General features: G+C 67.5%; 33 protein-coding genes. 19 read left to right on the top strand and 14 right to left on the bottom strand.

The window, feature by feature from the left end; genetic code table 11:
• A partial coding sequence (locus X946_RS36365) for a hypothetical protein (RefSeq protein ID WP_235364048.1) occupies positions 1 to 277 on the top strand: 277 nt, incomplete at its 5' end.
• Here the strand turns inward: X946_RS36365 and X946_RS21105 are convergent.
• The 3 genes from X946_RS21105 to X946_RS21095 form a co-directional block, all read right to left on the bottom strand.
• Entirely contained in the window at positions 241 to 1,341 is a 1,101-nt protein-coding gene (locus tag X946_RS21105) for a lytic polysaccharide monooxygenase (protein WP_038751527.1), read from the bottom strand. The two genes, X946_RS36365 and X946_RS21105, sit on opposite strands and share 37 nt — an antisense overlap.
• Positions 1,342 to 1,883: 542 nt before the next feature.
• On the bottom strand, positions 1,884 to 2,375 hold the full coding sequence (locus tag X946_RS21100; RefSeq protein ID WP_038751514.1) for a hypothetical protein: 492 nt from the start codon (positions 2,373 to 2,375) through the stop codon (positions 1,884 to 1,886).
• Between the two features lie 69 nt (positions 2,376 to 2,444).
• Entirely contained in the window at positions 2,445 to 3,077 is a 633-nt protein-coding gene (locus X946_RS21095; protein WP_038751512.1) for a nitroreductase family protein, read from the bottom strand.
• Between the two features lie 719 nt (positions 3,078 to 3,796).
• Between X946_RS21095 and X946_RS21090 the strand changes: the two genes are divergently transcribed.
• The 6 genes from X946_RS21090 (at position 3,797) to X946_RS21065 (ending at position 14,597) form a co-directional block, all read left to right on the top strand.
• Complete coding sequence (locus X946_RS21090) at positions 3,797 to 5,212, top strand: circularly permuted type 2 ATP-grasp protein (RefSeq protein WP_038751525.1); 1,416 nt, start codon at positions 3,797 to 3,799, stop codon at positions 5,210 to 5,212.
• 83 nt (positions 5,213 to 5,295) lie between these two features.
• A complete protein-coding gene (locus X946_RS21085) occupies positions 5,296 to 6,237 on the top strand; it encodes an alpha-E domain-containing protein (RefSeq protein ID WP_038751509.1) in 942 nt (313 codons plus the stop codon).
• An 8-nt stretch (positions 6,238 to 6,245) separates the two neighbouring features.
• Complete coding sequence (locus X946_RS21080; RefSeq protein ID WP_038751506.1) at positions 6,246 to 7,193, top strand: transglutaminase family protein; 948 nt, start codon at positions 6,246 to 6,248, stop codon at positions 7,191 to 7,193.
• A gap of 112 nt (positions 7,194 to 7,305) precedes the next feature.
• Positions 7,306 to 10,731 carry a transglutaminase family protein gene (locus X946_RS21075; protein ID WP_038751504.1) on the top strand — a complete coding sequence of 1,142 codons (3,426 nt, stop codon included), beginning with the start codon at positions 7,306 to 7,308 and terminating at the stop codon, positions 10,729 to 10,731.
• Positions 10,732 to 10,971: 240 nt separating this feature from the next.
• Entirely contained in the window at positions 10,972 to 13,578 is a 2,607-nt protein-coding gene (locus tag X946_RS21070; protein WP_226377324.1) for a circularly permuted type 2 ATP-grasp protein, read from the top strand.
• A complete protein-coding gene (locus X946_RS21065) occupies positions 13,569 to 14,597 on the top strand; it encodes a transglutaminase family protein (protein WP_038751501.1) in 1,029 nt (342 codons plus the stop codon). The genes X946_RS21070 and X946_RS21065 overlap by 10 nt, the downstream gene beginning before the upstream one ends.
• Positions 14,598 to 14,831: 234 nt before the next feature.
• Here the strand turns inward: X946_RS21065 and X946_RS21060 are convergent, their stop codons facing one another.
• Positions 14,832 to 16,142 (bottom strand): MFS transporter, encoded by a 1,311-nt coding sequence (locus X946_RS21060; protein ID WP_038751498.1) that lies wholly within the window; start codon positions 16,140 to 16,142, stop codon positions 14,832 to 14,834.
• 11 nt (positions 16,143 to 16,153) lie between these two features.
• Between X946_RS21060 and X946_RS34245 the strand changes: the two genes are divergently transcribed.
• A complete protein-coding gene (locus tag X946_RS34245) occupies positions 16,154 to 16,504 on the top strand; it encodes a hypothetical protein (RefSeq protein ID WP_152611763.1) in 351 nt (116 codons plus the stop codon).
• A gap of 216 nt (positions 16,505 to 16,720) precedes the next feature.
• On the opposite strand, the gene X946_RS21055 is transcribed toward X946_RS34245, so the two are convergent.
• Positions 16,721 to 17,803: a tartrate dehydrogenase gene (locus X946_RS21055; RefSeq protein WP_038751496.1), complete on the bottom strand. Its 1,083-nt coding sequence runs from the start codon at positions 17,801 to 17,803 to the stop codon at positions 16,721 to 16,723.
• 108 nt (positions 17,804 to 17,911) lie between these two features.
• Here X946_RS21055 and X946_RS21050 point away from each other — a divergent pair, with 108 nt between their 5' ends.
• A complete protein-coding gene (locus X946_RS21050; protein ID WP_038751493.1) occupies positions 17,912 to 18,832 on the top strand; it encodes a LysR substrate-binding domain-containing protein in 921 nt (306 codons plus the stop codon).
• 351 nt (positions 18,833 to 19,183) lie between these two features.
• Here X946_RS21050 and X946_RS21045 read toward each other — a convergent pair whose 3' ends face one another.
• Both X946_RS21045 and X946_RS21040 read right to left on the bottom strand, forming a co-directional pair.
• The gene (locus tag X946_RS21045) at positions 19,184 to 20,257 is read right to left on the bottom strand and encodes an FUSC family protein (protein ID WP_038751490.1); all 1,074 of its coding nucleotides are present in this window, start codon (positions 20,255 to 20,257) and stop codon (positions 19,184 to 19,186) included.
• 362 nt (positions 20,258 to 20,619) lie between these two features.
• Complete coding sequence (locus X946_RS21040) at positions 20,620 to 21,579, bottom strand: GlxA family transcriptional regulator (protein ID WP_038751487.1); 960 nt, start codon at positions 21,577 to 21,579, stop codon at positions 20,620 to 20,622.
• A 147-nt stretch (positions 21,580 to 21,726) separates the two neighbouring features.
• Between X946_RS21040 and X946_RS21035 the strand changes: the two genes are divergently transcribed.
• Positions 21,727 to 22,425, top strand: coding sequence for a DJ-1/PfpI family protein (locus X946_RS21035; RefSeq protein WP_081989918.1), 699 nt, complete (start codon positions 21,727 to 21,729; stop codon positions 22,423 to 22,425).
• An 81-nt stretch (positions 22,426 to 22,506) separates the two neighbouring features.
• On the opposite strand, the gene X946_RS21030 is transcribed toward X946_RS21035, so the two are convergent.
• From X946_RS21030 to X946_RS21000, 7 genes are read right to left on the bottom strand one after another with little or no spacing between them, the layout of a single operon-like run.
• The gene (locus X946_RS21030; RefSeq protein ID WP_038751520.1) at positions 22,507 to 23,574 is read right to left on the bottom strand and encodes a 2-aminoethylphosphonate aminotransferase; all 1,068 of its coding nucleotides are present in this window, start codon (positions 23,572 to 23,574) and stop codon (positions 22,507 to 22,509) included.
• A gap of 2 nt (positions 23,575 to 23,576) precedes the next feature.
• Positions 23,577 to 24,785, bottom strand: coding sequence for a phosphonopyruvate decarboxylase (gene aepY / locus X946_RS21025; RefSeq protein WP_038751483.1), 1,209 nt, complete (start codon positions 24,783 to 24,785; stop codon positions 23,577 to 23,579).
• Positions 24,782 to 26,470, bottom strand: coding sequence for a phosphoenolpyruvate mutase (aepX, locus tag X946_RS21020; protein ID WP_038751481.1), 1,689 nt, complete (start codon positions 26,468 to 26,470; stop codon positions 24,782 to 24,784). The genes aepY and aepX overlap by 4 nt, the downstream gene beginning before the upstream one ends.
• Positions 26,467 to 27,234, bottom strand: coding sequence for a phosphocholine cytidylyltransferase family protein (locus tag X946_RS21015; RefSeq protein ID WP_038751478.1), 768 nt, complete (start codon positions 27,232 to 27,234; stop codon positions 26,467 to 26,469). The genes aepX and X946_RS21015 overlap by 4 nt, the downstream gene beginning before the upstream one ends.
• Before the next feature lie 41 nt (positions 27,235 to 27,275).
• Positions 27,276 to 28,277, bottom strand: a complete 1,002-nt coding sequence (locus X946_RS21010) for an HpnL family protein (RefSeq protein WP_038751476.1) — start codon at positions 28,275 to 28,277, stop codon at positions 27,276 to 27,278.
• Positions 28,274 to 29,047 carry a HalD/BesD family halogenase gene (locus X946_RS21005; protein WP_038751474.1) on the bottom strand — a complete coding sequence of 258 codons (774 nt, stop codon included), beginning with the start codon at positions 29,045 to 29,047 and terminating at the stop codon, positions 28,274 to 28,276. The genes X946_RS21010 and X946_RS21005 overlap by 4 nt, the downstream gene beginning before the upstream one ends.
• Positions 29,044 to 29,733, bottom strand: coding sequence for a CDP-alcohol phosphatidyltransferase family protein (locus X946_RS21000; RefSeq protein WP_038751471.1), 690 nt, complete (start codon positions 29,731 to 29,733; stop codon positions 29,044 to 29,046). The genes X946_RS21005 and X946_RS21000 overlap by 4 nt, the downstream gene beginning before the upstream one ends.
• 362 nt (positions 29,734 to 30,095) lie before the next feature.
• Here X946_RS21000 and X946_RS20995 point away from each other — a divergent pair, with 362 nt between their 5' ends.
• From X946_RS20995 to tssH, 9 genes are all read left to right on the top strand, one after another.
• A complete protein-coding gene (locus X946_RS20995) occupies positions 30,096 to 31,610 on the top strand; it encodes an acetyl-CoA hydrolase/transferase family protein (protein ID WP_038751469.1) in 1,515 nt (504 codons plus the stop codon).
• A gap of 1,606 nt (positions 31,611 to 33,216) precedes the next feature.
• Positions 33,217 to 34,167, top strand: a complete 951-nt coding sequence (locus X946_RS20990) for a type VI secretion system protein TssA (RefSeq protein WP_038751467.1) — start codon at positions 33,217 to 33,219, stop codon at positions 34,165 to 34,167.
• A 33-nt stretch (positions 34,168 to 34,200) separates the two neighbouring features.
• Positions 34,201 to 34,749, top strand: a complete 549-nt coding sequence (gene tssB, locus X946_RS20985; RefSeq protein WP_038751464.1) for a type VI secretion system contractile sheath small subunit — start codon at positions 34,201 to 34,203, stop codon at positions 34,747 to 34,749.
• A gap of 2 nt (positions 34,750 to 34,751) precedes the next feature.
• The gene (tssC, locus tag X946_RS20980) at positions 34,752 to 36,257 is read left to right on the top strand and encodes a type VI secretion system contractile sheath large subunit (RefSeq protein ID WP_161788681.1); all 1,506 of its coding nucleotides are present in this window, start codon (positions 34,752 to 34,754) and stop codon (positions 36,255 to 36,257) included.
• Positions 36,258 to 36,400: 143 nt separating this feature from the next.
• A complete protein-coding gene (locus X946_RS20975; protein ID WP_004530039.1) occupies positions 36,401 to 36,928 on the top strand; it encodes an Hcp family type VI secretion system effector in 528 nt (175 codons plus the stop codon).
• Positions 36,929 to 37,006: 78 nt separating this feature from the next.
• Positions 37,007 to 37,438, top strand: a complete 432-nt coding sequence (locus X946_RS20970; RefSeq protein WP_038751517.1) for a GPW/gp25 family protein — start codon at positions 37,007 to 37,009, stop codon at positions 37,436 to 37,438.
• A gap of 13 nt (positions 37,439 to 37,451) precedes the next feature.
• Positions 37,452 to 39,314, top strand: coding sequence for a type VI secretion system baseplate subunit TssF (tssF, locus tag X946_RS20965; protein WP_038751460.1), 1,863 nt, complete (start codon positions 37,452 to 37,454; stop codon positions 39,312 to 39,314).
• Positions 39,311 to 40,300 (top strand): type VI secretion system baseplate subunit TssG, encoded by a 990-nt coding sequence (gene tssG / locus X946_RS20960; RefSeq protein ID WP_038751457.1) that lies wholly within the window; start codon positions 39,311 to 39,313, stop codon positions 40,298 to 40,300. The genes tssF and tssG overlap by 4 nt, the downstream gene beginning before the upstream one ends.
• Before the next feature lie 2 nt (positions 40,301 to 40,302).
• A complete protein-coding gene (gene tssH, locus X946_RS20955; protein ID WP_038751454.1) occupies positions 40,303 to 43,176 on the top strand; it encodes a type VI secretion system ATPase TssH in 2,874 nt (957 codons plus the stop codon).
• The last annotated feature ends 89 nt before the right edge of the window (positions 43,177 to 43,265 follow it).

Raw genomic sequence — 43,265 nt, 5'->3', positions numbered from 1 at the left:
TTTCGATCGAGCAATTGCTTCCTCCGACATCCTTAAAATCAGGTGTCAGATTATGCAATCGCTCGAAAACCCTCCACGGTTTCCTGCGATGAACCAAAAAAAAGGCGGCGCATCGAGGATCGAGATGCGTCGCCCAATGCGGATATCGAGGGAATATCCGCAAGCACGCTATGTAAGGCGGCTGCGCGGCGCCGGCTTGCGGCGATGCGCGGCCGCCCGTCCGGAACGGACGGCGGCCCGCTATTTCGCGCCGACGACGCCGAGCGCGCTGCTGTAGTTCGGCTGCAGCCAGACCTTGTTCGCGTTCAAGTTCGTCGTGTCGAAGTAGATCGTGTTGCCCGAGCGCACGCCGATTCGCGCGATGTTGCCGTAGCGGCCGTTGACCTGATCGGCGATCTGCTTCGCCCACACGCTGCGATTGGTGTTGTACGGCGTGATCGGTTGCCGCACGTCAACGACTTCCGCGCCGCGCGCGTCGGTGCCCATCACGCGGAAGCGAACCTGTTGGCCGGCTTGCGGCGCGACGCCCGGCTCGACGAACGCATGCGTCGCGACCCATGGGAAGCCCGATGCGCTCTCGTCCGCGGCGATCGTCACGTCGCTGCAGTTGAAGAAACCTTCGTTGCCCGCGTCGATGCGCTGCCAGTAGCTGTACAGCACGGCGTCGCCGCTGCGGCCCGGGGGCAGCGTCACGTCGAGCTTGTAGAACGACTGGATCGAACCGGGCAGATGGCCCGCGCCGTTCGCGGGGACGGGCGCGGGAGCCGGCGCTTCGTAGATCTGCTGCAGGTCGTCCCAGCGCAGCGGTCGCGACGGATCGTACGACGGCTTCGAGATGAACACGCGCATGCGCGCCGGATTGTGCGAGGTCGTGTTCTCCCAGAGGAGTTCGATGTGACCGTTGCGTGGTGTCAGTTGCGTCTTGCGCCAGAGTGCAGTCGGCGCCTTGTCGAGACCGGCCTTCGACGTGTCGCCGCCCGCGCACAGCAGGCCGTCAGGCACCGCGGCCTTCAGTTGCGCGAGATCGTTGCCCTGGCCGACCGGGTTCGCGGACACCTCGTTCCATTGCGTGAAAGGGTAAGCCGAATTGTTGCCTGCGCGATAGGCGGCGCGGCAATCGTTGTTCGGGATACCCGAGCCGTTGGGCGGGTCCCAATAGCCGCCCTCGAGGCGGCATTGGTATTGACGCGCGATCGGGAAGCCGACCGCGCCGTGCGCGGCTGCATCGTCGATGGGCGCGAGCAATGCGGCAAGCGAAGCGGCAAGCGTGGCGGTGGCACCGAGTGTGACGGCGCCGCGCGCCCGCCGGCGAGATGACGGCGCATCGAAGTGCGACTTCATGTAGCGTTCCTCCAAGTGAGTCCAGGTGAGAAATGACACAGCTCGCGGTCCGCAGTGTGGTAAAGATGCGTCGATTGTTTTGGATATCGAAATATGAGGCTTGCGCTTTCTTCTGAGGATTCCGTCAGGATGGTAGATGACGCCGCGCGTTCGCAGGCCTACCAGAAATGGCAGGCGCGGCGAAATCCGTGCGAGTCCGGCGCGCGAGACGTGCGCCGCCGCCCCGGCCGTTCGAGTCGCTCCGGGAAGAAAGCCGCAAGCAAAGAGACCGCAGCCTATCGTGTGCCCGGCAGCGAGCGTTACCGCGAAACTTAGGAGGTTGACCGGGTGGAATCGTGCCGTGCCCGTGTTGCGAACGGCGATTTGGCGGCTCGTCGCGGGGCGTAGAAAAACGCGGCTCGTGTTGCGGGTGACGGGCTGAGCATCGGGCGTCGCAACCCGTGTGCCCGCCGCGCGCCCGACGAAGCCGTGCTTGATTCGCGCGAGCCGCCACCGGGCGTTTGTGCGGCGACATGTTCGCCGCGCGTGCGTGACTGATCGCGTTAGTGCACGTAGGCGGCGGGCTGCGCGGGAACGCGGATCGCGAGCCCCGCGTCGAGCAATGCGATCGAGAACCAGCGGGCGATCTTCAGCACGCCGCTGTCCGCGCAGCGCGGCAGCCAGTCGGCGAGCGCGCGCAGCGCCGCTTCGCTGCGCGTCGATTGCAGATGGGCGAGCGCCTGCAAGAGCCGAGCCTCGTCGCTGGCGAGCCCGCTCGCGCAGCGGCAGTGCGTGTCGAGCGGATGACACGCGTCGCACGTCAGGAAGCGCATCAGCATGTCGAAGTGCACGAGGCCGTCGGCGCGCAGGCCGGCGGCGGCCAGTACGTCGCGCCACGACCGCCGGCCGCGACGCGCGTCTTCGCCGGCGGCGGCGCACGGATGCAGCCAGGTGCGCACCGCGGTCAGCACGACCCGCTCGGCGTCGGTGTCGCGCGATGCGGCGTCGGCGTCGGCGAGTGGTGCGCCGCTCGTGTCGGCATGAGGGAAATGCATGGCGGAACCTCCGGGTTCAGAGCGGCCCGCGATCGGCGGGCCGCGCATCGATGTCGATCGGCGCGGCGGTCAGCGTGCGGGGCCGAGCCATTCGCGCACGTGCGCGCTGCGATCCGGGCGCCGTGCGCCGCTCGCGGGCTCTGCCGGCGTGCCGACGAACAGGAACCCGACGAGACTTTCGTTCGGGCCGAAGCCGAGCGCGTCGCGCAGCGCCGGCTCGTACGAGTCGACGCCCGTTGCCCAGAATCCGCCGTAGCCAAGCTGATGGATCGCATTGAGCATGTTCATCGCGGCCGCGCCGACGGCGAGCAACTGCTCGATCTCCGGCACCTTCGACGTGCGGTTCAGCGCGGTGCCGAGCGCGACGATGAGGGGCGCGGCCAGCGCCTTGCCGCGACGATGCTCGTGCGAACCGGGCGGATCGTCGGGCGCTCTCGCATCGGCGAGTTCGACGAGCAGGTCGCCGAACGCGTGGCGCGCCGCGCCCCGGATGACGGCGAAGCGCCACGGGCGCAGATTGCCGTGGTCGGGGGCGCAGAGAGCGGCGTCGAAGATCGCGTCGAGCTCGCGCGGGCCGGGCGCGGGCTCGGTCAGCGGCCAGCGGGAACGGCGCGAAAGCAGTCCCCGCAGCAGGCCGTGCGGGTTGTCGGCGACGGCGGCGACGGCGGCGCGCGCGGGCGCCGCAGCGGCGATGGCATCCATGGTCGAGGCTTCGGTATCGGTCGATGAACGGAGCACATCATCGGATAGTTTCGCCTTAAATGCAAACGATTCTCATTTGCGAGTAGGGTTAATTCGACGGCCGGCGCGGCGATTTGGAGCGGTGAGACGCCTCGCCTCGTCTTGCCGTCCGTCGGGAAGCCGAATGGATTCCAGGCCGGGGGGGCCGAGGCACACTTGCTGTCTCACGCGATAGATACGGAGGCGACGGCTGCGTCCGCTCGCTATTCGTGCAAATCAGGAAGCTTCCGGGCTATTCGCAGTCCATTCGATTTCTGTTGGTGCATGATCAAAATGCTTGAGCGCTTCTTGAGCGCCGGGGGCCGCGTCGCCAATTCAGCCTCACGTTCCGGTCCATTACGTGAATCGCAGTCGTCTCCGTGCGGGTCGCGTCTCCGGCTCTTAACTATCTGGTTAATCCAGAAAATCCGGAGGGCGGTTCGATCCGTCCCCCGGGGTGATCGCCCGCATAGACAGACACGCCGGAAATCTGCCACGCTAGCCACGCGGGCGACGCCGGCTGCGCCGAGTCGGCGCATGCCGCCAACTGGCGGCCGCACCTTCGTGGTGCGGCGTGCCGCGCAAAAGTGCCAAATCAAACCGCGAAACGGATTCCAACAAGGCACGCTCTTTGCTCGCTACGCATTGCGCCGGTTCGGCATGGAGAGATGCCGAGTGAATGATGGATGGAGAACTTTTCGATGAAGCCGTTCGACGAAATGCTGCAACCCGGCGATACCGTACGCGCGCCGTATGAGCGCTTGAAGCAATGGCTCGACACGCAGGACCCCGCGAGCCTGGCCCAGAAGGCGCATGACGCCGAGGGCGTGTTCCGCAAGACCGGCATCACGTTCGCCGTTTATGGCGACGCCGAGGCCGCCGAGCGGCTGATTCCTTTCGACATCGTGCCCCGGATCATTTCCGGACACGAATGGAATCGGCTGTCGCAGGGGATCGAGCAGCGCGTGATGGCGCTCAATGCGTTCCTCGACGACATCTATCACCGTCAGGAGATCGTCCGCGCGGGGATCGTGCCGAAGCACCTGATCGCGCACAACGATGCGTTCCTGCCCGAGATGATCGATTTCCGGCCGCCCGGAAACGTTTACACGCACATCATCGGCGTCGACATCGTCCGGACTGCGGAAAATCAGTTCTACGTACTCGAAGACAATGCGCGCACGCCGTCCGGCGTGTCGTACATGCTCGAGAACCGCGAAACGATGATGCAGCTCTTCCCCGAGCTGTTCCAGCAGGTGAAGGTGCGGCCCGTCGAAACCTATCCGCAACTGCTGCGTCAGTCGCTCGCGGCCGTCTGCCCGCCCGGCGGCAACGCGGACAACCCCACCGTCGCGGTGCTCACGCCCGGCATTCACAACTCCGCGTACTACGAGCACGCGTTCCTCGCCGACCAGATGGGCGTGCATCTCGTCGAAGGAAGCGATCTGCAGGTGATAGGCGATCGCGTAGCGATGCGCACGACCGAAGGTTTCAAGCCGATCGACGTGCTGTATCGCCGCCTCGACGACGCGTTCCTCGATCCGCTCACCTTCCGACCGGATTCGGTGCTGGGCGTCGCGGGGATCATGGACGTCTATCGCGCGGGCAACGTGACGATCGCGAACGCGCCCGGCACGGGCATCGCCGACGACAAGGCGATCTACTCGTACATGCCGGAGATCGTCGAGTTCTACACCGGCCGCCGGGCGATGCTCGAGAACGTGCCGACCTGGCGCTGCGCGGAAGCGGACAGCCTCAAGTACGTGCTCGAGCATCTGGAGGAACTCGTCGTGAAGGAGGTGCACGGCTCGGGCGGCTACGGGATGCTGGTCGGCCCGGCCGCGTCGAAGGCCGAGCGCGAAGCGTTCGCGGCGAAGCTGCGCGCGAAACCGTCGAACTACATCGCGCAGCCGACGCTCGCGCTGTCGACGACGCCGATCCTGACGGAGAAGGGCCTCGCGCCGCGCCACGTCGATCTGCGGCCATTCGTGCTCGTGTCCGACCGGATTCGCATCACGCCGGGCGGCTTGACGCGGGTCGCGTTGAAGGAGGGTTCGCTCGTCGTCAACTCTAGCCAGGGCGGCGGCACCAAGGATACCTGGGTGCTCGCCGACTGACGCACGCGCGAGGCGGCGCATGCGCGCGCGGCGCGCGCGTAGGGGCGCGCCGCACCGAACAACGATCGGAGTGGACGGCAAACATGCTTCTCGGACGCACAGCAAGCGGTCTTTACTGGATGTATCGCTATATCGAGCGAGCGGAGAACACCGCGCGGATCGTCGACGCGGGATTGCGGATGGCGCTCACCCGCACGTCGGACGCGCCGGCGGAGTGGTCGTCGGTGCTCGTCAGCTCCGGCGCGGACGACGGCTATCGTCAGAAGTACGAAACTTATGCGGCCGACACGGTCGCCGACTATCTGCTGCGCGATCGCGACAATTCGTCGAGCGTGCTGTCGTGCATCGAATGCGCACGCTCGAACGCGCGGATGGTGCGCACGGCGCTCACGCGCGAGGCGTGGGAGAGCGTGAACGGCGCGTGGCTCGCGATCAAGCGCGCGCTCGCGCAGCCGATCCGCGCGAGCGCGCTGCCCGCGATCCTCGACGAGATCAAGCGCGAGACCGCGCTGATCCTCGGCAGCTTCTACAGCACGATGCTGCGCAACGAGATCTTCGATTTCGCGCAGATCGGCGCGTTCATCGAGCGCGCGGACAACACCGCGCGGATTCTCGACGTCAAGTATCACCTGCTGCTGCCGTCGGTGTCGCACGTCGGCACGATCCTCGACAACTATCAGTGGGAATCGATCCTGCGCTGCGTCGCCGCGCACCGGTCGTATCGCTGGGTCTACGACGTGCAATACAAGCCGACGAACATCGCCGACTACCTGATCCTGAACGGACGGATGCCGCGTTCGCTGCGCTATTGCTACGGACGCGTCGTGTCGAGCCTCGAGCATCTCGCGAAAGATTACGGCGTCACGCACGGTTGTCACGAAACGGCCGCCAAAATCAAGCAGTCGCTCGAAGACAACACGGTCGAACGCATCTTCAAGAGCGGGCTGCACGAGTTTCTGACGGATTTCATCGCCAAGAACAACAGTCTCGGCATCGAAATCGCCCAAGCCTACAACTTCGATTGAGATCAGCCATGCGCCTCGCCATCCGCCACATCTCGCGCTTCCAATTCGACGAACACGCTGCGTACGTGCTGCAGCGCCTGCGGCTGCGCCCGCAAAGCGGCCCGAGCCAGACCGTGAGGGCCTGGCAGGTGACGATCGACGGCGTCGAGCCGACGCTCACGTACGCGGATGGTCTCGGCAATCGCGTCGACCTCGTGCGGCACGATCGCGACAAGCCGGAGATCGCGATCATCGCGGCGGGCGTCGTCGAGACGCAGGATCGCGCCGGCATCCTCGGCAACGCCGATTCGTATGCGCCGCCGTGGGTGTTCGAGCGCGCGACCGACCTCACGCGCGCGGGCGACGCGATTCGCGCGCTCGCCGACGCGCTGCCGATCGAGCACAAGAGCCTCGATGCGCTGCATTGGCTGATGACCGAGGTGCACAGCCGGATCGCCTACGAGCCGAACGCGCAGGCGGCGCCGCGCGACGCGGAGACCGCGCTGCAAAGCGGCGTCGGCACGAGCCGCGACCACGCGCACGTGTTCGTCGCGACGGCGCGCGCGCTGAAGATTCCGGCGCGTTACGTGTCGGGCTATTTGCTGACGGACGGCTCGATGCAGCGGATCGCCGAAGCGCTGCATCAGGCGAGCGGCGTCGCGCAGCAGGCGATGCAGATGCGGCATGACGCGGACGGCGCGCACGAAGCGCCAGGCGACGCGGTGCGCCAGACGAGCGTCGCGATACAGGAAGCGGCGGTCGCGATGCAGCCGCAATCGGGCCACGCGTGGGCCGAGGCGTACATCGAAGGGCTCGGCTGGGTCGGCTTCGATCCGTTCATGAACCGTTGCCCGGACGAGCGTTACGTGCGGATCGCGGCGGGCCTCGATTATCGCGACACGATGCCGGTCTACGGTCCCGGCGCGAAGCCGGTCGGCGTCGAGATCAGCGTGATCCAATCCCCGGAACTCGTCTGACGCGCCCGCGAGCCGCCACGCGGCGCAACGGACGGCGGCGCGTTCGCGCCGCCCCGCGCCGCCACGCCGTCTCATCCCGACGCCCCTGCAACCGCAACGAACGGCCCACGCCATGTCCATTCACGTCGCGCTTCACCACGTCACCCGCTACCGCTACGACCGGCTCGTCCACCTCGGGCCGCAAGTCGTGCGCCTGCGGCCCGCGCCGCATTGCCGCACGCCGATCCTGTCGTATTCGATGAAGATCGAGCCCGCGCAGCACTTCGTCAACTGGCAGCAGGACCCGTTCGCGAACTACATGGCGCGGCTCGTGTTTCCCGAGCAGACGCGCACGTTCGAGATCGCGATCGATCTCGTCGCCGAGATGTCGGTCTACAACCCGTTCGACTTCTTCCTCGAGGAGCGCGCGGAAACCTTTCCGTTCGATTACGACGATGCGCTGCGCCGCGAGCTTGCGCCGTATCTCGCGTGCGATCCCGATACGAGCGCGTCCGACGCATTTCGTTCGTATCTCGAATCGATCGACCGCACGCCGCCGGGCACCGTGAACTTCCTCGTCGCGCTGAACCAACAGTTGCAGCGTGACATCCGCTATGTCGTGCGGCTCGAGCCGGGCGTGCAGACGCCCGAGGAGACGCTTACGCTCGCATCGGGATCGTGTCGCGACAGCGGCTGGCTGCTCGTGCAGCTGTGTCGTCATCTCGGTCTCGCCGCGCGCTTCGTGTCCGGCTATCTGATCCAGCTGACGCCCGACGTGAAGTCGCTCGACGGCCCGAGCGGCGCCGAGGTCGACTTCACCGATCTGCACGCGTGGTGCGAGGTGTACCTGCCGGGCGCGGGCTGGATCGGCTTCGATCCGACGTCCGGACTGCTCGCGGGCGAGGGCCATATTCCGCTCGCCGCGACGCCGCAGCCGACGAGCGCCGCGCCCGTCGAGGGGCTCGTCGACGAATGCGAGGTCGAGTTCGAGCACGAGATGCGCGTCACGCGCATCTACGAATCGCCGCGCGTGACGAAGCCGTACACCGACGAAGCGTGGCGGCACGTGTTGCGGCTCGGCGCGCAGGTCGACGCCGAGCTCGAGGCGGGCGACGTGCGCCTCACGCAGGGCGGCGAGCCGACGTTCGTGTCGATCGACGACCGCGACGGCGCCGAATGGAACACCGACGCGCTCGGGCCGACGAAGCGCGGCCATGCGACGTCGCTCGTGCAGAAGCTGCGCGCCGAGTACGGCGCGGGCGGCTTCCTGCACTTCGGCCAGGGCAAGTGGTATCCGGGCGAGCAGTTGCCGCGCTGGGCGCTGTCCGTGTTTTGGCGCGCGGACGGCGAGCCCGTCTGGCGCGATCCGGCGCGCTTCGCCGACGAGCGCGAGCCGTCGGCCCATACGACCGCGGACGCCGAGCGCTTCGTCCGCGCGCTCGCGGCGCGCCTCGGTATCACGAGCGATTACGTGACGCCCGGCTACGAGGACGTCTGGTATTACCTGTGGCGCGAGCGGCAACTGCCGGTGAACGTCGATCCGTTCGATGCGCGGCTCGACGACGAGCTCGAGCGCGCGCGGCTGCGCAAGGTGTTCTCGCAGCAGCTCGACAGCGTGATCGGTTACGTGCTGCCGCTCAAGCCGCTCGCGCCGAATCCGGCGCTCGCGGGGCCGCGCTGGGAGACGGGCCCGTGGTTCTTCCGCGACGAGCGGATGTATCTCGTGCCGGGCGATTCTCCGATGGGCTACCGTCTGCCGCTCGATTCGCTGCCGTGGGTGAGCCGCGGCGATTATCCGTATCTCGTCGAGCGCGATCCGTTCGCGCCGCAGGGCGCGCTGCCGGACGCGAACGCGCTGCGCGCGCGCTATGCGGGCGGCGGTTACGACGTGCCGCGCGATCCGGCCGCGGCCGCGCGCGATTTCGCCGCGCACGCGCGGACCATGATGCAGGCGCGCGTCGGCGAAGGGGCGCGCGCGGCGTCGGCGGGCGCGGCAGACGATTCCGCGCGCTATCCGCAGCGCTTCGAGTCCGCCGCATGGATCACGCGCACGGCGCTGTGCGTCGAGGTGCGCAATGGCGTGCTCTACGTGTTCATGCCGCCGGTCGCGGCGCTCGAGGACTATCTCGATCTGCTGACGACGGTCGAGCTGACGGCTGAGTCGCTCGACGTGAAGCTCGTGCTCGAAGGCTATCCGCCGCCGCGCGACGCGCGCCTGAAGATGCTCCAGGTGACGCCCGATCCCGGCGTGATCGAAGTGAACATCCATCCGGCGCACGACTTCGACGAGCTCGTTCAGCACACCGAATTCCTGTACGACGCCGCGTATCGATCCAGGCTGTCGAGCGAGAAGTTCATGGTCGACGGCCGGCATGTCGGCACGGGCGGCGGCAATCACTTCGTGCTCGGCGGCGCGACGCCCGCGGACAGCCCGTTCCTGCGCCGTCCCGACCTGCTCGCGAGCCTGATCGCGTATTGGCACAATCATCCGTCGCTGTCCTATCTGTTCTCGGGGCTCTTCATCGGCCCGACGAGCCAGGCGCCGCGCGTCGATGAGGCGCGCGACGATCAGGTCTACGAGCTGGACATCGCGTTCGCCGAGATCCGCCGCAACAAGCTGCGCTACGGCGACGACATGCCGCCGTGGCTCGTCGACCGCGTGCTGCGCAATCTGCTGATCGACGTGACGGGCAACACGCACCGCAGCGAATTCTGCATCGACAAGCTTTATTCGCCGGATTCGGCGACGGGGCGCCTCGGCCTGCTCGAGCTGCGCGCGTTCGAGATGCCGCCGCACGCGCGGATGAGCGTCGTCCAGCAACTGCTGCTGCGCGCGCTGATCGCGCGCTTCTGGCGCGCGCCGTATGAGACTCCGCTCGCGCGCTGGGGCACCGCGCTGCACGATCGCTTCCTGCTGCCGACGTTCGTCAGGATGGATTTCGACGACGTGCTGACCGAAATGCGCGAAGCGGGCTTCGCGTTCGATCCGGCATGGTTCGCGCCGCACTTCGAATTCCGTTTTCCGCTGTTCGGGCAGATCGCGGTGCGCGGCGTCGCGCTCGCGCTGCGCGGCGCGCTCGAGCCGTGGCACGTGATGGGCGAGGAAGGGGCGATCGGCGGCACCGTGCGCTACGTCGATTCGTCGCTCGAGCGGCTCGAGGTCCACGTGAGCGGGCTGAACGACAGCCGCTACGTCGTGACCGTCAACGGCCGCGCGCTGCCGCTGCAGCCGACCGGCACCGCCGGCGAATACGTCGCCGGCGTGCGCTACAAGGCGTGGGCGCCGCCTTCGGCGCTGCATCCGACGATCGGCGTGCACGCGCCGCTCACGTTCGACATCGTCGACACGTGGATGCGGCGCTCGCTCGGCGGCTGCCGATATCACGTCGCGCACCCCGGCGGCCGCAACTACGACACGTTCCCCGTGAACGCTTACGAAGCGGAAAGCCGGCGGCTCGCGCGCTTCGTGTCGATGGGGCACACGCCGGGCGCGATGACGGCCGAGCCCGCCGCGCCGAGCCGCGAGTTTCCGTTCACGCTGGATTTGCGGCGTGGCTGAACGGATTCGGGCGGCGCAGCGGTTGCGCGATGCGGCGAGGGTGTCGGCAACGCCGCGCGCGGCGGGCGTGCGCGGCGCAGCGGGCGTGCCGCGCCGGGCAAGAATGTTAGGATTCGACATCGATGAGCGGCGCGCGCCGCGCGCGGGCGGCGTTCGCCTCGCGGCGGCGCGGGCCGCCCGCCTTTGAAGAATCGAATCGTGCTTTCACTTTCCTCCGACGACGATCTCGCCGCCGACGCGATGCAGACGCTATTCGACACGGGTTCGCAGCAGGACGCGGCCGAGCTCGGCGCGGCGCTCGCCGCGCCCGCGGTCACGGGCCGCTACGACGAGCTGCGCGGCGGTGCGGCCGCGCTGTCGAGCGCATCGCTCGCGCCCGCGTGGCGCGCATTCTTCATGCAACTCGGCAGCGTCGGCTTCGCCGATCTCGACCGCCGCGCCGACGCGCTGCAGCGCCGGATGCGCGAGAACGGGCTCGCCTACCACCCGCACGAGCGGGCGGCGGGCGGCGGCGCGGTGCGGCCGTGGTCGCTCGACCTGCTGCCGCTGATTGTCGCGCCCGACGACTGGGCGACGATCGAGCGCGGCGTGCTCCAGCGCGTGCGGCTGCTCAACGCGATCCTCGCCGATCTCTACGGAGAGCAGACGATCCTGCACCGCGGGCTCCTGCCGCCCGCGCTCGTCACCGGACATCCCGGCTACCTGCGGCCGATGTGCGGCGCGCGCGCGCCGGGCGGCACGTGGCTGCACGTCGTCGCGTTCGATCTCGCGCGCGGGCCGGACGGCGCGTGGCGGATGATGGCGCAGCACACGCAGGGGCCGTCGGGGCTCGGCTATCTTCTGGAGAATCGGCTGATCGTGTCGCGGCTCTTCCCGCGCGCGTTCCGCGGCCTGCATGTGCAGCGGCTCGCCGCGAGCTATCGCGCGCTGTTGCAGAGCATGCAGGCGCTGAGCCCCGCGCGGAAGAATTCGCGCATCGTGCTGCTCACGCCGGGCCCGCATGCGGCGACCTATTTCGAGCATGCGTATCTCGCGCGCTATCTGGGCCTCACGCTCGTCGAAGGCGGCGACCTGACGGCGCGCGACCAGCGCGTCTACCTGAAGACGCTGCGCGGGCTCGAGCCCGTGCACGGCATCCTGCGGCGCGTCGACGACGAATGGCTCGATCCGCTCGAACTGCGCCCCGATTCGCTGCTCGGCGTGCCGGGGCTGATGCAGGCGGTACGCGCGGGCAACGTGCTGCTCGCGAACCTGCCGGGCTCGGGCTTTCTCGAATCGCCCGGCATCCTCGGCTTCCTGCCGCGCCTCGCGCAGAGCCTGCTCGGCGAAACGCTGTCGCTGCCCGCGGTGCCGTCGTGGTGGTGCGGCGAGCAAGCCGCGTGCGACGAAGCGCTGCCGCTCCTCGCGCGTAGCATCGTGAGGCCGACGTTTCCCGCGAGCGTGCAGGCGGGCGGCGCGTTCGAGCCGGTGATCGGCGCGCGGCTCGCGCCGCCGCAACTCGCCGAATGGCGCGCGCGGATCGCCGCGCGGCCCGCGCACTACACGATTCAGGCGGACTTGCCGCTGTCGCAGGCGCCGACCTGGGCGGGCGGTGCGGGCGCCGGAGACGGCGGCGCGCGGATCGTGCCGCGGCCGCTGCTGTTGCGCGTGTTCGCGCTCGCGGACGGCGCGGGCTCGTGGCGTGTGCTGCCGGGCGGCCTCGCGCGCGTCGGCACGCGCGACGAGCTGTTCAACGCGCCGATGCCGCGCGGCGGCAGCAGCGTCGACACATGGGTGATGACCGAAGGCGCGGTCGATCCGACCACGCTGCTGCAGACGCATCTCGGCCCCGACGACTTGCAGGAGCGTTCGCGCGCGATCGCGAGCCGCGCGGCGGAGAACCTGTTCTGGCTCGGCCGCTACACCGAGCGCGCGACGAACCTCACGAGGCTCGCGCGCGCGGCGCTCGAGCGGCTGCGCGGCGAGGATGACGTCGAGACGCCCGTGCATCTTCATTTGCTCGACGCATTGTGTCGCGACAACGGGCTGCTGCCCGCCGACGCCCCATCGGCCGTCGAAGCGCCGCGCGGGTTCCAGCAGGCGCTGACGCTCGCGCTCACGCATCGAGCGGACCGCTCGACGGGGATCGCGTCGTGCCTGTTCGGCATGCGCGGCGCGGCGGCGGCGATTCGGGAGCGGCTCTCGCGCGAGCAATGGCGCCTGATCGACGACGCGACGCAATTGTTCGACGAAGGCGGCGACGACACGGAACCCGAGGAGCAGCTCGGCAACGACGCGCTGCAGCGTCTCGAGCGGCTGAATCTGCTGCTGTCGGCGATCACGGGCGCGCAGACCGACAACATGACGCGCGACGACGGCTGGCGCCTGCTGTCGATCGGCCGCCAGATCGATCGCCTCGAATTCCTGGGCGGCGTGCTAGGCCACGCGTTCGACGACGACGCGATTCACAAGCAGGAGGGCTTCGAGCTCGTGCTCGAGCTGTTCGACAGCGGCATCACGTTTCGCTCGCGGTTCCAGCGCTGCTTCGACGTGGCGCCGCTGCTGTCGCTCGTCGTGCTCGACACCGACAATCCGCGTTCGCTCGCGTGGGTCGCGCAGGCGCTGCGCGGCCGGCTGTCGAAGGTCGAGCGCAGCGAAGGCTATGCGCTGTCGGAGCTCGCCGACGGCATTCCGGACATCGCCGGCTGGCCGCTGCACGTGTTGTGCGAGACGGACGGCGACGGCCGCCACGCGGCGCTGCTCGCGCGCCTGCACGCATGCAGCAAGGCGGTGTGGGACTTGTCGAACCGGATCGGCGAGCGCTACTTCAGCCATGTGCGCGAGGCGGGCAGGTCGCTATGGGGATGACGACGCATTCGCCGGCGAACGCGAAGAAGGGCACACGCACGCGCAAGACGGCTGCGCGCGCGCAGCCGGCAGGCAGCGCGCTCTTGCGCGTCACGCACGATACACGCTATCGCTACGCGGCGCGCGTGGAGTCCGCGCAGCATCAGGCGCGCTTGCGCCCGCTCGAGACGCCGCGCCAGCGCGTGCTCGAGTTCTCGCTCGAGATCGAGCCGCGCGCCGAAGGGCTCGTCGTCGACACCGATTCGTTCGGCAACGAGCGCACGTCGTTTGCGATCAACCAGCCGCACGAGGAATTGTTCGTGCGCAGCCGCAGCGTCGTGCGGGTCGCGCCGCCCGCGCTGTCGGCGGGCAAGCGCGGCGAGCCGCCGCCCGCGATCGCCGCGCCGCGCGCCGGATGCGCGAGCGCGTGGGAAGCGGTGCGCGAGCGCCTGACGTTTCGCGCGGGGCGGCCGTTCGATCCGGCGAGCGAATTCGTGTTCGCTTCGCCGCACGTCGAATGCCATCCGGATCTCGTCGCGTACGCGGCGTCGAGCTTCTCGCCGGGCCGGCCGCTCGTGCAGGCCGCGTGGGAGCTGATGCGCCGCATCCACGCCGATTTCGCGTACACGCCGAGCAGCACCGACGTCGGCACGACCGCGCTCGATGCGCTCGCACTGCGCAAGGGCGTGTGCCAGGACTTCGCGCACGTGATGATCGGTGCGCTGCGCTCGCTCGGGCTCGCCGCGCGCTACGTGAGCGGCTACCTGCTGACGCAGCCGCCGCCGGGACAGCCGCGGCTGATCGGCGCGGATGCGTCGCACGCGTGGGTCGAGGTCTACGATCCGGCGTGGCCCGAGGATGGCGGCTGGCTGCAGCTCGATCCGACCAACGATCGCGCGCCCGGCGACGATTACGTGATGCTGTCGATCGGCCGCGACTACGCGGACGTGACGCCGCTGCGCGGCGTCATCCGCGGCGGCGGCGCGGATCAGGTGCTGACGGTCGGCGTGACGGTGGAGCCGCTCGATTCGGCGTCTTGAATCTCGATGCGCGCGTGAGCGAGTCGCGGCGACGCGCGCGGGCATCGGTCGCTCGCGTGCGAACCGGAACGCGCGCATTGCGCGGCGCGAACGTTCGGCATACGTTGTTTCGGAATCCGATGCGGCGCTTGCGGTGCCGGAACGGTTCGTCGATGGCAGTCGGAGAAAGCGCGGCCGACGAGTTGCGGTGCGGCGCGAATCGAGACGCACGCTTTCGATCCGTGGCCGCATCGTTCAATGGTTGTGCCGCACGCGCGAGATGAGCGCTTGCTGCGGGGCCTTGCGGCTCAGCAGCAGCGTGACGATCGCGGACAGCGCGAGCGTCGCCGCGACGACGTACAGCCCCGCCGCATAGCCGCCCGTCAGATTCTTCAGCCAGCCGATCGCGAACGGGCCGACGAAGCCGCCGAGGTTGCCGATCGAATTGATCATCGCGATGCCCGCGGCCGCGCCCGCGCCGGACAGAAACATGCTCGGCATCGCCCACAGCGGCGCCTTCGCGGCGCTGATCCCGACGTTGACGACGACGAGCGCGAGCACGGTGAGCAGCGCGGTGCTTGCCTGGCCCGCGAAGACGAAGCCGACGCATGCGAGCACGCACGGAATCACGACATGCCAGGTTCGTTCTCCGGTGCGATCGGAGCGCCGCGCCCACAGGATCATCGCGACGACTGCGGCGAGGCTTGGAATCGCGTTCAGCAGGCCGGTTTCGAGCGCGCTGAAGCCGAATTGCCGGATCATTAGCGGCGCCCACAGGCCGAGCGTGTAGAGGCCCGCCGACGTGCCGAAGTAGATGAGCGAGAGCGCCAGCACGCGCGGATCGCGCAGCGCGTTCCACGCTCCCGCGGTGTGGCCCGCGTGCGCGTGGCGCAGATCGGCTTCCGCATCGAGCTTCGCGATCAGCCATTCGCGCTCGTCGGCTCGCAGCCAGTGCGCGTTCGACGGCGCATCGGTGAGGAAATTCAGGACGACGAAGCCTAGCGCGATCGCCGGCAGCGCCTCGATGACGTAGAGCGTTTGCCAGTTCGCGAGGCCGAACATCGGCGGCAACTGCATGATCGCGCCCGACAGCGGCGAGCCGAGCGCCGTCGAGATCGGCGCGGCCGCCATGAACCACGCGGCGGCGAGCGCACGTTGCTTCGCGGGAAACCACAGGCTCAGGTACAGGATGATGCCGGGAAAGAAGCCCGCCTCGGCGACGCCGAGCAGAAAGCGCAGCGCGTAGAAGCTCGCCGGGCCGGCCGCGAACGCGGAAGCCGCCGATACGATACCCCACGTGATCATCACGCGCGCGATCCAGATGCGCGCGCCGACGCGATGCAGGATCAGGTTCGACGGCACCTCGAACAGGAAGTAGCCGATGAAGAAGAGGCCGCCGCCGAGCCCGAACGCGGTCGGCGACAGCCCGATCGCCTTGTTCATCGTCATCGCGGCGAAGCCCACGTTGACGCGATCGAGAAAGCTGACGAAGTAGAGCAGCATCACGAACGGGATGATGCGCCACGTGAGTTTCCGGGAAACCCGGGACTCGAGATCGGATTGCATGTGTCTCCTCCTTGGAGGTCGAGCCGTGCTCTATTGGAAAGATCCGGACGACGCGCGACGGCTTCGAGGCGGGCGGCGCGCGATCGTTGTCGCGCGCGCCGGCCGGGAGACCGGTGCGTGCGCATCGCGCGGCCGCGCTGCGTTTCTCCGCGCGGTTTCTCGATCGAAATCCGCGCCGCCGTTCGTCGTTCGATCGAAGCGGCGTGACGCGCCGGCTTCGATGGGTGTTTCTCGGCGCATCGGCCATCGCTGCCACGCCGGTTTCTGCGAACCGGTCAGGCGCGATTGCGGTAGCAGTCGAACTGCATGACGTCATGGCTCATTCGCCGGCGCGCGCGTCACGATCGCGTGGCGATGCCTAATGCCTAATGCCTAATGCCTAATGCCTAATGCCTAATGCGTGATGCGTGATGCGTGATGCGTGATGCGTAGCGTCGTGCCTAATGCAAAGCCAACCGAGAAGCGACGCGAAGCCATACTGCGGCCGGCCGCACCCCGCGTTCGACGCGAAGCCGGCCCACGCGCCGCGCGATGCCGAAGCGATGCGGCTCGCGCGCATCGCATGCCCGCACCGGGCGTCACGCGGTGACTTCGGCGCTCTCGACGAGCGCGCAGACGGCGGCGGTCACCTGCGCCGTCGTTGCGCGGCCGCCGAGGTCGCCCGTGTGAAGCGACGGGTTCGCGGTGACGGCCTCGATCGCGCGCATCACGCGCGCGGCGCTTTCCGTTTCACCCAGATGCTCGAGCAGCATCACGACCGACCAGAACGTGCCGATCGGATTCGCGAGCCCCTTGCCCATGATGTCGAACGCGGAGCCGTGGATCGGCTCGAACATCGACGGATAGCGGCGCTCCGGATCGATGTTGCCGGTCGGCGCGATGCCGAGGCTGCCCGCAAGCGCCGCGGCGAGATCGCTCAGGATGTCCGCGTGGAGGTTCGTCGCGACGACCGTGTCGAGCGACGCCGGCCGGTTGACCATGCGTGCGGTGGCCGCGTCGACGAGCTCCTTGTCCCATGTCACGTCGGGAAACTCGGCCGACACCTGCTTCGCGATCTCGTCCCACATCACCATCGCGTGGCGCTGCGCGTTGCTCTTCGTGATGACCGTCAGCCGCTTGCGCGGACGCGATTGCGCGAGCCGGAACGCGAAGCGCATGATCCGCTCGACGCCTGCGCGCGTGAGAATCGACACGTCCGTCGCCGCTTCGATCGGATGTCCCTGGTGCACGCGCCCGCCGACGCCCGCGTATTCGCCCTCGGAGTTCTCGCGGACGATGACCCAGTTCAGATCGTCGGGCGTGCAGCGCTTGAGCGGCGCATCGATGCCGGGCAGGATGCGCGTCGGGCGCACGTTCGCGTACTGGTCGAAGCCCTGGCAAATCTTCAGACGCAAGCCCCACAGCGTGATGTGGTCGGGCACGTCGGGGTCGCCCGCCGAGCCGAACAGGATCGCGTCCTTGTCGCGCAGCGCGTCGAGGCCGCCGTCGGGCATCATCACGCCGTGTCGGCGATAGTAGTCGGCGCCCCAGTCGAAGTTCTCGAATTCGAACGCGAAGCGTCGAGTGGTTCCGGCGAGCGCCTCCAGCACCTGCTTGCCCGCGGGAACGACTTCCTTGCCGATGCCGTCGCCCGGAATGGTCGCGATTCGATAGGTCTTCATGCCTCCATCCTCTGAAATTCGTGAATGTGAGCGCACTTTATCGAACTGCGAGTCAAGAAACCGGTGCTAGACTCAAAGCATCCTTAACTTGAATTCACAAGCGAAACCGTGACGGATGCCGTTCAGCCCGCCGACCTGGGTTTTTTCTCGACGCTCGCCGCATCGGGCAGTCTGAGCGCCGCCGCCCGCGAACTCGGACTGACGGCGGCGGCCGTCAGCAAGCGGCTCACGCAGATGGAGCAGCGCGCCGGCGTGCCGCTCGTCAACCGCACGACGCGGCGGATGATGCTGACGCCTGAAGGGGAGGCCTATCTCGAGTACGCGCGCCGGATACTCGACCAGATCGACGAACTGGGCGAGCTGCTCGGCAGTGCGAAGAAGAATCCGAAAGGGCTGTTGCGCGTGAACGCGACGCTCGGCTTCGGGCGCAGCCACGTCGGGCCCGCGATTTCGCGCTTCGTGGCCCGCTACCCGCAGGTGGCCGTGCAGTTGCAGCTGTCGGTGATGCCGCCGCCGCTCACCGACGATGCGTTCGACGTGTGCGTGCGCTTCGGCGAGCAGCCGGACACGCGGGTCGTCGCGCGGCGTCTCGCGCCGAACCGGCGGCTGCTGTGCGCGGCGCCGTCGTACGTCGCGAGGCACGGGATGCCGGCGACGCCGCACGATCTGACGAAGCACAACTGCATCGGCATCCGGCAGGGCGACGAAGGCTACGGCGTCTGGCGGCTGACGAGCGGGCGCGGCGCATCGCGCAAGACGGAGGCGATCCGGATCAACGGCAATCTGACGACGAACGACGGCGAAATCGCCGTCAAATGGGCGCTCGACGGACACGGCATCCTGATGCGCGCCGAGTGGGACATCGACGAATATCTCGCCGACGGCCGCCTCGTCGTCGTGTTGCCCGAGTACGAAACGCCGAGCGCGGACATTTACGCCGTCTATGCGCAGCGCCATCAGATGTCGACGCGGATTCGCGCATTCGTCGATTACCTGGCCGACGAGCTCGGCAGGCTGCGCAAGGGGTAGGCGCTTCGCCTATCGCGAGCGCGGACGACGCGGCGGGTTTCGTTCGGATTCTTGATCGATGGCGAACGGCCGGGTGAGGCGGGTGCTTTGTCTGTCGAGCGCCGGCCATTCACGAAGACGATGTGACGAAATCGATTCGCGCTCCCGATTTTCGGTAATGCATCGACGGCGGATTTTGTTCGCCGCATACGGCGCAGCGAGCGTCGAGCATCGTGCTCCAGGCGCCGCGCAGGCAATCGGTCAGGCCATATCCTCGCGGCTCATGCCGACGATCGCTCGCCTATCGGCGGCGTCGCGCGCGGGCGCACGCGCTGCGATGGGCGAGCGCGCGTCGGTACGGCCGCCGCCCGCTCAAATGTTCCATTGCGGCGCGATATCGTGCAGCCGCTGCCTGAGCTGCTCGATCTCGTGCGCCAGTTTCGCCGTCAGCGACACGTAGCCGGATAATTGCGCGGGCGGCGCGTACTCGCCGGCCTGCGCGGCCGGCCCGTGCGGCGGCCCGAGCCGGCTCAGCGTGCCGAACTTGAGCGCGCGCGCCGCGCCGACGAGCATCTCCTGAATCCGCCGGTTGTCCGCCTTCATCTGGGCCTGGACGAAGCGCCTGCCGGCTTCGTCGTCGGCACCGGGCTGCAGGTTCGACAGGATTTCGAGCGAGCTCATGCACAGCCGCAGGCTCCGCTGGATCGCGTCGAGCTGCGCCATCGACACGGAGATCTCTTTCGATACCGACGGCATCAGCGAGCGGAGCTGGACGAGCAGCGTATTGAGCTTCGCCATGTCCTTCAGATGCTCGTTGTCGCTCACGTGGCGCTCGCCCGCGATTCGCGCGTGGACGGCCGCGCAGCCGCGCAACGCGTCGGCGAGCCTGTAGCGCCACGAGTAGGTCGCGTAAAGCGGCAGCGCGAACGAGAATGCGAGCGCGATCGCGATGCCGATCAGCACGTTCACCGCGCGCCAGAGGCCGTCGGCGATCTCGTTGTCGCCGTGGCCGGCGACGATCACCATCGTGATCGCGGACAGCAGCGCGATATAGCCGGCCTTGCCGATCGCGTGATATGCGCAGAAGCCGCACGCGACGCTCATCACGAGAAACGTCAACGGCGACAGGTGCGCGGTGGTTTGCAGCAGGATCAGCGACAGGCCGGCGATCGCGCCGATCAGCGTGCCGAGCGCGCGCTCGGCGGCTTTCTTGCGGATGTTGCCGTGATGCTGAAGCCCGCCGATCACGATCAGCACCGTGATCGTCGCCCATTCGCCGTGCGGAATGTGCAGGCCGGTCGTCAGCGCGATCGAGGCGAGCACGCTCAGCGCGACGCGCGCCGCGTGGATCAGTTTCGCGTGGCGATAGCGGCGGTAGGGATCGAGCACCGGGCGCAGCGCGTTGCGGGCGAATCCGGGCAGGCGGGTCTGTAAGGTCGAGGTCATGGTACTGCGCAGTGACAATGAGGGCGGCGCGCCGTGCGCGGCGCGCATCGTGGCGGAGTCGATCGTTACGCTAACCTAAGCATGCTGCGCTGTCCATCGCGGCGAGCGCGCGGCATGGCGATTCCCGCGCGGCGCGTAATGTCGACGCGCGTGGCGGTGCGATTCGCGGAGAAGCGGGTGCGGATGAATGCATGAGAAGAAACGGCGGCCGGGCGTCGCTTCGATGTCCGATCGATGTGCGTCCGATTGCGGTTGCGGCCAACGTTTGCAGTGACACGGCGAGGCGCGCCCATATCGCGTTGCGCGTTGCGCGCTGCGTGTCGTGTGCCGCGCAATGCGCATCGCGCGCTACGTGTCGCGCGCTACGCGCCGCGGAACCGGTCTCGATATTCGTGCAGCGACGTATCGAACGCGCGCGCGAAGCTGCGCCGCAGCGTCGCGACGCTGCCGAACCCGCAGCGCTGCGCGATCTGCTTGGCGGGCAGCGCGGTTTCGCCGAGCAGGTTACGCGCGGTCTCGACGCGGATGCGCTCGACCGCCTTCGTGGGCGTCGTGCCGAATGCGTTGCGGTAATGGCGCACGAAGCTGCGCTCGCTCATGTTCACGCGGGCGGCGAGCGTCGGCACCGAGAGGTCGCCGGCCAGATGACGCCGAATCCACGCATGCAGATCGGCGAACTGCCCGGACGCGCTCTGCAGTTCGATCGGCGTGCTGAACTGCGCCTGGCTGCCCGGCCGCACGAGGAACACGACGAGATGGCGCGCGACCGCGAGCGCGAGCGTGTGGCCGCAGTCGTTCGTCACGAGGCGCAGGCACAGATCGATGCCGGCCGTGACGCCCGCGGACGTCCAGATCGGCCCGTCCTGCACGAAGATCGGCGCATGCTCGACGTGCACCCGCGGGTGGCGCCGCGCGAGCTCGTCGCAGCATTGCCAGTGCGTGACCGCGCGGCGGCCGTCCAGCAGCCCGCACGCGGCGAGCAGGAACGCGCCGTTGCAGATCGACACGACGCGCCGCGCCTGCCGCGCGTGCGCGCGCAGCCAGGCGAGCGTGTCGGCGTCGCGCGCGGCCGCGTCGACGCCGACGCCGCCCGCGACGATCACCGTATCCGCCAGCGCGTCGATGGGCGGAAGCGGCTGCGTCGACAGCGAGATGCCCGTCGACGTCCGCACGCTGCGCCCGCCGCGCGAGACGACGCGGACGTGGTACGGCGCTTCGCCGCCGGTGTCGCGCGCGAGCTCGTTCGCGCTCGACAGCACTTGCAGCGGGCCCGACAAATCGAGGAGATTCAGATCCGGAAAGACGAGGATATAGACGATCATGCGCGCATCGGGAAAGCGTTGGCGGAAATTGCAACCAGTTTGGCATAACCGCCAATCGGCCGCGCGCTAAGCTGGTCGTCGTGCGGGGCGCTGCGTATCGTCCCGCGAGCCTTGCATCTCATCATCACTTTTCGAAAAGGACGAACCGTGCCCCCGACTGCACAACGACCGCTGAAAATCGGCTTTCTCCTCGCGCCCGGCGTTGCCGTGATGGATCTCTTCGGCGCGCATGCCGTGTTCGGCTTCGCGCCGCAGACCGAACTGCACCTGCTGTGGAAGACGCGCGATCCGATCTGCGCGTTGCCGCCGTTCCCGATCGCGGCGACGACGGCCTTCGCCGATTGTCCGGACGATCTCGACGCGTTCGTCGTCGGCGCGGTGCCGGCCGACGTGATCGCCGACGACGAAGTGATCGCGTTCGTGCGCCGGCACGCGAGCCGCGCGCGCTACGTGATCGGGATCTGCGGCGGCGTGTTGCTGCTCGGCGCGGCGGGCTTGCTGAACGGCCGTCGCGCGACCACCAATTTCCACGTGCTCGACGCGCTCGCCGATCTCGGCGCGCAGCCCGTCGGCGGCGGCGAGGTCGTGATCGACGGCAATCTGTATACGGCCGGCCCGGCCACGGGCGGCTTCGAGGCGGCGCTGCTCGTGCTTGCCGAGTTGCGCGGTGTCGACGAGGCGAAGCACGTCGAGCTGACGATCGAATATCATCCGCGCCCGCCGTTCGGCGTCGGCACGCCGGCGCTGGCCGGCCCGGCGCTGACGAACGAGGTGCTCGCCGCGCACGCATGGTTCTTCGAGCCGTGCAAGGACGCCGCGACGGCGATGTATCGGCGCGGCGGCTGAATGCGACACACGCGATGCCCTCAAAAAAGCGGCGCCGCGCAATCGAGCGCGGCGCCGTTTCTTGCTTGCGGTGCTAGTGTGTCAGCGCGTGAGCGCCGTGAAGCCGTCGAGCAGGCGCTCGACGTCCGCCGGTTCGATCGCGCCCATCGTCGACACGCGGAACAACGCGCTCGACAGCCCGCCTTGGCCCGCGTAGATCACGAAGCCGCGCGCCTTGAGCCCGTCGTGCAACTGCTCGTACGTGACACCGGCCGGGAGCCGGTACGCGCGCAGCACGACCGACGATTCGCCGTCCGGCAGCACGAGCGGCATCCCGCGCGCGGCGAGACCCGCGCGCACCTGCTCGGCGAGCGCCGCGTAGCGCGTGTGGCGCGCGCGCCAGCCGCCCGCCTCGTCGAATTCGCGCAGCGCCTCGACGAGCGCGTAGTACGCGTGAACCGACGGCGTGAACGGCGTGTTGCGCGCGTCCTGCAATGTCGCGAGCCGGCCGAGATCGAGGTAGTACGTGCGGCTCGCGGCCGACGCGAGCGCGCGGCGGCGCACGATCACGAACGCCGCGCCCGGCACGCCGTGCAGGCACTTGTTCGCGGTCGCGGCGATTGCGTCGATGTCGCCGCCAGCGAAATCGATCGCTTCCGCGCCGAAGCTGCTCACGCCGTCGACGAGCATCCGCACGCCGCGCGCGCGGCACACGGCGGCGAGCGCGTCGAGATCGTTCAGGCGGCCCGTCGTCGTTTCATGGTGGATCACCGCGACGTGCGTGATCGCGCGATCGGCGTCGAGCCTCGCGGCGACGCGCGCGAGATCCGGCGCCTGCATCCAGTCGTGCTTCAGCACCTCGTGCGCGATCCGGTACTGCGCGGCGATCTGCGTGATCCGCTCGCCGTACACGCCGTTTTCGATCACGAGCAGCTTGCCGTTCTCGGGGACGAGCGCGGCGATCATGCTCTCGACCGCGGCCGTGCCGGAGCCCGTCATCAGCACCGCGCTCCATTCGGCCGGATCGAGCGCATACGTGGCGACGAGCCGCGCGCGCGCCTCGTCTTGCAGATCGAAGAACTCGCTTTCGCGATGGCACAGGTCCGGCTGGAGGAGGCTCCTGCGCACGCGTTCCGTCAGCGTCACGGGGCCGGGATTCAGCAACAGCATCTTCATTCTCCTCGTCGGGCAGGCGTCGCGCCGATGTGGCGCATCAGGCGCGCCTTCACGTCGACGGGCGTCACGCTCGGGCGAGGCAGGCCGTCGGGCACGCCGGTGCGGATCGACAGGCGCGCGAAGTGCGCGCCGCCATGCTTTTGCTTTTGCGCCTGCTCGCCCGCGCGTGCGGCGTCGAGCGCCGCGTCGAGCACGCCGAGGTCGTCGCCTTCGATCGCCGACGCGTAGCCGCATGCGGCCGCGACGCCCGCGAACGACACGTATTGCGACACCGTCGCCTGGCCGCCCGTCGATTCGTGCGCGCCGTTGTCGAGCAGCAGGTGCACGAGGTTCGACGGCCCGTACGCGCCGAGCGTCGCGAATGCGCCCATGCGCATCAGCGCGGCGCCGTCGCCGTCGACCGCGACGACGGCGAGATCCGGCCGCGCGAGCGCGAGGCCCAATGCGAGCGGCGTCACGCAGCCCATCGAGCCGACCATGTACAACTGGTTCGGGCGATCGTCGATCGCGTACAGCTCGCGGCCGCAGAAGCCCGTCGACGCGAGCACGACCGTCGAGCCGACGGGCGTGCGCTCGACGATCCGCGCGAGCGCGTCACGACGCGTCGGCGACGCCGCGGGCTCGGCGGGCTCGGCGGCGCGCTGCGTCGAATGCGCGGCGACGTGCGCGCGGCGCTCGGGCATCGCCGCGCGCTCGAGCGCGTAGGGCGCGACGCTGCCTTTTTGCATCACGAGCGCGTACGGGCGGCCCGTCGCGTCCATGTGCGCGATCGCGCGATCGAGCGCCGGGCCGATCGCGTCGGCTTCCGTCGGGAATGTCTCCCACGGGATTTCCATCGTGTCGAGCATCGCCGGCGTGATCGGGCCCATCAACGCATGCTGCGGCTCGTCGTGCACGCCCGGCTCGCCGCGCCACGTGACGATCAGCAGTTGCGGCAGCCGGAACGTCCACGTGAGCGACGTGAGCGGGCTCACCGCGTTGCCGAGCCCCGAGTTCTGCATCATCGCGATCCCGCGCCGGCCGCCGAGCGTCGCGCCCGCGACGAGCGCGACCGCATCGCCTTCGTTCGCCGCCGACACGTAATGGAGCGCCGGGTCCTGCAACACGTAATTGATGAACGGCGTCAGATACGAGCACGGCACGCCCGCGTACCAGTCGAAGCCGCGCTCGCGCGCCGCCTCGACGAACTGTGCGGCTTCGATCATCTCGCGCCTCCGTTGGCCGCGCTCTGCTCCGCATACGGCGTCTGGCCGTGCGCGAAATCGCCCGCGCGGCGGAAGTCGTCGAGATCGTTGACGCCGCGCCAGTGGCCGTGCACGTATTGCACTTCGATCTTCTCGCCCGCGTCGACGAGCGCGTTCAGCAGCGCCGGCAAATCGAGCGAATCGAAATCGCCGCGCGCCTTCAGCGTGTCGAGCATCGCCTTCAGCCGCGCGACGCCCGCGCCGCGAACGTTGAGGAGCCCGATCCAGCGGCCGTGCGGCTCGCCCTCGCTCGCATCGCTCGACACGCGGCGCAGATGGGCCTTCTGGCCGAACAGTCCGCGGTCGTCGGCGGCCGAGCAGAAAGCGAAGTCGCGCACGCTCTGGTTCGACGGCTGCGTCTGCGACGAATCGACGACGACGCTGAACTCGGCCTCGCTCTCGGCGAGATCGCGCAGGATGTAGCTGCGGAACAGCAGATCGCCGTACGAGACGATGGTGTCGCCCGAGAGGCGCTCGGCCGCGCACGCGAGCGACGCTAGCTCGCCCGTTTGCGCGTGCCGCTCGTTGACGACGAGCTTCACGCCCGACGTGTCGATCGCATCGGCGCGATAGCCGCCGACGACCGTGATGTCGTTCACGCCCTGCTTCTTGAAGCCGTCGACGAGCCAGCGCAGGAGCGGCTTGCCGGCGATCGGCAGCATCACCTTCGGCTTGTCCTCTGTGACGGCCTCCAGCCCCTTGCCGCGGCTCGCCGCGAGCACGAGCGCCGCGCTCGACGCGCGCGAGCTCGACGACAGGTAGATCCGCTCGGCGGCCGAGTATTCGTCGGCGTCCTGCAGACGGAAGATCTCGTTGACGCTCGCCACGCGCTCCTCGACGTTGACGAGCGTTTCGCCGTCCTGGATTTCGCGCGCGACTGCCTGCATCGCGGACGCCGACGCGCGGATCAGATGATTCGCCCAGATCACGGTGCTGATGCCGGCCTGGCGGAACACGTCGGTCGGCGTGCTGTAATACTTGGTCGGCACGATCACGAGCGGCGCGCGGCCGCTCCATTCGCGCGCGAACTGCAGGATCTCGTCGGGCCGCGACAGCTTGCTGTGGATCAGGATGGCGTCCGCGCCGGCCTGCGCGTACGCGTTCGCGCGGCGCAGCGCCTCGTCCATCCCCCAGCCGGCGATCAGCGCCTCGACACGCGCGACGATCGAGAAATCCGGGTCGCTCTGCGAATCCTTGCCGGCCTTGATCTTGCCGCAGAATTCGTCGATCTCGGCGAGCGGCTGGCGCTCGCCGTCGATGAAGCTGTTGGTCTTCGGAAACTGCTTGTCCTCGATGCACACGCCGGCGATGCCGCGCTGCTCGAGCTTCTTCACGAGCCGGCGCACGTTGTTGAAGTTGCCGTAGCCGGTGTCGCCGTCGAGCAGGATCGGCAGGTCGCTCGCGTCGGCCATGAATTCGAGCACGTCGACGACCTGAGTCCAGCTCGCCTCGTTGTTGTCGCGCACGCCGAACTGCGCGGAGATCGCGAGCCCCGACGCCCAGATCCCCTTGAAGCCCGCCTCGCGGACGATCCGCGCGGACAGGCCGTTGTGCGCTTCCATCAGGAATTCGAGCTCGCGGCTCGTCAGCATCCGCCGCAGCCGCGCGCTGCGCGATTCGGTGAAGTTCGGTTCGCGTGCATTCATCGGATGGCCCCTATCGTTCGTTGTTGGATGTGCGGCAGGACTTCGTCGCGAGCCCGCGCGACGTCGCCCGGAAAATCGATTTCGATCCACGGCGCGCCCGTCACGTCCGCGATGTCGAATGCGCGGCCGCCTTCGAGCAGCAGGTCGCGCACGGCCTCTTCGTGCGGCATGTTCGCGCGGCCGCCGTCGACGTAGCCCGCGACGATCTCGGCGAGCCGGCGCGCGGCGCCTTCGCTGAAACGGAAGAAGCCGACGGATTCGCCGATCGTGTCGTAGTCGAGATTGGCGGCGACCTGCTTGCGCAGCTCGACCGGCACGCCGTCCTTCACGCACAGCTTGACGGGCTCGTCGCCCGTTTCGAAATCGCGGTCGATCAGAAGGCGATCGATCGCGCGCGACGGCTCCGCGACGAGCGCGTGCAGGATGCTCTCGTCGTACAGCACGTCGGCGTCCATCAGCAGCACGTCGCCGCCGCGCGTGAGCGCGTCGGCGGCCGTGTGCACGGTCAGCACGCTGCCGAGGTCGTAGCGCGGGTTGAGCACGATCTCGGCCTTGCGGTTCAGGCGCGCGAGCTCGGCTTCAACCTTCTCGGACTGGAAGCCGAGCGCGAGCACGATCTCGTCGACGCCCGCCGCGTCGAGCACGCGCAGGTGCCGCTCGAGGAGCGACTTGTCGTCGAAGCGCAGCAGGCACTTCGGGAATTGAGCCTCGGGAGGCAGTTGCAGGCGCAGGCCCAGGCCCGCCGCAAGAATGATGGCTCGCATGAGTTCTCCACGCAAAGGGCGCCGACCGTCTCGTCGTCGGATCAGTCGGCGATCGGCTGCGGCGCGCGCCGCCGCTGCCAGTTTCTTTCACTGAAATGCAGATACAGGATGCCGGGCAGGCCGAGCGCGAGCTCGCGCGCGCGCTTCGCGAGCGACAGCGCGAGCGCTGCGTCGGGCGGCAGCCCGACGAGCGGCGCAAGCAGCAGATAGCCGCCTTCCTGCGCGCCGAGCGAGCCGGGGATCGCGAACGCCGCGCCGCGGATCGCTTGCCCGACGCTCTCGAGGAGCAGCGCGTCGAGCCAGCTCACCGGATGGCCGAGAAAGCGCAGCGCGAGCCACACTTCCGCGGTGCCGACGACCCAGCCGATGAGGCTCAGCACGAATGTCGTGCGCACCTTCGCTCGCTTGCGGTACAGCTTGCCGAGCGCGTCGTCGATGGCGTCCGCGCGCGTCGCGAGCGACGACCAGTCGCGCGGGCCGAGCAGCTTCGACGCGGCGCGCAGCCCGCGCCCGAACAGGCCGCGACGCTGCGCGAAGTAGAAGAGCGCGGCGCAGCCGCCCAGCACCGCGGTCGCGATCAGCGCAGGCGTGCGCAGATGCGACGCGGCGTCGTGCGTCGCGTACGCGCTGAACGCCGCGATGCCGACGAGCGCGAACACCATCTGCGCGAGCGCCTGCATCGTCGTGCTGACCGTGATCGCGGCCGCCGCGTCGGCCAGGCGCGCGCCGCGCTGCGCGAGATGGCGGACCATCAGCACCGGCCCGCCGATCTGCCCGGCGGGCAGCAGGCTGTTGACCGATTCGCCGACCCAGCGCGCGCGCAGCGCGTCATGAAGCCCGCTGCCCGGCTCGCCGGGACGGAACATCACTGCGATCGCGGCCGCGTCGATGACGAGCGGCACCAGGTGGAACGCCGCGACGAGCGCGAGCCCCCAGCCGGCCGCGAACAGCGTCGCCGCGACCGCGCCGAAGCCCTGCCACGCGAGGAGGGCGACGAACGCCGCCGTCCCGAGCGACAGCAGGATCATGCCGGTGCGCGTCATGAGCGCGACGGGCGGCGCGTCGCCGTTTGCTTGAATACCTGACGGAAGCCGAAGTACGCGATCGCGTCCTTCATGTTCGACACGAAACGTTTCCACGGCCGCATCCCGGGGTCGGTCACGTACTCGAACGTCAGCGACACGCGGATCTCGTTCTCGCCGAGCGGTGTCACGCGGTGGCGCAGCTTGTCGCCGTCGAAGAACACGATGCCGCCGTGTGCGATCTGCACCGAACCCGGCTCGTCCGCGACGCCCGGGTTGCGCGTGTGCAATTCGTAGTCGAGGCGGCTCGTCGAATCGTCGATCACGCCGAAGAGCAGCGTGTAGCGGCGGCCGTCGTAGTACGACGTGTCGTAGTGCCAGCCGATGTGGTCGCCCGGCTTCGTGTAGTAATACAGCGCGTACGCGTGCGGATCGTCGTCCGGCGACGGCAGCAGCCTGTCGCCCGTCAGCGTCTCGAGGAAGCCGACGAGCGCCTTCGAGCGGTACAGCTCGGCGATGAGCGGCGCCTTCTCGTCGATCGTGTGGCGGCTTACGCTGCCGCCTTGCTTGTGCCCAGGCAGGAAGTTGCGGTTGATGTCGGGCACGAGCGCGCGGGCGCAGTCGGCGAGGCGGCCGGCGAGATCCTTCGGCAGGAATTCGTCCAGGTAGACAAACGCGTCCTGCCGCGCGAAATCGCCGCGCAGCCGCGCGGCGTCGAGCGCGCCGATGCGCGCGGCGACGGCTTCGTCTAGCGTGCCGTGGGCCGCGCAGGCTTCGGTTTCCGTGATCATTTGGTGGGTTGGATTTCGGTTGAATTGGGCGCGCGGGACGCGCTGCCGCGGCGCACGATGCGCCAGTAATCGATCACGACCCACGCCGCGAAGAGCGGCGCGCCGATCGCCGCCGCGAGGAGGAACGGCTCGACGCTGTCGAGCAGCGTGACGACGGGAAGCAGATACAGCACGTCCTCGGTCTCGAAGCCGCCGACGAATGCCTGCTTCGTGCCCGCCTTGCCCGCGAACGACTCGATCCGCATCCGCAGAAAGAAGATGAGCGCGACGGCCGCGCCCGCGAGCGCGCCGAGCAGCACGGGCGACGCGGCCATCTGGCCGCCCGCCGCGACGACGCCGGCGCCCATGCTGACGAAGAGCGCGACCGTGACGAGCGCGTCGCTCGCGAGATCGTAGAAGTGGCCGAGCTTGCTCGACTGGCCGCTGATCCGCGCGAGCTCGCCGTCGGTGTGATCGACGAAATTGGACAGCACGATCAGGAAAGCGCCCGCGTTGATCCAGCCGAAGCCGGGTTGCGCGAGGCACCACGCGCCCGCAAGGCCGATCAGCAGGCGCAGCGTGGTCAGGTGGTTCGGCGTCACCGGCGTGCCGACGAGCGGCGTGACGAGCCGGCGCGCGAGTCGGGCGTCCCACGTGCGGGGAGGTGGGCTCGAAATGCGGCTGGCGGCGGATTTTCTTGGGTCCATCGGCGAAATATATACGGAATCGTAATTTATTGCTTTTTCATGACTGAGGCGCCCGATTGTACGGGGGCGGAAAGTGTGGTGTAAGGTTTGGCCTTTGCCGGGAGCGGGACGCCGAGATGTGGCGGTCGCCCGCCGCGTGATGGCGCGCGTCGCCTGAAGTTGATTTCGGGCAAATATCCAGCAAATCCGGCAAGTTACTTTTGCACGGGGCGGACACTATGCCGCGGCGCGCTCTGCGATACTCGGGCCGTGCTTGCGCCGCCGGCCCGTGACCGCCGCCCGCGCCGCAAGCGCGCGCCACTCCGGAGACACCCTTGCGGCGCTGCGTCGCCAGATCTAATACAACCGTTCGACATTCAGCCATGCCAACCTCTCGTATCCTCGCTCCCAGCCTGCGCTCCCTCGTCCGCACCGCCGACGAGGCCGCCGCGCTGATCGGCCCGAACATGACCGTCGCGATGAGCGGCTTCACCGGCTCCGGATATCCGAAAGCGGTGCCGGCCGCGCTCGCCGCGCGGATCGCGGCGTCCCACGCGCGCGGCGAAGATTTCCGCATCAACGTGCTGACGGGCGCGTCGACCGCGCCCGAGCTCGACGGCGCGCTCGCGAAGGCGAACGGCATCTCGATGCGCCTGCCGTACCAATCCGATCCGACGCTGCGCGACAAGATCAACGCGGGCGAGCTCGACTATCAGGACATCCACCTGAGCCACGTCGCGCAGTACGCGTGGTTCGGCCTGTTCGGCGAGCTGGACGTCGCGATCGTCGAAGTGGCGGGCATCCGCGAGGACGGGAGCCTGATTCCGTCGGCGTCGGTCGGCAACAACAAGACGTGGCTCGACCAGGCGAAGCGCGTGATCCTCGAAGTGAATTCGCGGCAGCCGCTCGGCCTCGACGGAATGCACGACATTTATTACGGCACCGCTTTGCCGCCGAACCGCAAGCCGATTCCGCTCGTGAAGAGCGACGACCGGATCGGCGAGCCGTATCTGCGCTGCCCGGCCGAGAAGATCGTCGCGATCGTCGAAACGGACGCGCCCGACCGCAGCAACGCATTCGCCGCGCCCGACACGGCGTCGAAGCAGATCGCCGGACTCCTGATCGATTTCCTGCGCCACGAGATCAAGCGCGGCCGCCTGCCCGAAAACCTGCTGCCGCTGCAGTCGGGCGTCGGCAACATCACGAACGCGGTGCTCGCCGGCCTCGGCGAAGGCGGCTTCTCGAACCTGACCGCGTACACGGAAGTGATCCAGGACGGCATGCTCGACCTGCTCGCGAACGGCACGCTGAGCTTTGCGTCGGCGACCGCGCTGTCGCTGAGCCCGGACGCCGTGAAGCGCTTCGCCGACGAGATCGACACGTTTCGCTCGAAGATCGTGCTGCGGCCGCAGGAGATCAGCAACCATCCGGAGCTCGTGCGCCGCCTCGGCATCGTGGCGATGAACGGGATGATCGAGGCCGACATCTACGGCAACGTCAATTCGACGCACGTGATGGGCACGAAGATCCAGAACGGCATCGGCGGTTCCGGCGATTTCGCCCGCAACGGCTATCTGTCGTGCTTCATGTCGGCGAGCACCGCGAAGGGCGGTGCGATCTCGCGGATCGTGCCGATGGCGAGCCACGTCGACCACACCGAGCACGACGTCGCGGTCGTCGTGACGGAGCAGGGGCTCGCGGATCTGCGCGGATTGTCGCCGAAGCAGCGCGCGCGCAAGGTCATTGCGAATTGCGCGCATCCCGACTATCGGCCGATGCTCGACGACTACTTCGAGCGCGCGAGCCGCGAGAGCTTCGGCAAGCAGACGCCGCATCTGCTCGGCGAAGCGCTGTCTTGGCACGAGCGCTATGTGCGAACCGGATCGATGAAGGCCTGACGATCGGTTCCTCGAGGCCCCGCGCGTGCGGTGGTCGACGCTCGGGCGGACATCGGACTGACGAAACGGCGCGGCGCCGGATGGTGGCCGCGCCGTTTCGTTATTGGCGGCGCCGTGCGCAGAGGACCGGCAAAGGGCGGCGTCGCGGCCGACGCGCCGCGGGGCGCGCAGGCGGGAGCGCCTTCTACTAACTAGTAGCGACTAGATAGATACTGGATACACGCCGACACGCTGGCGCGACGAAATGCGCTGCGTCGTTCGTTCCGATGCCCGTGTCGAGGAGCGAGCGAACCGACCGGGGCGCAGCCGGGACGGGAGTGAGAACACGACATTGCCCGAATGGCGCGTTCGAGCAGGCAATCGAGTCCATGAGCTTCGGGTTGCTTATAAATATGGATCGTGGCACGAGCGCTGGCGCGGCACGGGGCATCGGGCGCGCAATTCCCGAGGATGTATTCGGTTCCGTGGGGAAACCGCAGGCACTTAATAGTCTCTAAAACTGTTCGTCATCCTACTGAATGACATGACGATCGATCCTGTCGGACCGATCGTCGCTGCCGTCGTGCAGTGGACGAGCATCCGGGCCTCAAACGACAAGTAAAACGCCTTCTTGGGACCACGCCGATCCATGCGCTATCACGTTGGTATCGCGCTTATAGCGGACAGACGATCCAGTCGGCAAATAAGTTGTCTCTCAGTCGAGTTAAATTGATCCCAATGTAACAAAGATGTTTCACCCGCCGCCTTGATGCGCATTCGCGCCGCGTTCTCGCTTCATTGGCTTTGATGTACGTGCGGCGGGCATTTTCGGCCCGCTTGCAATTCCGGCGAGGTGGGTTTATTGTGGGTCGACAGGCCGCGCAAACGATTGCGAATACATATTAAGTAGTCGAAGAAGCCTGATCGGAATGTATGAAGTAGTGATTGAGTAATTCGGCAGGCGGGTTAAGAAAAAGCGATCGGAAGGATCGCGCAAGATAAAAATCTCCGCGTCGTTCGAAACTCGCTCCGCTTCGGAGGCAATCCTTATATTTCAATTTCATTGAATCAAACTTACAGTTCCGTTTGTAAGAAAAATTTATTTCTGCTTGCCAAATTTACGAGCGTTCTATAAGTTTACAGCGTAGACTGTAACGATATGAATGATTGTCACGCCGTTGTCGTTGAGGGCCACTAAGGTGTGACGTTTCAGATTAAACCCGGTGCTTGGATGATATTTCCGCCGCAAATGCGACGGCGTAGTGATTTATGTGCGCGCCGTATTTGATTTAATGGAAGTGCATCTTACCGATCGCCGATGCGGAAGGCTGGCGCTAGCCAGCTCGCAGGGATCGGGCTGGGCGGAAGGGGCGGGTTAATATCGCTGAGAAAAAAACCGGCGGCGTAAACGGTTTCCGTGGAATATTTTCCTGGAACCCGCAGGCGTTCGTTTGTCTTATTCCAGCGGATACTAATCTAATTCCCCAAAACGCTTTGGCGGATAGTAAGCATCGAGTTATGTGGTCGCTAATACATTCGAAGAATTAAGTTTGGGCATTTTGACGGAACGCAAACTAATCTAGCTTTGCGAAGTCGGTTCCCGACGCTTGTGATTTGTGGATAGACCATGAACGACGTTGCACTACCGGGCCAGTCGCCGGACTTGCTGGATTTCGACGAAGATTTTATCAAAATCGACGCAGCCATCTGCGAATACGATTCCGTCGGCTACGCGCCTCAGCGCAAGGGAGAGGGCGCGTTCCAGTGGGTCTCCGTCGAAACCGGATGTCTCGCCTTATTGAAAAAGGCGAAAGACGTGCGGGTCGCCATTTGGCATCTGCGTGCGTGCATCGCGCGGCGCGGCTTGAGCGGACTCGCCGACGGCACGCGATTGCTGGCCGATCTGATGAGCGCGCCCGTCGAGGAATTGCATCCTCGCGCGTTGCCTGACGAGTCGCCCGGCGAAACCCTTTTGATTCATCTTGGCTGGCTTGCTGGTTCGCAGTTCCTGCATCAGCTCGGCAGTTCCCGGTTCGAAGACCGCGATGCGACGCTCAACGATCTGATCGGCGGGCGGGCGGCTTCGATCGTGGAGGATCCTGATTATCGCATTAGAGCGAATACTCTTGTACATGACATTCAGGATTCCTTATCGAGAATCAGGGAATCGATAGCTGCGGTGGAGCAGGAGCTCAACGTCGCACGCGCGCTCGAACTGTTGAGCGTCGCGTCGTCGCGGCTCGTGCAGGCGCATTCGGAGGCGGACGAGGTGAACAAGACGAACGCCGCAGGTACGGAGTCGGTGGACTCGACGCCCGGTGGCGCGCCTGCGCCCGATACGCGACAACCGGCCGCCGGGCCGGGCGGCGCGCTGAGGTCGAGGCAGGAAGTCGGTGCGGCGCTCGAGCGAATCGTCGAGTACTTCCGCTTGCACGAGCCGAGCCATCCGGCGCCGATCTTCCTGTCGCGGATTCAAAGAATGCTAGGGGCGGGTTTCGAGGAGGTGATGGCGGAGCTCTATCCCGAGGCGGCGTCTCTCGTGGCCCAGCTGAACCGGCCGCAGAGCTCTATCAAGTAACGTGAACAACTTCGTGTAGAGGGTTTGCTCATCATGGTTCGACAAAAGGATGGACAGAAATTCATCGGGGAGAGTCGTGCGCCCCGTGTGCAGATTGAATACGACGTCGAGGTTTACGGGTCGCAAAAGAAGGTCGAGCTGCCGTTCGTCGCGGGCGTGATGGCGGATCTGTCGGGCGACAACGTCGAGCCGCTCGGCCCCGTCGAGGATCGCCGCTTCCAGGAGATCGACGTCGAGAACTTCGACGAGCGCATGGCGCAGATCGCGCCGTCGCTCAGCTATCACGTGAAGAACGTGCTGACCAACGACGGCACGCTGATTCCGATCGATCTGACGTTCACGTCGATGGAATCCTTCGAGCCCGCGGACGTCGTCAAGCGCATTCCCGAGCTGTCGACGCTGCTCGAGGCACGCAATCGCCTGAAGGAGCTCTTGACCTACATGGACGGCAAGGCCGCGGCGGAAGACGTGATTCAGGAGTTGCTGAAGAGCCCGCAGTGGGCGAACGAGGCCGAGGCGACGGAGCAATCCGGCGGCAACGGCGAAGGCGACGGCCAACAACCGGAAGAGGGTGCGAAATGAGTATGCAGCAGCTTGAATCGTCTGCCGAGAAGGTAGTCGTCGATCAGAACAACGTCAACGAAGATCTGAAGGACATCCTGCGCCGCTCGTTCCGGCCGCGCACCAACGAGGCCGCGGAGGCGGTGCAGAACGCCGTCGAAACGCTGCTCACGTATGCGCGGCGCAGCCGGGTCGTGGTTCGCGAGGACGTCGCGCAGACGATCGAGCAGCTGGTCGCCGAGCTGGACAAGAAGATCTCCGAGCAACTGACGCTTGTGCTGCACAACAAGCGCTTCCAGAATCTCGAAGGCGCGTGGCGCGGATTGCACTATCTCGTATCGAACACCGACACGAGCGAGAACCTGAAGATCCGCTACCTGAACATCTCGAAAGCGGATCTCGGCAAGACGTTGCGGCGCTTCAAGGGCGTCGTGTGGGACCAGAGTCCGATTTTCAAGATGATCTACGAGCAGGAATACGGCCAGTTCGGCGGCGAGCCGTTCGGCTGCCTGATCGGCGATTTCTATTTCGACCACAGCATGCAGGACGTGTCGATCCTGACCGAGATGTCGAAGATCTCGGCGGCCGCGCACGCGCCGTTCATCGCGGCCGCCGCGCCGGGCCTGCTGCAGATGGACGACTGGAGCGAGCTGTCGAATCCGCGTGACGTGTCGAAGATCTTCACCGCGACCGAATATGCGTTCTGGCGCCGCCTGCGCGAGAGCAACGACTCGCGCTATCTCGCGCTCACGCTGCCGCGCTTCCTTGCTCGCGTGCCGTACGGCCCGAAGACGCAGCCCGTCGAGGAGTTCGGTTTCGAGGAGAAGGTCGACCCGAACCGCGCCGAGGATTTCTGCTGGGCGAATTCCGCGTACGCGATGGGTGCGAACATCACGCGCGCGTTCAAGACATACGGCTGGTGCACGAAGATTCGCGGCGTCGAGTCGGGCGGCGCGGTCGAGGTGCTGCCGAAGTTCGTGCTGCCTTCACAGGATCGCGAAGTCGACCTGCACTGCCCGACGGAAATCGCGATCTCGGACCGGCGCGAGCACGAGCTGTCCGAATCGGGCCTGATGCCGCTCGTGTACCGGAAGAATTCGGATACCGCGGCGTTCATCGGTGCGAAGACCGTCCATCGTCCGGCGATCTACGAGGACGACGACGCGACCGCGAACTCGAACCTGTCGTCGCGCCTGCCGTACATCTTCGCGACGTGCCGTTTCGCGCACTACCTGAAGTGCATCGTTCGCGACAAGATCGGTTCGTTCAAGTCGGCCGAGGATACGCAGCGCTGGCTGAACGACTGGCTGATGAACTATGTGGACGGCGATCCGAGCATCTCGAGCGAGGTCACGAAATCGCAGCGTCCGCTGTCGGCGGCGGAAGTGGTCGTCGACGAGATTCCGGAAAACCCCGGCTACTATCGCGCGCAGTTTTTCCTGCGCCCCCATTTCCAACTGGAGGGTTTGACCGTTTCTCTCCGGCTGGTTTCGAAACTTCCGTCGACCAAGCACGAGGTGACGACCTGAGCCGCGACTACCGGGCCGGTTGCGGTTTCGCTTAAAGAAGGAGGTGTTCGAGGCGTTGCGGGGCGGAGTCGATGCGTCTCGCAGCGGATTCAACAGCGGTCTTTTCGATATGGTCTTGTTATAACTAATTAGGAGTTCATAGCATGGCAAATGCGTTGGTTGATTACTTCTTGCAGATCGATGGCGTCGAGGGCGAGTCGACCGATCAGCAATATCCCGGTCTGATCCAGATTCAGAGCTGGCAGTGGGCGGAAGAGAACTCGGGCCGTTGGGGCTTCGGCAGCGGCGGCGGCGCGGGTAAGGTCGAGATGAAGGACTTCGAGTTCCGCATGGTGTCGAACAAGGCGTCGCCGAAGCTGTTCCTGATGTGTGCGACGGGTGAGCACATCCAGAACGCGAAGCTGATCTGCCGCAAGTCGGGCAAGGGCCAGCAGGAGTTCCTGACGATCTCGTTCGCGAGCGGCCTCGTGTCGTCGTTCCGCACGCTCGGCAACATGCCGATTTCGCAGCTCGGCCACGCGAGCGGCGAAGTCGACGGCGTGCTGCCGACCGACCAGATCCGGATCAACTTCGCCCAGATCGAGTTCGAGTATCGCGAGCAGCGTAACGACGGCACGATGGGCGCAGTGATCAAGGCCGGATACGACCTCAAGCAGAACGCCCCGATCTAACCCGTCGGAAGGTTCTAGTTTCCAGGCTAACCTTGGGCAGTGTTGTGGCCTCGCGCCACAACACTCGGGAACATGCACGTGAGCGATCTTCAACTCTACAACAAGCTGTCCAGACGGATTCGTCGTCATTCGCTTCAAGAGGTCGTCGCGGATCACTTGGTCGACCTGATGAATTATGCGATTCGCGGCGCGCGCATGCGCATCGCCGACGACAGTCCGGCAGCGCATTCGGTGCTGAACTTCGGCTGTCCGCCGATGCAGGCGGCCGGCGCGACGAAGATCAATCCCGCGCATGCGGCCGCGCACATCTGCGAGGTGATTCGTCGCTTCGAGCCGCGCGTCGATCCCGCCAGCACGACGGTCAAGCCTCGGACCGAGAGCCACAGGCGCTTGCCGCAGACGATCTACTTCGACGTGTCGATGAAGGCGCGCGAAGACGGAGCCGAGCTCAGGGCGAGCCTCGCGCTCGATTACCTGAGCGGGTATTTCAGCCTAGCGGATGACCGGTGAGCGACGAACGGCGATGAATTTTCTCGACCACTACAACGACGAATTGCGCCAGCTGCGCGATGCGGGTGCGCGCTTTTCGAAAGAGCATCCGCAGGTCGCGTCGGCGCTCGGGCTGCATCCGGATGCGGTCACCGATCCGTTCGTCGAGCGGCTGCTCGAGGGCGTCGCGTATCTGTCGGCGCGCGTGCAGAAGCGGCTCGACCGCGAATGCGCGGAGTTCGCGCAACAGGCGCTCGGGCGCATTTGCCCGCTCTACACGGCGGCCACGCCTGCGATCTCGACGTTCGCGTTCCATCCGGATCTCGGCTCGCCCGACGCGTTTCGAGGCAACACGCTGCCGCGCGGCTCGCTCATCGCCGCTCATTTGCCGGGCCGCAAGCTGCCCGTGATGTTCTCGACCGCGCGCGACGTCACGCTGTTGCCGCTGCGCCTCGCGTCGGTCGAGTGCAGCCGCAGCATCACCGGGCTGCCGTCGCTGCTCGCGCAGCGGCTCGCGTCGTCGCATGCGGTGCTGCGCTTCAGGTTCGAAGTGGAGGGCGGCGCGTCGGTCGCGGAGCTGTCGCGTGAGGACAAGGGATTCGCGCCGTTGCATCTGAGCCTTGCGGGCGACCTGCCGCGCGCGTACGCGCTGCATCGCGCGCTGCTTGCCGACACGACCGCGTGGTTCGCGCTCGTGTCGACGAATCGCGGCGACGAGGTGCTGACGCTGCCGATGTCGGGCATTCGGTTGTCCGGCGTAGACGATGCGGAGGCGCTGTTGCCGGAGGACTTCGGTGGCTTGCCGGGGCTGCGGCTGTTGCGCGAATACTTCGCGCAGCCGACGCGCCTGCTCGGCGTCTACGTCGATGCGCTCGCGGCGATTGCGGAGAAAGCGCCGTCGGCGCGCGAGTTCGATCTGTTCTTCGCATTGCGCGATGCGCCGGGCGATTTGATCGGCGACGTGGACGCGAGCCAGTTTCGCCTCTTCGCGACGCCGGCGATCAATCTGTATTCCAAACGTTTCGATCCGGTGCCGTACGACGCGAATCAGCCGGAGCAGTGGATTCCGGTCGACCGGATGCGGCCCGCCGCTCATCACCTGTGGGCGCTGACCGAGGTGTTCGTGTGCGAGACCAATGGTCGCGCGCATCGCGCTCGCTCGGTGCTCGAGACGGCGGGCTACGAAGGGCAGGACGGCTCGATTCGCTACGGCATGCGGCGCGAGGATGCGTTGCTCGTCGACGGCGTGCGGCGTGATCGGTTCGATCCGCTCGCAAGCCACGATCTGGTCGCGGTCTCGATGGTCGACGACACGCTCGATCCGGACGATGTCGCGACGATCACGGGCCGCGCGCTCGTTGCCGATCGCGACTGGCGACCGACCGCGCTGCTCGACGCCGAACTGCAACTGCTCGATCCGACGGCGGTGAAGCGCATCGAGTGTCTGTGGCCGGCGAGCGCGCCGCGCGGCAAGCCGAGCGTCGACGCGTGCTGGGAGGCCGTGTCGCACGTGGGCCGCAATCCGCTCGCGCTGCGCGCGTCGCAACAGCAGGACGTGACGGCGCGCATCGTCGAGCAATTGCTGCTCGCGATCGACAAGGACGACGCACTCGACCGCCAGCGGCTCGAGAGTTTGCGCTCGGTCATGCTGCGCTCGCGCTTCGTCGCGGCGGGCCGCTCGACGCCGACCGCGCTTGTGCGCGCGACGCAGGTCGAGATCGACATCGCCGAATCGCTGCACGCGGATCGCGGCGGCTGGCTGTTCGGGCGTCTGCTCGCGCAGGCGCTTGCCGAAGCCGCGACGCTCAACGACGGCATCGAGATCGCCGTGCGCCTCGACGGCGATGCGGCGAGCACGCACACGAACGTGGCGTCGCGCGACGGGAGGCTCGCATGACGTCGCTCGAACATGTAACGAAAGCGCTGACGCCGCGCCGCACCTTCTTCGAGTTGATGCGGCGGGTCGAAGCGTTGCAGCGCAAGCACGACAAGCGCTCGGCGCGCAAGCGGCGGTTGCCGAAGTGGCTGCGCATCGAGCAGCCGGCGGAGATGCATTTCGCGAGCACCGAAGTGGAGCGCGTGCACGTGACGCTGCCGCGCTTCATCGAGGACGACGATCACCCGGAGGTCACGGTGGTTCAGCGTCACTTCGGACTGTTCGCGCCGTACGGGCCGCTGCCGCTGCACGTGACCGAGCATGCGATGCAGGAAAAGCGCTTCGAGCGCAACGCCGCGTTCGAGCGCTTCGTCAACGTCGCGTGCGGCGACCTCGCGTGGTTGCACTACTCGGCGTGGTCGTCGATGCATCCGGTGCTCGGCTACGAGCGCGCGCGCAATCCGTTCGTCGAGCGCGTGACGGCGCTCGCCGATGCGCGCCGCGCGACGCAGGACGACGCCGATCTGCTCGAGCGTCATGCGCTCGCGTGCCGGCGCGCGTTTCCGGGCATCTACTGCGCGCCGCGCCGCTCGCTCGCCGATCTGCAACGGATGTTGCGCTCGTACTTCGGCGTTGCGCTGCAGGTGGTGCCGCGCCACGGCCGCTGGGTGCCGGTGCCGGCCGCGGCGAGTCACGCACGGCGGCTCGGCGGATGGCGGCTCGGCGCGCGGATCTGGGACGTGCAGCACTCGATCGAGATCGTGATCGGGCCGATCGAGGCCGACGAGTTTTACCGGTGGCAACGCCGCGCGGCCGCCGTCATGGCGGTGTCCGCGGTCGTGACGGATTTCGTCGACGGACGAATTTACCCCGTCATCAAGGTTCAGGTGTGGACGCGCCCTGAACTTGCAGGAAGGGTTGGGTGCATGCGCGTCGGCGTCGACGCGTGGTCAAGGCCGAATCGGGCGCTGCGCACCCTGACTGTCTTTGAATCTTTTCGGGACTAGACGTGAATCGCGAACGCATATTCAACTGTCTCGGCCGCACGACCTATGCGGCCCTCGTCGATGCGACGGCGCTAGGCCGATCGCGTCGGCACGCCTTCATCGACCTCGATCACTGGGCGCTGTGCCTGCTGCAGCGCGAGCAGAGCGATCTCGCGCGCCTGTTGGAGCAGTTCGGCAGCGACGTTGGCGAAGCGAAGCGCCGGATGGAGAAGGCGCTCGACGGCTTCGACGTGAGCGGCGACTCGCTGCGCGATATCTCAAGCTCGCTCGAGCGCAGCGTCGGGCCGGCCGTCATCTGGAGCCAGATCGCGGCGCGCGCGGGCAAGGTGCGCTCCGGCCACCTGCTGCTCGCGTGGCTCGACGAGGATCTGACGCGCCGCTGGCTGCAGCAGCGCGTACCGAGCGGCATCACGTCGGTCGCGCTAGATGAAGTGGTGAAGCGCTACGAATCGCTCGCGGCCGGCTGGCCGGAAAGCAACGAAGCGCCCGCCGCGATCGACGGCGGCGCGCTCGGCGAGCACGCGGGCGAAGCCGCCGCCGACGGCACGAGCGACGCGCTCGCGAAGTGGGCGACGTGCGTGACCGAGCAGGCCGCGCGCGGCGAGCTCGATCCCGTCGTCGGCCGTGACGATGAATTGCGCACGGTGATCGACATCCTGTCGCGCCGTCGCCAGAACAATCCGATTCTCGTCGGCGAGGCGGGCGTGGGCAAGACGGCCGTCGTCGAGGCGCTCGCGCAGAAGATCCAAGCGGGCGCGGTGCCGCCGGGCCTGCTCGGCGCGCAAGTATGGGCGCTCGATCTCGCGCGGATGCAGGCGGGCGCCGGCGTGCGCGGCGAGTTCGAGCAGCGGCTGAAATCGCTGATCGACGCGGTGATCGCATCGCCTGATCCGATCATCCTGTTCTGCGACGAGACGCACACGCTGATCGGCGCGGGCGGCGCAGCCGGCACGGGCGATGCGGCGAACCTGATCAAGCCGATGCTCGCGCGCGGTCAGCTTCGGATGGTCGCCGCGACGACGTGGTCCGAATACAAGCAGTACATCGAACCGGACGCGGCGCTCGTGCGGCGCTTCCAGGCGGTTCCCGTCGACGAGCCGAGCGATGACGCGGCAGTCGACATGCTGCGCACGATCGCGCCGCGCTTCGCCGCGCACCACGGCGTGCGCATCGTCGATTCGGCGCTGCGCGGCGCGGTCGAGCTGTCGCGCCGCTATCTGCCCGCGCGGCAGTTGCCGGACAAGGCGATCAGCTTGCTCGACACCGCATGCGCGCGCGTCGCGATGAGCCAGAACTGCGCGCCCGCCGAGCTCGAGCGCTTGCAGCACCAGGCGTTCGCGATCGGCCAGACGCTCGATTGGCGCGCGAGCGATCGCCGGATGGGCGTGCGCACGCCGGGCGACGAGGGTGAACTCGAAGGCCGCCAGGCGAGCCTCGTGCAGCAGGCGGCGACGCTCGGGACGGTCGTCGACGCGCAGCGCGACGAGGTGCGCACGTGGCTCGCGCGTCTGAACGACGAAACGAATACGCCTGCCGACAGCGACGGCGATTCGTTCGCCGCGCGCATCGGCGCGAATCGCTGGGTGCGTCCGTGGGTCGACGAGCACGTCGTGTCGGAGGTGCTCGCCGAGTGGACGGGCGTGCCCGTCGCGCAACTCGCGCAGGACGATGCGCAGCGCGTCGTCGAGCTCGAGGGCGCGCTGAATGCAGGCATCCACGGGCAGACGGGCGCGATGCGCTCGATCGCACAGGCGTTGCAGGTGTCGCATTCGGGGCTCAACGATCCGCGCCGGCCGCTCGGCGTGATGCTGCTCGCCGGCCCGACCGGCACCGGCAAGAGCCAGGCCGCGGCGAAGCTCGCCGAGCTGCTGTTCGGCGGCGAGCGCAACCTGCTCCAGTTCAACATGAACGAGTTCCAGGAAGCGCACACGGTGTCGACGCTCAAGGGCGCGCCGCCCGGATACGTCGGCTACGGCAAGGGCGGGCGCTTGACCGAGGCGGTACGCAAGAAGCCGTACAGCGTGCTGCTGCTCGACGAATTCGATCGCGCGCATCCGGACATTCATGAGGTGTTCTATCAAGTCTTCGATCAGGGTTGGATGGAGGACGGCGAAGGCCGCAGGATCAGCTTCCGCAACTGCTTGATCCTGTTGACGAGCAATCTCGGCGACGTCGAGATCGAAGCGGCGTGCAAGGCCGATCCGCAGATCTCGCAGGCGAAGCTCGATAAGCTCGTCGGCGAGCGGCTGCAAGGGCGCTTCTCGCCCGCGCTGCTCGCGCGGATTCAGCTCGTCGCGTTCCGGCCGCTCGATGTCGAAGCGCTCACCGGCATCGCGACGCAGGCGCTCGACGAACTCGGCGAACGCCTCGCGGAGAACGATTTGCAGTGGCGCGCGGACGAAGGCGTCGCGTCGTGGGTCGCGCATGCGGTGTCGCAGCATCCGGCGAACGGCCGCGCGGTGCGCGACCTGCTGCGCCAGCACGTGATGCCGGCCGTCGCGCGCGGCGTGCTCGCCGCGCGGGCGGAGGGGCGCGCGCTGAAGACGGTGCGGCTGTCCGCGCATGAGAAGCTGGCGCTCGTGTTCGACGAGGATGCGTGGGAGCTGAGCGGCACCGATGCCGCGGCGCTCGGCGAGCAGGCGGAAGCGGCGGCGCTCGAAGCCGCGGCGGCCGCTGCCGTGGAGGCGCACGAAGCACATGACGCGCACGGCGCGCATGAAGTGGATGAAGCGCATGAAGCGATAGGCGGCTCGCACGCCGACGCGAACGTGGATGCAAGCGTGCAGGCGAGCGGCGCGCATCCGGTCGGCGCGCATGGGCCTGACGAAACGACATCGGCGAACGCCGGCACGACGGGAGAACCGTCATGCGTCTGATCGAACTGCGTAGTCCCCTGTTGGACCCGGATTCGGTTGCACTGAGCTTCGTGGTCCACGAGAACCTGTCGCAGGAGCCGTCGTATCAG

It is taken from the genome of Burkholderia sp. ABCPW 111, from assembly GCF_000773065.1.
In the GTDB taxonomy this organism is placed as follows: domain Bacteria; phylum Pseudomonadota; class Gammaproteobacteria; order Burkholderiales; family Burkholderiaceae; genus Burkholderia; species Burkholderia savannae.
This window is presented reverse-complemented; position numbering and strand designations above follow the sequence as displayed.

Excerpts from the sequence above, each read along its gene's own strand:
- X946_RS21105 (WP_038751527.1), bottom strand. The coding sequence starts at position 1,341 with ATGAAGTCGCACTTCGATGCGCCGTCATCTCGCCGGCGGGCGCGCGGC.
- X946_RS21100 (WP_038751514.1), bottom strand. The coding sequence starts at position 2,375 with ATGCATTTCCCTCATGCCGACACGAGCGGCGCACCACTCGCCGACGCC.
- X946_RS21095 (WP_038751512.1), bottom strand. The coding sequence starts at position 3,077 with ATGGATGCCATCGCCGCTGCGGCGCCCGCGCGCGCCGCCGTCGCCGCC.
- X946_RS21090 (WP_038751525.1), top strand. The coding sequence starts at position 3,797 with ATGAAGCCGTTCGACGAAATGCTGCAACCCGGCGATACCGTACGCGCG.
- X946_RS21085 (WP_038751509.1), top strand. The coding sequence starts at position 5,296 with ATGCTTCTCGGACGCACAGCAAGCGGTCTTTACTGGATGTATCGCTAT.
- X946_RS21080 (WP_038751506.1), top strand. The coding sequence starts at position 6,246 with ATGCGCCTCGCCATCCGCCACATCTCGCGCTTCCAATTCGACGAACAC.
- X946_RS21075 (WP_038751504.1), top strand. The coding sequence starts at position 7,306 with ATGTCCATTCACGTCGCGCTTCACCACGTCACCCGCTACCGCTACGAC.
- X946_RS21070 (WP_226377324.1), top strand. The coding sequence starts at position 10,972 with ATGCAGACGCTATTCGACACGGGTTCGCAGCAGGACGCGGCCGAGCTC.
- X946_RS21065 (WP_038751501.1), top strand. The coding sequence starts at position 13,569 with ATGGGGATGACGACGCATTCGCCGGCGAACGCGAAGAAGGGCACACGC.
- X946_RS21060 (WP_038751498.1), bottom strand. The coding sequence starts at position 16,142 with ATGCAATCCGATCTCGAGTCCCGGGTTTCCCGGAAACTCACGTGGCGC.
- X946_RS21055 (WP_038751496.1), bottom strand. The coding sequence starts at position 17,803 with ATGAAGACCTATCGAATCGCGACCATTCCGGGCGACGGCATCGGCAAG.
- X946_RS21045 (WP_038751490.1), bottom strand. The coding sequence starts at position 20,257 with ATGACCTCGACCTTACAGACCCGCCTGCCCGGATTCGCCCGCAACGCG.
- X946_RS21040 (WP_038751487.1), bottom strand. The coding sequence starts at position 21,579 with ATGATCGTCTATATCCTCGTCTTTCCGGATCTGAATCTCCTCGATTTG.
- X946_RS21030 (WP_038751520.1), bottom strand. The coding sequence starts at position 23,574 with ATGCTGTTGCTGAATCCCGGCCCCGTGACGCTGACGGAACGCGTGCGC.
- aepY (WP_038751483.1), bottom strand. The coding sequence starts at position 24,785 with ATGATCGAAGCCGCACAGTTCGTCGAGGCGGCGCGCGAGCGCGGCTTC.
- aepX (WP_038751481.1), bottom strand. The coding sequence starts at position 26,470 with ATGAATGCACGCGAACCGAACTTCACCGAATCGCGCAGCGCGCGGCTG.
- X946_RS21015 (WP_038751478.1), bottom strand. The coding sequence starts at position 27,234 with ATGCGAGCCATCATTCTTGCGGCGGGCCTGGGCCTGCGCCTGCAACTG.
- X946_RS21010 (WP_038751476.1), bottom strand. The coding sequence starts at position 28,277 with ATGACGCGCACCGGCATGATCCTGCTGTCGCTCGGGACGGCGGCGTTC.
- X946_RS21005 (WP_038751474.1), bottom strand. The coding sequence starts at position 29,047 with ATGATCACGGAAACCGAAGCCTGCGCGGCCCACGGCACGCTAGACGAA.
- X946_RS21000 (WP_038751471.1), bottom strand. The coding sequence starts at position 29,733 with ATGGACCCAAGAAAATCCGCCGCCAGCCGCATTTCGAGCCCACCTCCC.
- X946_RS20995 (WP_038751469.1), top strand. The coding sequence starts at position 30,096 with ATGCCAACCTCTCGTATCCTCGCTCCCAGCCTGCGCTCCCTCGTCCGC.
- X946_RS20990 (WP_038751467.1), top strand. The coding sequence starts at position 33,217 with ATGAACGACGTTGCACTACCGGGCCAGTCGCCGGACTTGCTGGATTTC.
- tssB (WP_038751464.1), top strand. The coding sequence starts at position 34,201 with ATGGTTCGACAAAAGGATGGACAGAAATTCATCGGGGAGAGTCGTGCG.
- tssC (WP_161788681.1), top strand. The coding sequence starts at position 34,752 with ATGCAGCAGCTTGAATCGTCTGCCGAGAAGGTAGTCGTCGATCAGAAC.
- X946_RS20975 (WP_004530039.1), top strand. The coding sequence starts at position 36,401 with ATGGCAAATGCGTTGGTTGATTACTTCTTGCAGATCGATGGCGTCGAG.
- tssF (WP_038751460.1), top strand. The coding sequence starts at position 37,452 with ATGAATTTTCTCGACCACTACAACGACGAATTGCGCCAGCTGCGCGAT.
- tssG (WP_038751457.1), top strand. The coding sequence starts at position 39,311 with ATGACGTCGCTCGAACATGTAACGAAAGCGCTGACGCCGCGCCGCACC.